Below are 56,177 nucleotides of genomic sequence, written 5' to 3' on the forward strand. Positions count from 1 at the left end.
TACGCTGCTGCCTCGACAACTCGGATCACGGCCACGAAGAAGACGGCCACACAGAACTACGTGCGGTACGCGACGACGCGTGTCAGGGGCGGGGCGATGGAGCAGACAACCACCAGCCAGGGCGGTGCGGCGCCGTACCCGTCGACCAGCGCCCAGCGAAGGGTCCTGGTCGTCGAGGACGACACCACGATCGTGGACGCCATCTCCGCACGGCTGCGGGCCGAGGGCTTCCTGGTCCAGACGGCCACCGACGGCCCGGCGGCCGTCGACGCCGCCGAGGCCTGGCAGCCCGACCTGATGGTCCTCGACGTGATGCTGCCCGGCTTCGACGGCCTGGAGGTCTGCCGCCGCGTCCAGGCGCAGCGCCCCGTCCCCGTGCTGATGCTCACGGCGCGTGACGACGAGACCGACATGCTGGTCGGGCTCGGGGTCGGCGCGGACGACTACATGACCAAGCCGTTCTCCATGCGGGAGCTGGCGGCCCGGGTGCACGTCCTGCTGCGCCGGGTGGAGCGGGCGGCCCTGGCCGCCGTGACGCCGCGCAGCGGCATCCTGCGCCTCGGCGAGCTGGAGATCGACCACGCCCAGCGCCGGGTCCGCGTCAAGGCCGAGGACGTCCATCTGACGCCCACCGAGTTCGACCTGCTGGTCTGCCTGGCCAACACCCCGCGCGCGGTCCTCTCCCGTGAGCAGCTGCTCGCCGAGGTGTGGGACTGGGCGGACGCCTCCGGCACCCGTACGGTCGACAGCCACATCAAGGCCCTGCGCCGCAAGATCGGCGCCGAGCGGATCCGTACCGTCCACGGTGTCGGGTACGCGCTGGAGACCCCGGCGCCGTGACCGCGCCGCGGCCGGCCCGCCCGCCCCGGCCCGCCCGGCCGGCCGGCCGGCGTATGACGGTCTCGATCAAGGCGAAGCTGGGCGCGCTGGTCGTCGGGGCGGTGCTGATCACCTCGGGTCTCGCGCTGGTGGCCATAAAGACCTCGACGGAGTTCCGCTACATCACGATCTTCGCGATGATCGCGACCCTGCTGATCACCCAGTTCGTGGCGCACGGCCTGACCGCGCCGCTGGACGAGATGAACACGGTCGCCCGGTCGATCTCGGACGGCGACTACACCCACCGGGTACGGGGCGCGGACCGGCGCGACGAGCTCGGGACGCTCGCCTCCACGATCAACCGGATGGCGGACGACCTGGAGGCCGTGGACCGGCACCGCAAGGAGCTGGTCGCCAATGTCTCCCATGAGCTGCGCACCCCCATCGCCGCACTGCGGGCCGTCCTGGAGAACGTGGTGGACGGGGTCTCCGAGGCCGATCCGGAGACGATGCGCACGGCCCTGAAGCAGACCGAGCGGCTCGGCCGGCTGGTGGAGACCCTGCTCGATCTGTCACGGCTTGACAACGGTGTCGTCACGCTCAAATCGCGCCGCTTCGAGGTATGGCCCTATCTGTCGGGTGTGCTGCGCGAGGCCAATCTCGCCGCCGCCCAGCGCGGTCTGTCCTCCACCTCCGGCCTGCACACCCGTACGGACGTCCATCTGCACCTGGACGTCTCGCCGCCGGAGCTGACCGCCCGCGCGGACGCCGAACGCCTCCACCAGGTGATGGCCAACCTGATCGACAACGCGGTCAAGCACTCCCCGCCGCACGGCCGGGTGACCGTACGAGCCCGGCGGGGCGCCTGGCCCGAGTCGCTGGAGCTGGAGGTCGAGGACGAGGGCCCCGGCATTCCGGAGTCGGAGCGGCGCACGGTCTTCGAGCGGTTCAACCGGGGCAGCGTCCCGGCCCAGCAGGGGCCGGGCAGCGACGGTGGTACGGGTCTGGGCCTGGCGATCGCCCGCTGGGCGGTGGATCTGCACGGTGGCCGTATCGGTGTGGCCGAATCCGCACGTGGCTGCCGCATCCAGGTCACTCTTCCGGGCAGCCCTTGAGCAACTGATTGACGTAGGGTTCGAACCGGAAGGCCGTGTTCTGCGTGTAAGGGGTCGAGGGCTGCGACCAACGGGGGGTCGCAGCCACGCTGGCGCGTACCCGAAACAATGCGGAACCACGCTTGTTTCCCGCCATTCCCTACCCCGAAACTCTCCGTCAAGTGTGACTTGCGCGACGTTGGCATGCCCGGCCTGCACCTCTCGGCCGGGGAGGCGTAGCCTTTATTTCCGCTGTCCATCACCTTGTGAAGCGGAAGAGGGCGGTTGCCGCCGTGTCGTCTCAGTCCCCCAGTAACTCGAGCTCCCAGACCGACCAAGACGCGCAGGGAAAGAACCCTGCCGCCGCCTTCGGTCCCAATGAGTGGCTCGTCGACGAGATCTACCAGCAGTACCTCCAGGACCCGAATTCGGTCGATCGTGCCTGGTGGGACTTCTTCGCCGACTACAAGCCCGGTACCCCCGGCACGGCCGAAGCCCCCACGACCGGTGCCGCAGCCACGGGGGCTGCGGTGACCTCCGCCCCGGCGGCCCCCGCCGCCCCGGCCCAGGCCCCCGCCGCCGCTCCGGCGCAGCCGGCCGCAGCAGCCGCCGCACAGCCGGCTGCCGCACAGCCCGCCGCCCCGGCCGCCCCGGCCAAGCCCGCCGCCGCTGCGGCGAAGCCCGCCGCACAGCCGGCTGCCGCCAAGCCCGCGGCCGAGGCCCCCGCCGGGCCCGAGCTGGTCACGCTGCGCGGCCCGGCCGCCGCCGTCGCGAAGAACATGAACCTCTCGCTGGAGATGCCGACGGCCACGTCCGTCCGCGCCGTCCCGGTGAAGCTGCTCTTCGACAACCGGATCGTGATCAACAACCACCTGAAGCGCGCCCGGGGCGGGAAGATCTCCTTCACGCACCTCATCGGGTACGCCATGGTGCAGGCGATCAAGGCCATGCCGTCGATGAACTACTCCTTCGCGGAGAAGGACGGCAAGCCGACCCTGGTCAAGCCGGACCACGTGAACTTCGGCCTCGCCATCGACCTGGTGAAGCCCAACGGCGACCGCCAGCTCGTCGTCGCGGGCATCAAGAAGGCCGAGACGCTGAACTTCTTCGAGTTCTGGCAGGCCTACGAGGACATCGTCAAGCGCGCCCGCGTCGGCAAGCTGACGATGGAGGACTTCACCGGCGTCACGGTCTCCCTGACCAACCCCGGCGGCCTCGGCACCGTGCACTCCGTGCCGCGTCTGATGCCCGGACAGTCGGTCATCATGGGCGTCGGCTCCATGGACTACCCCGCCGAGTTCCAGGGCACCTCCCAGGACACCCTGAACAAGCTGGGCATCTCCAAGGTCATGACCCTGACCTCGACCTACGACCACCGGGTCATCCAGGGCGCCGCCTCCGGCGAGTTCCTGCGGATCGTCGCGAACTACCTCCTCGGCGAGGAGGGCTTCTACGACGAGATCTTCAAGGCCCTGCGCATCCCCTACGAGCCGGTCCGCTGGCTCAAGGACATCGACGCCTCGCACGACGACGACGTCACCAAGGCCGCGCGGGTCTTCGAGCTGATCCACTCCTACCGGGTCCGCGGCCACGTCATGGCCGACACCGACCCGCTGGAGTACCGCCAGCGCAAGCACCCCGACCTGGACATCACCGAGCACGGCCTCACCCTGTGGGACCTGGAGCGCGAGTTCGCGGTCGGCGGCTTCGCCGGCAAGTCGATGATGAAGCTGCGCGACATCCTCGGCGTGCTGCGCGACTCGTACTGCCGCACCACCGGCGTCGAGTTCATGCACATCCAGGACCCCAAGCAGCGCAAGTGGATCCAGGACCGCGTCGAGCGCCCGCACTCCAAGCCGGAGCGTGAGGAGCAGCTGCGGATCCTGCGCCGCCTGAACGCCGCCGAGGCGTTCGAGACCTTCCTGCAGACCAAGTACGTCGGTCAGAAGCGGTTCTCGCTGGAGGGCGGCGAGTCCGTCATCCCGCTGCTCGACGCGGTCATCGACTCCGCCGCCGAGGCCCGCCTCGACGAGGTCGTCATCGGCATGGCCCACCGCGGCCGGCTCAACGTGCTTGCCAACATCGTCGGCAAGTCGTACGCCCAGATCTTCCGCGAGTTCGAGGGCAACCTCGACCCGAAGTCGATGCACGGCTCCGGCGACGTGAAGTACCACCTGGGCGCCGAGGGCACCTTCACCGGCCTGGACGGCGAGCAGATCAAGGTCTCGCTCACCGCCAACCCCTCGCACCTGGAGGCGGTCGACCCGGTCCTCGAGGGTGTCGTGCGCGCCAAGCAGGACGTCATCAACAAGGGCGGCACGGACTTCACGGTCCTGCCGGTCGCCCTGCACGGTGACGCGGCCTTCGCCGGCCAGGGTGTGGTCGCCGAGACGCTGAACATGTCGCAGCTGCGCGGCTACCGCACGGGCGGCACGGTCCACATCGTCATCAACAACCAGGTCGGCTTCACCGCCGCCCCGGAGTCGTCGCGTTCCTCGATGTACGCCACCGACGTGGCCCGCATGATCGAGGCGCCGATCTTCCATGTGAACGGCGACGACCCGGAGGCCGTGGTCCGTGTCGCGCGGCTCGCCTTCGAGTTCCGCCAGGCGTTCAACAAGGACGTCGTGATCGACCTCATCTGCTACCGCCGCCGCGGTCACAACGAGGGCGACAACCCGCAGTTCACCAACCCGCAGATGTACAACCTGATCGACAAGAAGCGTTCGGTGCGCAAGCTCTACACCGAGTCGCTGATCGGTCGCGGTGACATCACCCTCGAAGAGGCGGAGCAGGCGCTCCAGGACTTCCAGGGGCAGCTGGAGAAGGTGTTCGCGGAGGTCCGCGAGGCGACCAGCCACCCGGCCCCGATGCATGTCCCGGACGCCCAGCCGGAGTTCCCGGTCACCGTCACCACCGCGGTCTCCCAGGAGGTCGTGAAGCGGATCGCCGAGTCGCAGGTGACGATCCCCGAGCGGATCAAGGTCCACCCGCGTCTGATGCCGCAGCTGCAGCGGCGTGCCGCCTCCATCGACGACGGCACCATCGACTGGGGCATGGGCGAGACCCTCGCCATCGGTTCGCTGCTGATGGAGGGCACCACGGTCCGGCTCGCCGGCCAGGACTCCCGCCGCGGCACCTTCGGCCAGCGCCACGCGGTGCTCGTGGACCAGGAGACCGGCGAGGACTTCACCCCGCTGCTCTACCTCTCCGAGGACCAGGCCCGCTTCAACGTCTACGACTCGCTGCTGAGCGAGTACGCGGCGATGGGCTTCGAGTACGGCTACTCGCTGGCCCGCCCGGACGCGCTGGTGGTCTGGGAGGCCCAGTTCGGTGACTTCGTCAACGGCGCGCAGACCGTCGTCGACGAGTTCATCTCCTCGGCCGAGCAGAAGTGGGGCCAGACCTCGGGCGTCACGCTGCTGCTGCCGCACGGCTACGAGGGCCAGGGCCCGGACCACTCGTCCGCCCGCCCGGAGCGCTTCCTCCAGATGTGCGCGCAGGACAACATGACCGTCGCGATGCCGACGCTCCCGTCGAACTACTTCCACCTCCTGCGGTGGCAGGTGCACAACCCGCACCACAAGCCGCTGATCGTCTTCACCCCGAAGTCGATGCTGCGTCTGAAGGCGGCGGCGTCGAAGGCGGAGGAGTTCACCACCGGCGGCTTCCGTCCGGTGATCGGCGACGAGTCGGTCGACCCGGCCGCGGTCAAGAAGGTCGTCTTCTGCGCGGGCAAGGTCTTCTACGACCTGGACGCCGAGCGCAAGAAGCGCGGCACGACGGACACGGCGATCATCCGTCTGGAGCGTCTGTACCCGCTGCCGGGTGCCGAGCTCCAGGCCGAGATCGCCAAGTTCCCGAACGCCGAGAAGTACCTGTGGGCGCAGGAGGAGCCGGCGAACCAGGGTGCGTGGCCGTTCATCGCGCTGAACCTGATCGACCACCTCGACCTGGCCGTCGGCGCGGACATCCCGCACGGCGAGCGCCTGCGCCGCATCTCGCGTCCGCACAGCTCGTCCCCGGCGGTCGGCTCGAAGAAGCGTCATGAGATCGAGCAGGCCCAGCTGGTGGCCGAGGTCTTCGACGCCTGATCCGTACGTCAGCTCAAGGGCCCGGTCCGTATCAGCCGATACGGACCGGGCCCTTCGGCGTTCGGCCGGGCCGGGAGGGCGCCTAGACGGGCTGCGGTTCGAAGTCCCAGTACGGGCGCTCGCGCCGCCGCACGCTCAGGGTGTGCGGATGCTGGTCGCCGAGGGTCTGGGCCAGCGCCCGGATGACCTCCTGCTCCTTGTCCGCGGCCTCCTTGGCGCGCCGCAGCGCGCGCAGGTCGGCGGCGTGCGCGGCGCGGGCGGACAGGGTCAGCGGATGGCTCTCGCCCAGGACGTCCCCGGCCCGCTGCGCGGTGCCCGCGGAGAGTTCCGCCGCGCCTTCCTCGTCGCCGACGAGGGCGCGGGCGGCCGAGGTGTTGAGCGCGCAGCCGAGCGTCCAGGGGTGGTGTTCGCCGACGGTGGCGCGCATCCGGGACAGCGCCCGCTCCGACATGTGCAGGGACTCCTCCCGCTCGCCGAACTCGGACCGTACGAGCGCGAGGTTGCCGAGCACGCCGGCGGCGAAGGGGTGCCCGTCGCCGAGCAGGGAGCTGTACTCGTCGCAGGCGCGTTCGGCCAGTTCCCTGGCGCGTCCGGTGTCGCCGTGCTGGCGCAGCAGGTTGGCGTAGTCGGCGAGGACGGCGAGGGTGTCGGGGTGGCGCGGTCCGTGGACCTGCTCGGAGCGGCTGAGGACGGTCCGCATGAGCACCTCGGCGGACTGGTACTCGCCGGTGCGGCGCAGACAGAGCGCGAGGTTCTGCTCGGCGCGCAGGGTCTGCGGGTGGTGCCGGTCCATGATCTGGCGGTGGACGCGGACGTTCTGCTCCTGGCGTGAGGTGGCCTCCTCGTAGCGGCCGAGCCAGCGCATCAGGGTGGCGCAGGTGATGCCGCTGGAGAGGGTGGAGGGGTGGCGGAGCTTGAGCACCCGCTCCATGGCCTGCAGGACGTCCAGCTCGATGGTGAGCGCCTCCTCGTAGCGGCCGAGCTGGGCGAGGACGGAGGCGTAGTTGTGGCGGGCGCCGAGGGTGCGGGGGTGCTGGTCGCCGAGGAGGTTGTTGTAGGTCTGCCAGACCTCCTGGAAGAGGAGTTTCGCCTCGTCGTAGGAGGCGAGCGCCATCAGGCTGCCGCCGAGCCCGGTCTTGGCGCGGACCAGTTCGCCACTGTTCGGGGAGTGCTGCTCCAGCTGGGCGACGGAGTTACGGCCCATGGCCTCGGCCTCGCGGTAGCGGCCGACCCTGCGCAGCAGGATCGAGTGGAGGTATTCGAGCATGAGCAGATTGCGGTCGGCCGGGGCGAGCCGCTGCTGCCAACGGGGCCAGGACTTCTCGCACAGGTCGAGCCCGGCGGTGTACTCGCCGCGTACGCGCAGGTAGTTGATGCAGTCGAGGACGAGCTCCTGGACGCTGGGGTCGGTGCTGTCGAAGGCGCCAGCGTATTCGAGGTGCGGGATGAGCTGGGCGTAGCGGGCCCACAGGCGGGTGTCGTTGGGGTTGCGCGGGGATCCGCTGACGAGGACCCGGCAGGCGGCCGCGGAGGCGGCTTCGCGCTCGGCCTGCGGCATCCCGTCGCGGAGGTAGCCGTGGTAGAGGTGGTGCATCTGGACGGATTCGACGCCCGGGTCGAAGCCGGTGTCCGCGGGGTAGTCCATCCGCATCACCGCGGTCGCCTCGTGCAGCCGGCGCAGGTTGGTGTGCCAGCCGATGGGGTCGGCTGCGAGGGCGGCGAGATGGGGTGGCAGGTCGCCGGGGCGGGCGGTCTGGATGAGTCCGACCGGGATGGCGTCGGGCGAGAAGAACCCGAAGACCTTGAGGAGTTCGGCGGCGTCCGGGTGCTTCTCGCGGAGCATGTTCTGGGTCAGCGACCAGCTGGTCCAGACGCTCTTCTTGTAGTCGTCGTCGGCGATGGAGATGCCGAACTGGTTGGGCCGGCCGCTGCGGATGCGTTCGAGGTACGTCTCGACCGGCATGGTCTCGTTGATGTCGAGCCAGGCGGCGGTCTGGTTGAGCAGCAGCGGCAGGTCCTGCACGGCTTCGGCGAGCGCGTCGGCCTGTTCGGCGCTGAGCCGGGCGGCGCGGCGGCGGGCGAAGGCGACGGACTCGCGGCGGGTGAAGGGCTGGATCTCGATCTCCTGGGTGCGGCCGAGCGCGGCCCAGTCCCGGGTGAGGGTGGTGATCAGCACGTGCCCCGGCCCGTCGGGGAGCAGGCCCTCGATGCCTTCGGTGGAGTCGGCGCCGTCGAAGACGAGGAGCCAGTTGCGGTACGGGCGGCCGCTGCGCAGGGTGTCCTGGACGGCCCGGATCCGGTCGCCGGTCTCGCGTCCGGCGGGCAGCTGGAGGCGGGTGGCGAGCTCGGCGAGCTGCTCGCGGGCGGTGCCGGGGTAGCCGGAGTTGACCTGCCAGACGATGTCGTACTCGTTGCGGAAGCGGTAGGCGTACTCGCGGGCGATCTGGGTCTTGCCGACGCCGGAGATTCCGCGCAGCACACAGCGCTCGCCCTCGCCGGAGCCGCGGGTGAAGACGTCGTGGATCTCGTCGAGGACGGAGTCACGGCCGGTGAAGCGTTCGTTGCGGGGCGGGACGTTCCACTGGGCCTGGTCGTCGTTGGGGAAGCGGGGGCTGCTGCCCTCGGCGGTGTCGTCGGTGGGGCGGGCCTGCTCCACGGAGAGCCGGCGCAGCAGCCGGCGGCGGGCCTCGCGGGCGTCGAGGCCGAGCAGGTTCACCGGTCCGAGGGCGGCGGCCGTGGTGGGCAGGGCGCCGGTGGCGACGTTCACCGCGGCGAACCGCTCGGCGTGCGGGGGGACGACCTCGCGCAGCGCCTCGGCCCACTCGGCGGCGGGCCGGGGGCCGAGGCCGAAGTACCAGTCGTCGAGGACGAGCAGCACCCGCCCGGGCGCGTCGAGCAGACCGGTGAGGGCCTCGACGAGCGTGGTCTCCACGGCCGGGTCCCAGCGCAGCATGGACGTACTGAGGCCCTGCTGTTCCAGCTGGTGCGAGATCCAGGCCGCCCACGGGCGGCTGGAACCCGCGTGGCTGATGGTGATGTGCTCGGCCATACGACCGTCTCCCTGTCCTACGAGCAGTGTGGCGTGCGATGGGGAACGTGGGCTCTTTCGGCACCGTAATTCATCCACGACCTGCCGATCCGGCGAAGTCCCGGACGCGCGCGGGCAATCGGCCGAGAGGCTTACGGCGAGGCGCTGGCGATCTCGGCGCGCAGCCGGCCGGCTATGTGCCGTATGAGCCGGGTCATGTCCGCGCAGTACACCGTGGGGTGCTGGAACCCGCTGTGCGCCACATAGCGGTGGGCGTAGTTGCCGGCCCCGCAGACGGCGACGAGGGGGCAGTCGAGGCAGGCGGCGGGCAGTGCGCCGCGGCCGAGCTGGCGGGCGACGATGCCGGGGTGCTCCAGGGCCTCGTCGAAGGTGTGGCGGTGCACGTCGAGTCCGGTGGCCGGGGCGTAGGGGTAGGCCGTCTTCAGCGAGTCGACCTGTTCGATGGCACCGTCGGTGTCGACGACGACGGTGGCGGCCGGGGAGAGCCCGACGGACTCGGTGGCGCTGGGCAGGCCGAGGAGCAGGGCGATGATCTCGGCGAAGAGCCGGACCGGGACCGCGGGCCGCTCCTTGTCCCACCACAGGTCGAAGACCTCGGCGAGCCAGTCGCCGTAGGGCGCGGGGCGCCGGTGGGGCAGGGTGAGCGTGCGGGGGTCGGCGGGCGCGATGCCCGGCGGCGGGGAGGACCAGTTGGCGTGCGGCAGGAGCAGGTCGAGCGCGGGGGGCCGCAGCGCGGTGAGGCTGTCCAGCACCTCACCCGGGTCGCTGGTGAGGTCGATGGTGCACAGGATGCCGGCGTAGCTGCCGGGGTGGTCGCGCAGCAGGCGGGCGGCGCGGGCCGCGGCCGGCCAGCCGGGGCGGCCCGCGTGGTCGACGCGGCGGCGGTTGTGGGCGGCGGTGCCGCCGTCGAGGCTCAGCCCGACGCGGATGCCGGCGCCGGCGAGGGCGGCGAGGACGTCGGGGGTGAGGAGGGTGCCGTTGGTCTGCACGACGAAGGAGACGGCGCAGTGGTCGGGTAACGCCTCGCGGACGTAGGCGATGTAGCGCAGCAGGGGCGCGGCGCCGCCGAGGAGCGGCTCACCGCCGTGCAGATCGACCCGTACGGAACCGAGGCGGTGGGCGAGGACGTGTTCGGCGATCCGGGCCGCGGTGCGCCGCATGGTGGTGTCGGGGACCCGGACGGGCCGCTCGCGCCAACTGCGGTCGGGGCTCTCGTAGATGTAGCAGTACGTGCAGGCCAGGTTGCAGCGGCTGTGCGTCTTCAGGACGAACTGGCGGAACGGGAGGGGATGGGGCCCGGTGCGCCGGGCCTCGGCGAGATCGAGCTCGTACAGCGGCCAGGGCGCCGGGGAGCGGGCCGCTCCCGCGCCCGTGTGCTCGACCCTCACTCCGCACCCCCGTTGCGTCAGTTCATCGGCTCCAGTCGTTCCCCCGCCCGGCGGGGCGGGGTCTCACGGTGTGTCCTCGAACGCGGCGAACGTGTCGTGTTCCGTACGCGGCCGGGCCAGCAGGCCCTCCAGCACCACCGAGAGCGCCGGCCGTTCACTGCGGTCGTACAGAGCGGCCAGATCGACGCCGGAGAAGTCCGGCAGCGACTCGCCGGGCACGCTCACGGCCGGGGTCCGCACATCGTCTCCTCGTGTGGTCGCGTCCGCGCTGTGCAGGTCTCACCGCACATGCCCTCTGCTCCGCGCCCGGAAACACGTGCGAGTCACCGCGTGCCGCCCAGGTGCCGGATCCGGTCATCCGTGCGCCGCACTTCGGCCGGATCCGCGCCGGGGACGCCGTCCCACTGCTCGCGGGCCTGCCGGTACATCTCCAGCGCCCTGGCCGGTCCCGCGAGGTATTCGAGGACCTCGCCGCGGCCGTGCAGGGCCCGCGCGGCGGTCAGCGGGTCGCCCGCGCGGGCCGCCTCGGTGGCCGCGCGCCGGTAGGTGTCGTCGGAGATCCCCCACTCGCCGCGCTCCTGGGTGCGCTCGGCCAGCAGGCGGTGCAGGCCGCCCAGTTCGAGCAGGGCCTGGGCCCGTGGGGCGGGTATCTCGGTGCCTCTCAGTGCCTCTTCGGCCGTCCAGCACGCCTCGTACAGGTCGGCGATCATGGACTCGCGGTGGTAGCGCTCGCGCAGCGCGCGGGCGAGGAGCAGTCGGCGCTCGGCCGCGGAGGGGTGGCTGGGGGCCGTGTCGGCGACGGCCTCCCGGAGACTGTGCACGGCCTCGGAGACCGTGGACCTGGGCTCGGGCTCCTGGAGGATCTCCAGGAGCATCCGGCCGTATGCGACGAGGAGTTCTACGCGTTGTGGGTCACCCGGTCGTAACAGACTCAATGCCCGTTTCATCTCCGCCTCGGCCAGCTCGATGTCCTGTGTGGCGCTGTCAACGTCGTGTGCGTGGCCGGCCGCGCGGTGCCGGGCCCACCGGTACACGGCGAGCCGGCCGAGCGCGAGGGCCTCCAGCTCCGTCTCCCCCTCTCTACGGGCCGCCTGGGCGGCCCGGTTCAAGGTTTCCCCTTCCGCGGGGTGTGTGAACGGTTCACCACTGAGCGCATATGCCTCGGCAAGATCGAACAGCGCACGCGCCGGTGGTACAGCCCCGTCCTCCGCGCTCCCCGTGTCCTGTACCCCCGAATCGAGCGCGGAAGCGGCCCGTTCGGCCAGTTCCTTTATCCGGTCGCTGCCGGGCTCCTCCAGGGCGGCCCGCTGGAGGAGCACCCGCCCGAGGGCGAAGCGGAGTTCGGGCGGCGGCGGGCCGCCCGGCCAGGTCTGGGTGAGCCGGCCGAGCAGGCGGCTGGAGCGGCGCAGTGGTTCGCTGGCGGCGGTGGGCGAGAGCTGGGAGCGCCGTTCCACGATCCGGGTGTGGAGCAGCGCGCACTCACGCATGGTGTCCGGGTCCAGGTCCCGTTCCCCGAGGGCCCGTTCCAGCTGGGCGGCGGCCTCGTCGAGGTCCTGGGCTCCCTGGTCGCCGGAGGCCGCCTCGCCGCGGGCGCGCAGCACCCGGGCGAGGGTGAGCCGGTCCCCGGCCCGCACGCGCGCGGTGGCGCTGTCGGTACGGGCGCGGGCGACCTGCTCGGCGCGGCGCAGGGAGTCGGGGTCGCGCCACTCGGTCCAGGCGTGCAGCAGCGCTTCGGCGTAGAGCCGGCCGCGGTCGGGATGGTCCGCGGCGGCCGGGGTGCGCAGCAGCCGCAGCGCCTCCAGGAGGTCGTCGGTGGAGCGTTTCACGGCGTACGCCCGCAGATGGGCGGTGGCGGCGGCGACCGGACCCTCGGTGGCGGAGGGGGTGGTGGAGCGGTAGCCGACCTCGCGCTCGAAGCGCCGCATGACCTGTTCGGAGACGTACACGAAGGGTTCGGGCACGCTGCCGCTGCCGCTGGCGACGCGGCGCCCGGTGCCTTCCAGATGGGCGACGACGATGGCGGGGAAGTTGCGGGCGCCGCGGCCGAAGGTGCGCTCGATGTAGAAGGCGCAGTGCTTGAGGACGAGGGCGGCCTCGCCCGCGCTGAGCTGTTCCAGGAGCAGTTCCCGTACGTACGGCGTGAACTCGAACCACGGCCCGTGCCGCCGGCCGTCGTCCCGGTCGCCACCGCGGGGTTCGTCGAGCTCCCGGACCAGGCCGCCGAGGAGCACCTCGGCCAGTTCGCCGGGGCCGCTCTGGGGCAGCATCGCACGCTGGACGAGCTGCATCACCGGCACGGACAGGGGCGCGGCGGAGAGCTGGACGGCGAGCTGGCGGGCGGCGGGCGAGGCGGTCTCGCCGAATTCGGCGAGCCGTTGGGCGGCGGCCTCCCGGTCCTCTCCGGGCGCGGCCTGAACGGTCTCCCGTGGCGCCTCCAGCAGGGCGGCCGCGCAGCGCAGTTCGAGTCCGGCGTCGGAGGAGACCAGACGCGCCCAGGTGCGCAGCGCGGCGGGCGTCGGGGTGAGGACGGGCACGACGGGGTGGGGCACCGGGGAGCCGTACCGCGCGCGGGTGCCCGGCTCCAGGCCCCGGAACCCCAGCGCCCGGTACGGTCCCGGCCTGCGGGTGAGCAGACCGACGGCGGCGGGCAGCGCGGTGCGCTGCCACATCCGGTGGGGCAGCGGCTGGAGCACGGCGAGCGGCGCGCTGCCCGCCCAGCGGCGCAGCAGCCGCTGGAAGGTGCCGTCGCGCCAGAGCGGTCCTGTGCAGTCGCTGAGGACGAGGTGGACGCGCTGTCCGGAGGCGTCGGACAGCTCGTGGGCGGGGCGCAGGACCTGCCCGGGGCCGGGGTGGGCGGTGACGCCGATGCCGTCGCGCAGCGGGTGGACGTACTGGACGCCGACGTCCCGGAAGGCGCCGAGCTGCTCGCAGGCCCGGCGCAGTTCCTGGAGCAGGCCCTCCCACACGGCCATGGAGGGCGCGCCGTCCATGAGGATCTGCAGATCGGCGGTGCGCCTGCGGACGCGGCGGACCACGGGGATAACGAGGTCGGTGCTGGCGGCGAGTTCGACGGTGGCGTCCACGTCGAGGGCGACGTCCGTGGTCGGCCCCAAGGGGCGGTAGGAGCGCAGGGACCGCAGGGCGCGCTGGAGCGGGGGCAGGGACGGCAGGGCGGGGGCGGCGGGCGCCCTGGTCCGGCGCCCGGGTCCGGGGGCAGGGGCCGGGGCTGGGGCTGGGGCGGGCGCCGTCGCCTCGCGGGTCTCGGTGTCGGGCGGGGTGTCGCGGTCCGTCGCGCGGGTGGGCGGGGCCTGGTCCGCTTCGGTCGCGGGGGGCTCGGCGGGGACTTTGGCCGGATCCTTGCGGCGTGCGTGGGGCGCGTCGCCGGGTGGTGCGGGCTCGTCGTCGGGCGCCGTCCACCGGGACAGCCAGAGCGCGTCCGCGATCTCCCTGCTGTCCAGCCGTACTCCGGCGGCCGAGAGGGCCTCTACGAGGTGGAGGAAGGGGTCCGGGCGGGGGCCGGGCACCCGCGTCACCCCGTCCGGTCGAGCGGTGTCATCAGGACGTCGGCGAGCCGTTCCCGGGCGGCCGCGCCCTCCTCCGCCCCCATGAGCCGGACCAGCTGGATGGCGTTGAGCAGCTGGTCGACCGCGAGGACGTCACCGGCGTCCCGGTGGAGGAAGCGCCGGATGAGGTCGGCGTGCTCCACCTCGGCCTGGTCGCCGAAGTGGGCCCGCACCATGCCGGCGAGCCGGGCCTCGTCGGGGGCCGGCATCTGCAGCTGGATGCAGCGGCGGCGCAGCGGCGCGGGGAAGTCGCGTTCGCCGTTGCTGGTCATCACGATGAAGGGGAACTGCCGGCAGCGGACCCGGCCGCCGTGGATCGGGACCTTCACGCCGTCGTCGGTCATGACCTCGACCACGGGCGCGATGTCGGCGATCCGCTCCAGCTCCGGGATGACGAACTCGCCCTCCTCCAGGACGTTGAGCAGGTCGTTGGGGAGGTCGATGTCGCTCTTGTCGAGCTCGTCGACGAGGAGGACCCGGGGCCGGTCGTAGGGCAGCAGCGCGGTGCCGAGGGGGCCGAGCCGGATGTAGCGCCCGATGTCGGCGATGGCGGAGCCCTCGTGCCGGTCGCCCTCGCCGAGGGTGCGGCGGATCTGGAGGTCCTGGAGCCGGCCGATGGCGTCGTACTGGTAGAGACCGTCGCGCAGGGTGCTGCGGCTGACGATGGGCCAGCCGAGGACCCGGCCGAGGCGCAGTTCGTACGCGACGGAGTGGGCGATGGTCGACTTGCCGCTGCCCGGCTGGCCGGTGACCAGGAGGGGTCTGCGCAGATAGAGGGCGGCGTTGACGAGCTCGCGCTCCTCGGTGCCGGGCCGGTGCAGCTGGGCCTGGAAGTCGCGGACGCCGAGCCGGCGGCGGGAGGCGCTGTCGAGCGCGCTCGCCGTCTGGACCGGGCCGTCACCGTCGAAATCGCGCCACGGCGGCGGTGGGGGCAGCAGGTCGATTCCGTCGTGCGGGGCTCCGGCGCCCCGGTAGATCAGCCATTCGCTCATGTCGACCCCCTTCTCGACAGGCTGCCACGACAGTACCGGGGACCGCCGCGGATCACGATGCATTCCGGTCTCGTCGCCCCGGTTGCTGGAGGGGTTTTTCGGCCGCGCGGGGCAAAGGGTGCCGGGGATCGTCGTAGAAGAGCACAAGACCGCGCGTCCAGGTGGCCCTCGGCTCCCCGGCCCGCAGCCGCCACACCCGGCGGGGCAGGGACAGGACGGCCGGATCGGGGCCGGCGGCGGAGAGGAGCCCGGCCACCCCGGCGTGGAACTCCTCGCAGTGGCCGGCGCACGGGTCCTGGTGCGGCTCGCCGTGGCCGTCGGCGCGCCAGAGCGCTACCGGGAAGCCGAGGCCGGCCGCGCGCTGGACGGCGTCGCCGCCGGTCCCACCCGACACGTCCCTGCACAGCACCGGCACGGTGTCGTCCGGCAGGGCGCTCAGCTGCTGCCGGCCGAGCGAGGTCTGCGGTTCGGCGAGCCGTACGGGCGTGAGCCGGGGGGCGCTCAGCAGTCCCCGCCAGCGGCGCGCCCACGGGTCGCCGGCCCCCTCGTCGCCCACCGGGGCGAGCCGGCGTTCGATGTCCCGCAGGACGACGGGCCGGTCGGCGCCGACGACGGACCGCGGCGAGCTGGGGCGGTGGTCCTCGCGCATCTCCCATTCGGCGACGGCGGCGCCGAACAGCGAGCCGGGTAGGGCGACTTCGAGGGGCACGGGGTCACCGGCCGGGCGGGCCGCGTCGGCGCCGGCCAGCACCCCGGCCAGGGCGAGCAGAGCCTGCTCGCGGGCGCGGGCGAAGGGCACGCCGTCCTGCTGGGGCGCGACGGCGAGCTCCCAGCGCCCGTCCCCGTAGCCGCGCAGCACGGACCAGGTGAACAGCGGCTGTTCGGGGCCGGCGCCCGCGTACCCGTCGTCCTCGGTGTCGTCGTAGAAGGCGGGCGCCTCCTCGAACTCCAGCAGGACGGCGCGCGGGGCGGGGCGCAGTCCGCTCAGCCGCTTGCGCATCTGGGGGCGCAGGGCCTGGCCGCGTTCCATCACCCAGCGGTGCAGCGCCCGCGCCTCGGCGACCGCCTGCGGGTCGGCGCCGGGGGCCGCGGCGCCGCGGTACACCTCGACGGCGACCCGGGCCAGGTACTGGAGATGGACGGCGAGGTCGTCGTCGCCTCCGAAGCCGCGGAGCATGCCATGGCCGTCGCGCCAGGTGACGGCGCGGGTGTGGCGGTTGGCGTGCTGGCCGGTGGCGTCGTGGACAAGCTGCTGGACCACGTCGGGGCTGCGGGGGCCGGGGATCCGGCCGAGGCGGTGCAGGGCGGTGAGCCGGTCGGTGAGCTCCCAGGAGCTGAGCCGCCCGGGCAGGTCGCGCTGCCCGTCGATCCAGGTGTCCTGGCCGTCGCTCTGCTCGGGGTCCTGGCGGCGCCAGTGCCAGGCGTCGTGCAGCCGCATCAGCTCCCGGTAGGGCTCCTCGCCGAGGTCGGGGGCGCCGGGCTGGTGGGCGTCGGGGCCGAGGGCGCGCAGGGCGCTGACGGCGACGGCGAGCCCGGAGCGGCCGTCCTTGGCACGGGCCTTGACGACGCCGATCACCTCGCCGCGCTCCAGGTCGATGAGGGGTCCGCCGGAGACGCCGTGGCGCATGTCGACCCGGAGGGTGACCTTGATCCGGCTGCCCTTGTTGCCGCCGTGGCCGCAGACGAGCTGTTCGGTGACGAAGGGGCCCTCCTCGCCCGTGGCGTCGTAGAACCGGCCGACGATCCCGCCGCCGTCGTCCTCGGCCTGCCCGAACTCGCCCGGCGGCCGGTCGGTGAGCCAGACGCACCGCTCGCGCTTGAGCGGGGCGAGCAGGGCGATCAGCGCGAGGTCGGGGGTGATGCCGTCGACGGCGTCGGCGTACGGCTCGCGGCCCGGCTGGTCGCCGCCGCGCTCGGGCACGGCCTGGTGCGGCCTGGGCATGCAGTAGGCGAGCCGGCCGGGCAGGACCTCGCCGTCGACGACCACGCCCACGTCGGCCTCGTCGGCGGCCGGGTCCTGCCGCCGCCGCAGCCCGAGCCCGTCGACCAGGACGTGCGCGCAGGTCAGCACCCATCCGGGCGCGACGAGGAAGCCGCTGCCCCACAAGGTGGGGCGGCGGCGTGGGCCCGGCAGTGCCGGGCCGGTGCTCTCGCGCGTGCGGGGCGGGGGGCAGATGCCGACGGTGGCGTCCTGGGCCAGCCGCCACAGTGTCTCGCGCCCGGACATCAGCTCCCGTCCCGGCCCGCGCCTCCTTCGGGCGTCTGTCCGGGGGCCGCCGCGTTCGCCCGGCGCTCGGCGTTGTGCCAGGTCAGCGTGATGGAGAGGTTCGCCTTCGCCTCGCCGTCGGCGAGCACGGCGACGGCCTTACCCGGTTTGGCGGAGACCTCGATGCCGAAGGTCACCGCCGTCTCGTCCGGGGCCACGGCGGCGGTGGCGTCCCGGACGGAGCGGGCGACACCCTCCACGGTCTCCTTGAGCCCGGCGACCCGGGTGGTCACCCGGTCCCAGACGCCGACGTCCTCGTACAGGTCGTCGTACGTGTCCCCGTCGACGCCGTCGAGGCGCGAGGCCCGGACCCAGATCTCGGTGCCGTCGGGCAGCTGTACCGGCCGTATCCCGTCCCCCATGGCGCACCCCCGGTCCCTGCGGCGCACCTGTTCCCGTACACCACAGTCACTTTGATGGAGGATCAGGCTAACCCTCCGGGGGCGCGGGGGCGAGGGCCTCCCGGGCTCTCCTATCCTGGCTGGGAGAACGCGTTTCCGAGTGCACCGGAGCACCCCTTGTACTTCACCGACCGTGGCATCGAGGAGCTGGAGAACCGGCGCGGCGAGGAGGAGGTCACCCTCGGGTGGATCGCCGAGCAGCTGCGTACGTTCGTCGACCTCAACCCGGACTTCGAGGTCCCCGTCGAGCGGCTCGCGACCTGGCTGGCCCGGCTGGACGACGAGGACGACGAATAGGGGCGTAGGGGCGTAGCGGCCACGACGGCTCAGGCCGGCTCTCGCCGCAGCCGGTCGTAGAGCAGGCCGAGCGCCCCGTCCGCGAGCAGCAGCGCGCCGGCCGCCGCCCAGCCGCCGCTGCGTCTGCGCAGGCCCAGGGCCAGCAGCGGGACGCCCGCGGCGAGCTGGGCCATGGCGAGCAGCCGGGCCTTGGGACCCCGGACGTACGGACCGAGCGGGCCGCCCTCCATGACGTCCAGCTCGGCGCGGACGGCGTCGCGCCAGCCGGACCATTCGAGCGCTTCGGCGCCGTGTCCGAGGGCGGTGGAGCGCAGCCGGTCGGCGGGCTCGCCGGGGGTGAGCCCGTCGGGGAGCGTGAGGCCGGTGCGGGTGAGGACCGCGATCAGGCCGAGCAGCCGGGCCCGGGCGTCGGCGTCCGGGTCGGGGGCGGTGAGGAGATCCAGGGCCTCGGTGTCGAGGACGGGGTCGAGCCCGAGCCGGGCGGCGAACGTACGCATCGCCTCGTCCTCGCCGAGGGGGGTGCCGTCGGCGAGCCAGACGTAGCCGACCGTGCGGCGGAAGCCGGAGGCGAGGGTGAACCCCGCCCGGTCCGCGTCCCACCACAGCGCGACGACCGGCCAGCTCACGCCGACGGCGAGCGCGGCGGCCCAGCCCGCCACCACCTGGTCGATCTCCGCGGCACCCTCCCGCCAGGGCTTGCCCTCCGGGATGAGGACGCTCCACTCCTGTCCGGCGGGGGCGAGGAGCAGATGTTCGCGCAGCAGCGGAGCCGGCGGCCGGACGGCCGTGGGGTCGGCCCGGCAGAGCAGCAGCGCGCCCGCGGGGCCGGCGGATCCGGCGGATCCGGGACCGGATGTCGCGTTCATTCCCCATACGCTAGGGCACTTTGCCCGGTTACGGACCCCTGGGCGCCGCCTCTGCGGCGGCTTCCGGCACCGACTTTCCCTTGACTTCCCACTACCGCGATATATCGTGTTCACCGGAAGACGCGATATGTTGCGTCCCGTCGCGTCCGGTCGGTGTCGTCGTAGGAGGTCTGCGCCATGAACGAATGGTCCGTCGCCGAGCCGAAGAAGCTCACCTTCGACGACCCCGTGACGGCCCTCAAGGTGCGGGTCGTCAACGGAACGGTCAACGTCGTCGGCACCGACGAGGGTTCCACCCGCCTTGAGGTCTCCGAGATCGAAGGGCCGCCGCTGACCGTCACCCTGGACGGATCGACGCTCACGGTCACCTACGAGGACCTGTCCTGGGGCGGCTTCCTCGACTGGATCAAGAACAGGCTCCCCCTGCGCGACTGGCGCCGCCGCGCGGTCGTCACGCTCGCCGTCCCGGCCGGGACGGACGTCGAGGTGGGCGCCATCGAGGCCGCCACGATGGTCTCCGGCATCCGGGGGCGTACGGACGTACGCGGCATCAACGGCGACACCACGCTCGTCGGCCTGGCCGGCGCGGTCCGCACGGAGAGCATCGGCGGCAGCGTCGAGACCCAGTCCGTCACCGGCGACCTGCGCTTCACGTCCGTCTCCGGCAGCCTGACCGTCGTCGACGGCGGCGGGCCCTCCGTGCGCGCCGAGTCGGTCAGCGGTGACATGGCCGTCGACCTCGGCACCGGCGGACCGGCCGACATCCGGCTCGCCAGCGTCTCCGGCGAGGTCGCCATCCGGCTGCCGCACCCCGCGGACGCCCAGGTCGAGGCGAACACCACCAGCGGCTCGGTCGCCAACGCCTTCGACGACCTGCGGATCAGCGGGCAGTGGGGCGCCAAGAAGATCACCGGCACGCTGGGGGCGGGCACGGGCACGCTGAAGGCGACGACCGTGACCGGCTCGATCGCCCTGCTGCGCCGCCCGGCCCCGGCCGCCGAGAGCGGCACCGACTCCGGAAAGGTCCTCTGAGATGCCCCCCGTCTTCGCCCACGGCCGGCTGCGGCTGTATCTGCTCAAGCTCCTGGACGAGGCACCGCGCCACGGCTATGAAGTGATCCGCCTGCTGGAGGAGCGCTTCCAGGGCCTGTACGCGCCCTCGGCGGGCACGGTCTATCCGCGCCTGGCCAAGCTGGAGGCCGAGGGCCTGGTCACCCACGCCACCGAGGGCGGGCGCAAGGTGTACTCCCTCACCGACGCCGGCCGCGAGGAACTCGCCGGGCGGGGCGGTGAGCTGGCCGACCTCGAACAGGAGATCCGCGAGTCCGTCTCCGAGCTCGCCGCCGAGATCCGCGACGACGTGCGCGGCGCGGCGGGGAAGCTGCGCCACGAGATGCGCGCGGCCGCGAGCGAGACGCGCACCGCCGGCGGACCGGCCGGAGCCTCGGTCTTCGACGACGCCAAGGAGGAGCTGCGCCGGGCCAAGCAGGAGTGGAAGGAGCAGACCCGCCGGGCCAAGGACGAGTCGCGCCGCGCCCGCGAGGATGCCAAGGCGGCCCGGCTCCAGGCGAAGGAGGCCCAGGAGAAGGCGCGCCAGGAGGTCCAGCGCATCGCCCGCCAGGTCCAGGACCACTTCGCCCGCGGCGACTGGCCGGCCGGTCTCGGCAGCCTGCTCGGCACCCTCCCCGCGAAGCCCCAGGCGGCCCCGCCCACGGACTGGCCGGCCCCCTCCGGCGACCCGGCCCGCGACCTGGACCGCCTCCTCGACCGCTTCCGCGACACGATCCGCGACGCGGCCCGGGACCACGGCGTGACCGAGTCCCAACTGACGGAGGCCCGCTCCCGCCTGGCAGCCACGGCGGACGACCTGACCCGCCTGCTGGGCGACGGCTAGCCGGCGGGGGCGGGCGAGCCGAGCGGACGCGCGGGCGGCCAGGGCCGGGCAGCCGAGCCCGGACGGGCGCCGGTCGTCGAGCGGACGCGCCGCGGCAGGGGCCGACGCGCCGGAGGCCGGACGTACCAGCCATGCCAGGGCCGGGCAGCCGAGCCCGGACGGGCGCCGGTCGTCGAGCGGACGCGCCGCGGCAAGAGCCGACGCGCCGGAGGCCGGACGTACCAGCCATGCCAGGGCCGGGCAGCCGAGCCCGGACGGGCGCGGGGCGCCGTCACACCGAGGTCAGCCCCGACCGGCCGTGACCGTCACCGTCAGCCCCGGTCGGCCGTGACCGTGACCCGCGTCCCCGGCGTCGCGTACACCCGCACCACCCCGTCCCGGCCGCGCACCGCCACCGCCCGGCCCTCCGTGGCGACCCGCCAGCCCGGGCCCGGCAGTCGCAGTTCGGTGGGGCCGCCGCGCCGGGCCGCGTCGTAGACCAGGCGGTACGTTCCCGACGCGTACGCCGAGGAGCGCACCGTGCCCGCCACCGCCGCCGCGTACGGCTGGGCGGTCTGCTCCTTGTTCGTACGGAAGGCGCCCGTCGCGTCCACCGCGCAGTAGCCGCCGCCGTAGCACCACACGTAGCCCGCCCAGCCGGAGGTGTAGCGGCCCAGCGACGCCAGCGCGTCGCGGTAGAAACGGCCCATGTTCGGCAGGGAGTTGTTCAGCGGGCCCCACTCCCCCACCACGACCGGGACCTTGTACTCCTTCGGGTAGGCGGTGACCGCCGCCTCGTACGACTCGATCCAGCCGGCCGCCGGGTCGTAGTCCGCGCCCGCCTCCATCACGGTGTTGTAGAAGTGCGGGGCGTAGACCACCTTCGGGTCGTCGATCCTGCCGAGGCCCGTCGGGACGCCCTCGCCCACGATCGGGGTCGGCTCGACGAAGATCCAGTTGTCCTGGTCGACGGAACGGACGGCGTCCGCCAGGCGGTTGTACATCGCCGTGAGGTGGTCCCGCTCGATCCGGCGCGCGGCCGTCGGCAGGTCCTCGCCCTCCTTGAGCTCACCCATGGGCTCGTTGACGAGGTCGTAGCCGAGGACGGCCGGATGGTCCTCGAAGCGGTCGGCGAGCACCCGCCACATCCGGGCCTGCGCCAGCCTCAGGTCCGGGTCCTCGTAGAGGTGGGTGAAGGCGCGCTGCACGGCCGGTTCGAAGTACTCGGCGAACCAGTCGTCCGGGTGCGGGGTGAACGGCAGGCCGTCCGTCCGGGTCGCCCACCCAGGGATCCCCCGATGCCCGAAGGCGGGGCCGAAGACGTCCTGGTGGGCGTCGATCAGGACCTGGACGTCGTACTTCTCCGCCCAGTCCAGGATCCGCTCGATCTTGCGGAGATACGCCTGGCTGTACTGGCCCCTGCGCGGCTCCAGGTCGTCCCAGAAGACCAGCAGCCGGGCGAAGTTGAAGCCGTTCGCGCGCAGGTCGCGGAAGTGCTTCTCGGTGATGGCGGACAGGGCCTGCTCGCCGCGGTGAGTCTTGTCCTCGACGTTCCAGCCGCGCAGGGTGAGCGTCCGGCCGCGGTCGTCGGTCAGCGGCGGTATGGCACCCCGCTCCGCCGGCTCTTCGGCACGGGCGGCCGTGGGTGTGAGCAGGGCGGCCACGACGGCCGCGGCGAGCAGGGACGTTCGGGCACGACGCATGGGGACCTCCGGCACGACGGTACGACGGTGGGTCGCGGTGGGTACGCGGTGCCGGAGATCCCATCAGCTCATCTGACGGGCCATCAAGACGTCGTCAGGACGATCTTTCCGAAGAGCTCGCCGCTCGCCATCTTCTCGAAGCCCTCGCGCGCCCGGTCCAGCGGCAGCACCTCGTCGATCACCGGCCGCACCCCGGTCGCCGCGCAGAACGCCAGCAGGTCCTCCAGCTCGTCCTTGGTGCCCATGGTCGAGCCGACGACCTTCAGCTCCAGGAAGAAGATCCGGGTCAGCTCGGCGTGCGCGGGCCGGTCGCCGCTGGTCGCGCCGGAGATCACCAGAGTGCCGCCGGGGCGCAGCGACTTGACCGAGTGGGACCAGGTGGCCGCGCCGACGGTCTCGATCACCGCGTCCACCCGCTGCGGCAGCCGGGCACCGGGCTCGTACGCCTCGACGGCGCCGAGCTCCACCGCGCGCTTGCGCTTGGCCTCGTCCCGGCTGGTGGCGTAGACCCGCAGGCCCGCCGCCTTGCCGAGGACGATCGCGGCGGTGGCGACGCCGCCGCCCGCGCCCTGCACGAGCACGGAATCGCCGGGCCTGACCCCGGCGTTGGTGAACAGCATGCGGTACGCCGTGAGCCAGGCGGTCGGCAGACAGGCCGCCTCCTCGAAGGAGAGCTCCTTCGGCTTGGGCAGGACGTTCCAGGTCGGGACGGTGACCTGCTCGGCGAAGGTGCCCTGGTAGCGCTCGGTCAGGATGGAGCGCGGCTCGTGCGGGCCCACGCCGTGGCCGGACTGGCCGATCACGGAGTGCAGGACGACCTCGTTGCCGTCCTCGTCGAGGCCGGCGGCGTCACAGCCGAGGATCATCGGCAGCTTGTCCTCGGCCAGACCGACGCCGCGCAGCGACCACAGGTCGTGGTGGTTGAGCGAGGCGGCCTTGACGGTGATCGTGCTCCACCCGGGCCGCGCCTCGGGCGCCGGGCGTTCGCCCAGTACGAGGCCGTTCAGGGGCTGGTCACGGTCGATTCGGGCGGCGTAGGCAGCGAACATGGCCCGAGCGTAGGACCCCACCGATGCGCGGCGGAACCGCGCACCGGTGTGACACGCCTCCCGTTTTCCGTGTTCAGTCGCGGCGGTACTGCGCTCAGTCTCGGCGGTACTGCGCCGGGGAGTTCTTCGTCGCCGGGTCCTCGTACGAGCCCGCCTTCCCCCGGTCCACGTGGAACGTGGTCAGGGTGGTCACCGGCGACGCCGGGTCGCGGCGGTCGGCGATGACGCGCATGTGGGCGCTGAAGCGTTCCGGGGTGACCTCGTAGACGTCGTAGCCGTAGCGGTTGCCCTCGAAGTACTTCAGATGCGGGTTGGCCGCGCCCATCAGCGGCCCGTTGGTGGCGTTCCAGCTGGCGGAGTACGCCCCCGAGGTCACCGAGTGCGCCGTGAACTCCGTGCCGACGACCGGCGAGGAGGTGTCGTCGAAGTCGGGGCGGAGGTCGTCCACGAAGGCGGAGTGCCAGTCGCCGGTGACCACGACCAGGTCCTCCAGGCCGCTGCTGTGGACATGGCCGAGGACCTCGCGGCGCTCGGCGAGGAAGCCGTCCCACTGGTCGGTGAACATGTACGAGCCGCCGGGGCGCCCCCGCAGCTGGCTGAGCATGATCGAGTTGGCCCAGACGTGCCAGGCGTCCGGGGCCTGGCTGATGCCCTGCTTGAGCCAGGCCTTCTGCTCGGCGCCGAGGATCGTGCCGTCCTTGAGGTTCTGCGCCGAGCGGTACGACCGCAGGTCGAGGACGGTGAGTTCGAGCAGGCCGCCCCAGCCGCGCCGGCGGTGGATGACCGGATCGGGCAGCGCGCCGTCGCCGCTCACCCCGTCGCGGTGCGGCATGTTCTCGTACCAGGCCTGGTACGCGGCGGCCCGGCGCTGGAGGAACGGCGCCCCGCCGCCGGTGCCGCTGTAGTCGTTGACGACCTCGTGGTCGTCCCAGGTGAGGAACCACGGGTGGGCGGCGTGCGCCTCGCGCAGCGAGGCGTCGCCCTTGTAGAGGGCGTGCCGGCGGCGGTAGTCGGCGACCGTGAAGATCGCGCCGCCCTCGTGGTCGCGTACGTGGTCGGCCGGGACGCCGCCTACCTGGCCGTGCTCGTAGATGTAGTCGCCGAGGTGGACGACGAAGTCGACGTCCTCGCGGGCTATGCCGCGGTGGGCCGCGTAGAAGCCGTCGTGGAAGGCCTGGCAGTTGGCGGCCGCGAAGCGGACCTTCGAGACCGGCCCCGAGGGCGCGGTCCGGGTCCGGCCGACGCGGCTGGTACGGCCGAGGGCCTTGAAGGCGTACCAGTAGGTGCGGCCCGGGGTGAGGCCGTGCACCGGTACGTGCACGCTGTGGCCGAGCGTCGCGGAGGCGGCGACCGTGCCGCGGGCGACGACGCGGCGCAGCGCGGAGTCGGTGGCGACGGTCCAGCCGACCTCGACGATCTCGGGGAGGTCCTGCTCGGCGGCGAGCGGCTCGGGGGCGAGCCGGGTCCACAGCAGGACGCTGCTGGGCTGCGGGTCGCCGGAGGCGACACCGAGGGTGAACGGCGCCGGGTCGTAGTCGGCGCCGAGGGCCTCGGCGGCCTCGCGGGCCTGGGCGGGCGAGAGGCCGGCGCTGAGCGGCCAGACGGCGCCCAGGGCGCCCGCGGCGCCGGCGGCCCGGAGCAGGTCGCGTCGGTTCAGGGTCATCGGGTGCTCCCGGTCGTGGTCAGCGTGAGCGTGATGCCGTCCGCGTAGCCGTCGTTGGAGGTGCCGCCGCCGCTGCGGGTGAGCACCAGCTGGACGCGGGCCGTGCGGGCGCCGGGCGGCACGGTGGCGGTGGCGTGTCGCTCGACGAGGCCGGTGCGTCCGCCGCGCTCGGCGGAGGTGACGGGCCCGAGGACGCTGAGGGCGAGCGGCGTGCCCCGGGTGTCGCGGAACTCGACGGAGAGCTGGGCGCCGTCCTCCTGGGTGGCGTATCCGCCGAGCCAGGCGGTGAGCTCGTACCGCGTGTATCCGGCGTCGATACCGGCGGTCGGCAGGGTGATGTCCTGGACGAGGACGGTCCTGGGGCTGTTACCGCCGGAGAAGAAGCGGCTGCCCCGGGGGGCGGGGCCGGGGTCGGCGGTGCCCGGGTAGCCGCCGCCGAGGGTGTAGGCGATGAGCGCGGGCGCGCCCTGGACGACCTTCCACCCGGTCACGGACCCGACGGGTTCGGCGGTGCCGCCGGGACCGCTCTCGGCGTCGCCGTTGACGACCAGATTCACTCGCGCCTCCTGTGATGGGGTTCGGCGCGGTGCATCACAGCAGCCCCGGGTGAACCCTGGAAGGCGCGCGGAGGAACATGACCGGTTCATGCCCGGTACGGGTTCGTGCGCGGTCTCGCGTCGTGCCGGCTTCGCGTCCGGTCCGGCCTCACGCTGCCCGTACGGGGACGGCGAAGGGCCCCGCCCGGCCGGCGGGGCCCTTCACGCGCGCGTACGGAACGTCAGCGGCGCGCCACACCCTCCGCACGGGCCGCGGCGGCGACCGCGGCGGTGACGGCGGGGGCGACCCGCTCGTCGAACGGGGACGGGATGACGTAGTCGGCGGCGAGGTCGTCACCGACCACGTCGGCGAGCGCGTCGGCCGCGGCGATCTTCATACCCTCAGTGATCTTCGACGCCCGCACCTGCAGGGCCCCGGCGAAGATGCCGGGGAAGGCGAGGACGTTGTTGATCTGGTTGGGGTAGTCCGAGCGGCCGGTGGCCACGACGGCGGCGTACTTGTGCGCGACGTCGGGGTGGACCTCGGGGTTCGGGTTGGCCATGGCGAACACGAACGCGTTCGGGGCCATGGAGGCGACCGCCTCCTCCGGAACCGTACCGCCCGAGACGCCGATGAAGACGTCCGCGCCGGCCAGGGCGCTCTCCAGGGAGCCGGTGAGGCCGGCCTTGTTGGTGAGCTCGGCCAGCTCGCGCTTGACCGGGGTCAGGTCCTCGCGGTCCAGGCTGACGATGCCCTTGCGGTCCGCGACCGCCACGTCACCGAGGCCGGCCTGCAGGAGGAACTTGGCGATGGCCACACCGGCGGCGCCCGCGCCGGAGATGACACCGCGCAGGTCGCCCAGGGTCCGGCCGGTCAGCTTGGCGGCGTTACGGAGCGCCGCCAGCGTGACCACGGCCGTGCCGTGCTGGTCGTCGTGGAAGACGGGGATGTCCAGGCGCTCCTGGAGCTTGCGCTCGATCTCGAAGCACCGGGGGGCCGAGATGTCCTCCAGGTTCACCCCACCGAAGGACGGGGCGAGCCGGACGACGGTGTCGACGATCTCGTCGGTGTCGGTGGTGGCGAGGGCGATGGGCACCGCGTCCACGCCACCGAACTGCTTGAAGAGGATCGCTTTCCCCTCCATGACCGGAAGGGACGCCTCCGGTCCGATGTCGCCGAGTCCGAGCACGGCCGTACCGTCCGTGACCACGGCGACGACCTGAGACTTCCAGGTGTAGTCGTGGACCAGGTCCGGCTGCTCGGCGATCGCGGTGCACACCTTGGCGACGCCGGGCGTGTACGCGAGGGACAGGTCGTCCTTGTCACGGACGGGCACCGTGGCCTGAATGGCCATCTTGCCGCCGCGGTGAAGCGCGAAAGCCGGATCGAAGGGCTCCTCCTGAGCCCCTTCCGTACCGCTGTCGCTGCGAGGATTGACGATCTCCGCTGCCATTGGGTTGACCCCTTAAGTCTTCATCATTTGAGGGTGGCCACTCCTGGTTGAGGAGGGGTGGGTGGGTCCCGCAGCCGCCGTGTCTGGCAGCCGCGCGGGCGCGCCGCACAACGCGCCCTGAGCCCCGGATGAGGGGTGTAAGGATCCTTCTTACCGGACGGACGGTACCGGCGACGAGTCCATTTCCGGGTATCCGTCACTCCAGACCGCCTCGGCGGTGACACGACTCGTCCGCTCATGTCAGGACACGTCCGGCAGGGAGGCGGTTTGCCGCCTTCACCTCGTCCGCATCACGAGATGAACCGAAGATTTTCCGGTAGGAAGGTGGTGTCCCCGCAGAAGGTCCGGCCTTGATCCACTGGCCTCGCGGGGTTCGGGGGTCACCCGTTATCCGATTTTGACATGCGTGCCCCCCTGATTCGTGGGGTCCGAATGGCAAGATGCGCGTAATCACACGAGGTCGCGACACCCGAAGGTGCGTGCCCGACCCGACTGGCAACTCCCTCACCCGCCGGAGGAACCCGACCATGACCGCAAGCACCACCCGCTGTACGGCCGTCGCGAAGTCCCGGAAGTCCCGGATTGCCGCGGTCGCCGCGATCGCGGTGGCGGGCTCCATGCTGCTGACCGCCTGTGGAGACCAGACCGAGAGCGGCACCACGAAGGACGGCGGCGCCACCGCCGGCAGCGCCGCCCCGCTCTTCTCGAAGCTGCCCGCCAAGATCCAGAAGGCCGGCGTCATCAAGGTCGGTACGGACGCCACCTACGCGCCGATGGAGTTCAAGGAGGGCGCGAACATCGTCGGTGTCGACCCCGACGTCGCCGCCGCCATGGGCAAGCAGCTCGGTGTGAAGTTCGAGTTCACCAGCGGCACCTTCGACACCCTGCTGGGCGCCCTGCCGACCGGCCGTACGGACATCGTCATGTCGTCGATGACGGACACCAAGGCCCGCCAGGAGGGTCTGGACGACAAGGGCAAGAAGACCGGCACCGGTGTCGACTTCGTCGACTACTTCTCCGCGTCGACCGGCATCCTGGTCAAGAAGGGCAACCCCGAGGGCATCAAGTCCCTGGACGACCTGTGCGGCAAGAAGCTCGCCGTGCAGCGGGGCACCACCTACGAGCAGGCCGCCAAGGACCAGTCCGCCAAGTGTGAGAAGGACGGCAAGGCGAAGATCGCCATCGAGGCCTTCCCGACCGACGCCGAGGCGCAGACCCGCGTCAAGGCCGGCGGCGCCGTCGCCGACCTGAACGACTCCCCGGTCGCCGCGTACATCGCCAAGACCGCGGGTGGCGGCAACGACTTCGAGGCCATCGCCAACAAGTCGGACGCCGGTCTCTTCGGCATCGCCGTGGACAAGAAGAACACCGAGCTGCGCGACGCGCTCAAGGCCGCGCTCGACGCGATCATCAAGGACGGCACGTACAAGGCCGCCCTCGACAAGTGGGGCGCCGCCGACGGCGCCGTGACCGAGGCCAAGATCAACGGCGGCTCCTGACCCGCGCAGTACTGAAGGGCAGTCGCTGTGACTGACAAGCTCGACAAGGTTCCCGGCCCGGCGGACACCCCGCCGGCCGGCTCCGTCCCCCCCGAAATGATCCGCGCGATCCCCGTCCGTCACTGGGGACGCTGGGTCAGCGGCGTGATCGCCGTCATCCTGCTCGCCGCGCTCGCCTACGCCTTCTCGCAGGGCAACGTGCGCTGGGCCACCGTGCCGGAGAAGCTCTTCGACGGCACGATCATCAGCGGCATGTGGAACACGATCAAGATCAGCGTGGCGTCCATGGCGCTGGGTCTGATCCTGGGCGTGGTCTTCGCGGTCATGAGGCTCTCCAAGAACCCCGTGACCAGCAGCATCGCCTGGCTCTACATCTGGCTCTTCCGGGGCACCCCGGTCTACGTCCAGCTGCTCATCTGGTTCAACCTCGCCCTGATCTTCCCGATTCTCAACATCGGGTTCTACAAGGACGAGATGACCGATGTCATGACCCCCTTCCTGGCCGCCCTGCTGGGCCTCGGCCTCAACGAAGGCGCGTACATGGCGGAGATCGTCCGTGCGGGCATCCAGTCCGTCGACGAGGGCCAGACCGAGGCCTCGCACGCGCTGGGCATGTCCCAGACGAAGACCATGCGCCGCGTGGTGCTGCCGCAGGCGATGCGCGTGATCGTGCCGCCGACCGGCAACGAGTTCATCAACATGCTCAAGACCTCGTCGCTGGTGGTCGCGGTCCAGTACCCGGACCTGCTGCGGGCCTCCCAGGACATCGCCTCCACCTCGTTCGCGGTGATGGAGATGTTCTTCGTCGCCTCGATCTGGTACCTGATCCTGACCACGGTCTTCAGCATCGGGCAGTACTACCTTGAGAGGTACTACGCGAGGGGCGCCCTGCGCTCGCTGCCGCCCACCCCGTGGCAGAAGATCAAGCAAAACCTCTCGTCGTTCTCGAACCGCAAGGCGGTGGCCAAGTGACTGCCATGGTGAAGGCCGAGGGCGTCCACAAGTCCTACGGCCCGGCGCACATCCTCAGGGGCATCGACCTGGAGGTCGCCCCGCGTGAGGTGTTCTGCCTGGTCGGCCCGTCCGGCTCCGGCAAGTCGACCTTCCTGAGGTGCATCAACCACCTGGAGAAGATCAACGCCGGCCGGCTGTACGTCGACGGCCAGCTGGTGGGCTACCGCCAGAAGGGCGACAAGCTCTACGAGCTCAAGGACAGCGAGGTCGCGGCGCAGCGCAAGGACATCGGCATGGTGTTCCAGCGCTTCAACCTCTTCCCGCACATGACGGCCATCGAGAACGTCATGGAGGCCCCGGTCCAGGTCAAGGGAGAGTCGAAGGCGGTGGCGCGGGAGCGCGCCGTCAAGCTGCTCGACCGGGTCGGCCTCGGGGACAAGGCCGGGAACTACCCCTCGCAGCTCTCCGGCGGACAGCAGCAGCGCGTCGCCATCGCCCGGGCGCTGGCGATGGAGCCGAAGCTGATGCTCTTCGACGAGCCGACGTCGGCGCTCGACCCGGAGCTGGTCGGTGACGTCCTCGACGTCATGCGGGACCTGGCCGAGTCGGGCATGACCATGATCGTGGTCACCCATGAGATGGGCTTCGCCCGCGAGGTGGGCGACTCGCTGGTCTTCATGGACGGCGGCGTGGTCGTGGAGTCGGGCCACCCGCGCGACGTCCTGACCAACCCGCAGCACGACCGGACGAAGGCGTTCCTGTCGAAGGTGCTGTAGAGACACGGACAGGCCGGAAGGGGCGGTACGGATCCATGGTCCGTACCGCCCCTTCGGCGTGGGCGGCCCTACTTCAGGGCCAGCACGAGGCAGTCCGAGGGCGACGCCCAGACGGGCCTGGCCTCGGCGAATCCGGCGGCGCGCAGGGTCTCGGCGTGCCACTGTGCGGAGGGGGCGTCGCCCTCGGCGTGCTCGCCGTAGATCGCGAACCGCTCGGCCGTGGGCGCGGCAAGGACCGGGTCGGCGGCGGCGAGCTGCCACCACTCGGCCCAGTCGAGCGCCCCGGAGGCCCGGGCGCGGTCCATGGCGGCGTGACGGTGGGCGCGCTCGGCGGCGTTGATGCGCGGGGTGGTCTCGTCGATCATGTGGTCGGCGTTCATGAAGACGCCGCCCTCGCGGACGAGCCCGGCCAGCTGCCCGTACAGCGCGGTGAGCGGTCCCTCGTGGAGCCAGTGCAGGGCGGTGGCGGTGAGGACGGCGTCGTACGCGTCATGGGGCAGCGCGGACGTCCAGTCGGGGTCCTTGAGGTCGGCGCGGACGAAGGTGACCCGCTCGTCGCCGGCGAAGTGGCCCTCGGCGATGGCGAGCAGCGCGGGGTCGAGGTCGACGCCGGTGCTGGTGGCCTTCGGGAACCGCCGCAGCAGCCGGTCCGTGATACTTCCCGTACCGCACGCCAGGTCCAGGACGCGGGGCTCGGTGCCCACCAGGGCCTCGACCATGTCGAGCATGACCCGCAGCCGCTCCTCGCGATCGGGCATGTACCACTCCTGCTGGCGGTCCCAGCTGTCCTGCCAGGCCTGCCAGTCCGTGGTGTCCGCCGTTGTTTCCGCCATCGTGACCTCCCGCTCCGTAATACCCTCGAAGTGCACGCGTCCGTTACCCCCCCGTGGGCACCGACCCCAGACCGCCTCCGTAAGGACTACAAGTGGAACTGGCCTATTACTCGGACTATGCCGTGCGGCTGGTCAACACCGAGGAGCCGGCACGCAACAAGGACACGCTCACGTCCGTGGAGGCGGTGCGCGAGCTCTTCGGTGAGGCGTCCCAGATGGCGCGGCGCGTCACGGACGCCGACGTGACCCGCTTCCGTTCGGTACGGGCCCGGCTGCGGGCGGTCTTCACCGCCGCCGACGCCGGGGACCACACCGGCGCCGTGGACCTGCTCAACTCGCTGCTGCTCGAGTTCCCGGTCAGCCCGCAGATCTCGGGCCACGACTACCTCGACGACGAAGGCCACCCGCGCTGGCACATGCACCTGGCGGACCATCCGTCCAACGCGACCGCCGGCTACGCCGCGATCGCCGCGATGGGGCTCGCCTTCCACCTCACCGAGTTCGGCGCGGACCGCTTCGGCCTGTGCCAGGCAGCGCCCTGCCGCAACGCCTACCTGGACACCTCGACCAACCGCTCCCGCCGCTACTGCTCGGACCGCTGCGCGACCCGCGCCAACGTGGCCGCCTACCGGGCCCGCAAACGGCTGGAGAGCGAGCGGTCGGAGAGCACCGGCCGCACCGAGGAGAGCAGCCAGGACAGCACGGCCCCCACCGAGCGCTGACCGCCGGGCGCGAGGGGCCGGTACCTGGCCCGCACGCGCCCGAGCAGGAGATCGGGCGGCACACTGCCGAAGACCCGGCTGTCACCGCCCTCGGCATGCGGATTGTCGCTCTCCACCCACCAGCCGCCGCCCCGCCGCCCGGTCAGCCGCTTGACGATCCGCAGATCCTGCTGGAGCGGATGGCGCAGCACGACCACGTCACCCGGCCGGGGGGCCGCGCCGTAGTGGACGAGCAGCAGATCCCCATGGAGCAGCGTGGGCACCATCGAGGGTCCGGTCACCTCGGCGATCCCGAACGGCGCTCCCGATTCCCGCCCCTGATCCGTCATCCGGCACCTCCCGGTCCGATCCTCCACGAGTCCTATGGTGACCCTGGACTTTTGTCCTAAGCCCAAGGGGGCCCTCGCGAAAACGCGCTTCTCACGGAGTAATGTCCCACCTGAGAAGACGATCACGAGGAAGGACAGCTCAATGCTCTCCCGCCTGTTTGCCCCCAAGGTGAAGGTCAGCGCCCACTGCGACCTCCCCTGCGGTGTCTACGACCCGGCCCAGGCCCGCATCGAGGCCGAGTCGGTCAAGGCCGTCCAGGAGAAGTACCAGGCCAACGAGGACCCGCACTTCCGGGCCCGCGCCACGGTCATCAAGGAGCAGCGCGCGGAGCTCGCCAAGCACCACGTCTCGGTGCTGTGGAGCGACTACTTCAAGCCGCCGCACTTCGAGAAGTACCCGGAGCTGCACACGCTGATCAACGACACGCTCAAGGCGCTGTCGACGGCGAAGGCTTCGACGGACCCGAAGACGGGCGAGAAGGCGCTGGAGCTCATCGCCGAGATCGACCGCATCTTCTGGGAGACCAAGAAGGCCTGACCTTCGGCGAAAGGGCGGCACGGCCCGGCATTCACGCCGGTCGCGCCGCCCTTTGTCGTACCCCCGCGCCGTTCACCCCACCCGCAGCGTGTAGCGGAGCTTCTCCTTCGGTTCGGCGCCCAGGCGGGCGTAGAAGCGGATCGCGCGCTCGTTCCAGGACGGGGTCTGCCACTGGATCTCGGTGAGACCCAGGGAGCGGGCCTCCGACTCGACCGCGGTCATCAGGAGTGGGCCGAGGCCGAGGCCGCGGTGGGCGGCGGAGAGGTAGAGGCAGTCCATGTGGAGGTATTCGCCCTCCCAGGTGGAGATCTCCGGGGCGCAGGTGGCGTAGCCGGCCAGGGTGTTGTCGGGGAGTTCGGCGACCAGGCAGCGCAGGCGGGGGGTCGGGGTGGTGAACAGGAGGGCGTCGAGGCGGTCGGTGAGGCCGGGTCTCGGGGGTGCGGCCTTTTCGTAGGCGGCGTGTTCGGCGGCCAGTTCGGCGATGCGGGGCAGGTCCTCCGGGCGGGCGTGGCGGACCCTCGGCGCCGTCAGGGGTGCCTCGTGGGACCAGGTGGCCAGGGAGTACACGCGGCCCTTGTTCTCGACCGGCACCGGCGCCGTGTCGGTGCGGCGGAATCCGGCGGCGGTCGCCACGGCCACGCTCGCCGTGTTGTCCGGGTCTATCTCCAGGACCACGCTCGGCAGTCCGAGGGTGGTGTGCGCGTACGCGGTGAGCAGCCGGGTCGCCCGGGCGGCCAGGCCCTGGCCGCGGTGGGCGGCGCCGACGCCGTAGCCGATGGCGCGGTTGGGGACGCTGATGAGGACCTCGCCGAGCGGCTCCCCGCCGTCCTCGGTGATCGCGAGATGCAGCCGGGTGTTCTCTTCCCTGGCCCGCTGGACAGCGTCGAGGTACGCCTCCGCAGCGGCCCGGTCGAACGGCGAGGCGAGCGGGGTGCGGTAGGCGATCTCCGGGTCGTCGAAGAGCCGGACCATGGCCGGGAGATCCGCCTCGGTCCACTCCCGCAGGACGATTCCCTCCCCCGCGATGCGCGTCGTCACTGTGCGCCCCTCCCTTTCGCTGTCGGCAGCAGGGCGGACCGGTCACGCCGCCCTGAGCAGCGGACTCCCGTTCCGCAGCAGCCACTGACGGTACGCGGCCGCGCGCAGCGCCGCCTCCCGGTATGCCGAGGCCAGTTCGGTGTAGAGCTCGTCGATGGGGGTCCCGGGGCGGGCGTGCAGCAGCAGCCGTACGGCCAGGGGGTCGTCGCGCAGGGGCCGGATCGCCATGTCGTCACGCGGCCCCGAGGTCGGCTGGCAGGGCGCGACGGCCTCGCCGAGGACGATCAGGGAGGCCGCGGTGTGGTAGTCGGCGTGCAGGACGGGCGGGTCGATGCCTGCCTCGGCGAGGACGCGCCGTAACCCGTCCCATTCGCCGTCGACGGTCGGATCGACCATCCAGCGGTCGGTGGCCAGGTCGGCGAGGTCCACCACCGGTTCCGCGGCGGCCGGATGGTCCCGGGCCATGGAGATGAACTGCGGTTCGCGGTCGACGAGGACGCGGCGTACGAGCCCGTCCGGGACGCGCAGCGGACAGCCCTCGACCTCGTGGACGAAGGCGACGTCGAGCTGGCCGGCGGCGACCATCCGCAGCAGCGCGTTGGCGGAGACGTCCATGTGGAGGGCGAGGTCGGTGCCAGGCAGCCGGTGGCGCAGCCGGCGCAACCAGCCCGGCAGGGCCCGGCTGGCGGTGGAGCCGACCCGCAGCCGGGGGCCGTCGGCGCGGGCGGCGGCGGCCCGGGTCTCGGTGACGAGGGTGGCCATCTGGGAGACGAGGGGCCGGGCCCGGCTCAGTACGGAACGGCCCAGCGGCGTCGGGCGGCAGCCGGTGCGTTCGCGGGCGAAGAGTTCCGCGCCGAGCGCGTTCTCGATCCGCCGCAGCTGGGTCGTCAGCGAGGGCTGGCTCATGCCCAGCTGGCGTGCCGCCTTGTGCAGACTGCCCGTGTCCGCGATGGCGCAGAGCACGCGCAGATGTCTCACCTCCAGCTCCATGTCCTGAGCGTAGGCCGGGCCCCCAGCTCGCACCAGATGTTCAATCCGGTCCAATTAGCTGCGAATCCATGGGCAGTTGGGGCGGGTGATGCCGTGGTGCTATCGCCGTTTGACATCATCCGCGCGGCCCGGGCGCTCCCCGACACTCTGACCGACCGATTCAACCGGACGCGCCCACCCAGCGCGTGACGGACGAGCAGGAGCCCCCCATGAGACACCGTATGTCCGCCGTGGCCACCGCACTCGGGCTGGCCATGGCCGCCCTCGGAGCCGTACCCGCCACCGCCGCCCCCGCGCCGGCCCCGGCCGCCAGCACCGTGGCCGCGTACGCCGGTTCGGCCGAGAACGCCCAGGCGAACAAGGCCTTCTTCGAGGCCGTCATGAAGTCCGTCGCCGAGAAGCGCGCCGCGAACCCGCGTGCCCTCGCGGTGACCGTCGTCTACTCCGCCGCGAACGCGCCCAGCTTCCGTACGCAGATAGCCCGGAGCACCCAGATATGGAACAGCTCCGTGTCCAACGTGAAGCTCCAGGAAGGCAGCAACCCCGACTTCCGGTACTACGAGGGCAACGACTCCCGCGGCTCGTACGCCAGCACCGACGGGCACGGCCGGGGCTACATCTTCCTCGACTACCGGCAGAACCAGCAGTACAACTCGACCCGCGTGACGGCCCACGAGACGGGCCATGTGCTCGGCCTGCCGGACCACTACAGCGGTCCGTGCAGTGAGCTGATGTCGGGCGGCGGTCCCGGCACGTCCTGCCAGAACGCGCAGCCCAACGCAGCCGAGCGGTCCCGCGTCGACTACCTGTGGCGCAACGGTCTTGCGGCAGCGGCGGCGAAGGTTTCCTGAACCCGCTGACACGGGGGCGCCCCGCCCGGGCCGGCGGGGCGCCCCTCCCGTATGTTGCGCCGACAGCGGAACCCCTTGGGGCCTACGGTCTTCGCGGCGACAGTGGGGCGCGAAAACGGCGGACGACCGGCTGCGAGGGAGACTCCCGTGACGAGCGAACGACCCGAACGACCCGAGACGCTGTACGAGGCCGTGGGCGGAGCCGACGCACTGCGCCGGCTGTCCACCACCTTCTACGAGGGCGTGCTCGCCGATCCCCTGCTGGCCCCGGTCTTCAAGGACTTCACCGAGGCCCATGTCGAGCACGTCGCGGTCTGGCTGGCCGAGGTCTTCTCGGGACCGGCCGGTTTCACCGCCGAACTGGGCGGCCACCAGGCCCTGCTCCGTGCCCATCTGGGGCTCTCCGTCACGGAGGAGCAGCGGCTGCGCTGGATGGAGCTGATGGCCGCGGCGGTCGACAAGGAGCTGCCCGACGACGAACTGCTGCGCCGCCGGGTGGTGGAGTACTTCGACTGGGGAACGAAGATCGCCCGCGAGGTCTCCGCCTCCCCGCCCGGTACGGACCTGGGCGAGCCGGGCCCGACGCCCCGCTGGGGGTGGCAGGGGTTGGCCTGAGCGAGGGCCCGGTCCGTGTCGTCAGGCGTTCTCCAGGAGGCGGCGGCCGAACTCCGCTCCCGGGGGCAGCTGGCGGGCGATCCTGGCGAGGGCCTCCTCGAAGCCGCCCCCGGCGATGCCCGATTCGTATGCCGTGCCACCGTGGTGCAGGGTCAGGCTCAGGTCCACCCGGTCACTGATCGTCAGCAGGCAGCTGAGAGTGGCTGGTTGGGCCGTCCCACCCGTCACGACGGGCAGCGGAAGGTCCCATTCGAGGACACACCCGGTCAGGGCCGTGCCGTCGGCGGCCCTCAGTGCGGCGAAATCCGCGCCCTCATACTCGATCCCCCTGATGCGGGTGGCCACCCGCCGTCCGCCCGCCGTGATGACGATCGCTTCCGCACCCCGGCGGTCCCGGTACCAGCCGGTCCACACTTCCGTCGACTCCGATGACATGCGCGGACTGTAGCGGTATGACTGGTCGGGCCGCGCGGCCGGTCACCCCGGAGCCTGACTTCTGCCGGTCTCGACGTCCTTGCCGGTCTCGTCCGGGACCTCGGCCCCCTCCTGACGGGCCTCGGTCCCCTCCGGACGGTCCTCGCCGGGCTGCTCCGTGGCACCGTCGGGCGCGCGTCCGAACAGCTTGCAGTCGGGGTTGTGGCAAGGCTGGGGCTCCCAGACGGGAACCCATGCCCCCAGACTCTTGTGTCGCTTGATGACCGTTCCGACAGGCTGCCCACAGGCCGGGCACACCGGCTCGCCCTGCGGCCCTCGGACGGTTCGTCGTCCTTCGCTGCCCATACCCCCCAGGGTAGACAGTCGTACGAGTCACCGCTTCCTGGTGTACGACCGTACGAGGACGCCGTTGTCGAAGGCACGCACGGAGCCCAGCTCGAAGTCCCGGGCGGCGAAGTCGGCGCCGAACATCGGCATTCCCGCGCCGAAGACCTGCGGATAGGTCTTGATGACCAGCTCGTCGATCTCGTCGATGAGCTCACCGGCGATGGTGGAACCGCCGCAGAGCCAGATGTCCTGGGCGCTGTCCTCGGCCTTGAGCGCGCGGACCCGGCCGACCAGGTCGTCGGCGATGAGCTCGACGTTCGGGTCCGGGGACTCGGTGAGCGAGCGGGTGGCGACGTACTCCCGCATCTGGGCGTACGGGCTGGTCACGCCGATGTCCAGGCCCAGCTGGTACGAGCGCATGCCCTGGATCACGGTGTCGAAGTGACGGTTCTTCGTACCGGGCTCGATGCCCAGCACCGGCCAGGCGTGGGCCGCGACCGTCTCGGGGTACTCGGCCTTCAGATACTCCAGGAACTCGCCGGCCACATAGCCGTACGTGGAGGTGCCATCGCCCTTGGGGTCCCCGATGAAGCCGTCGATGGAGCAGGCGATGAAGTAGGTGAGCTTGCGCAAACCGATCCTTTGGTCAGGTGGAGCGGCCGCCGTTGCGACCACGACGGATATAGTGCTTCACCTGTAGTGGTTACGCAAGACTCTTTTCGAGAGAAGAAACGGAAATGGAGCCTCCGCATGGCGAGGAACCCTGAACGCAGGACGGCCCTGCTCAACGCCGCCATCGAAGTGCTGGCGGTGGAAGGGGCCCGCGGGCTCACCTTCCGGGCCGTGGACTCCCGGGCGGGTGTGCCGACGGGCACCTCGTCCAACTACTTCACCGACCGTGACCAGCTGCTCTCCCAGGTCGGCGAGCAGGTGTTCGTACGCTTCGTCCCGGACCAGGACACGTTCGACGCGGCGCTGCGGCCCACGCCCGACCGGAAGCTCGTCGTCCAGCTGATGCACGAGCTGGTGCGGCGCATGACCGAGGAGCGCACTACCTATCTGGCGCTCCTCGAACTCCGCCTCGAAGCCACCCGTCGCCCCGAGCTGCGCGACCGCCTCACCCAGGTGCTCCGCACCGACCTCGCCCGGAACATCGACTTCCATCTGGCCGCGGGCCTGCCCGGCGACGCCGACACCGTACGGCTGCTGTACTTCGCGCTCACCGGTCTGCTGATGGACCACTTCACCGTGCCGGGCCTCCTCGCCGACCTGGACCTGGACGCGCTGGTGGAGACGGTCGTGACCCGGATTGTGCCGGAGTCCTGACCTCGGTCAGCGGCTGCGGCGGGTGACGAACTCCGCCAGGGCGAGCAGGTCCCCGGCCGCCGACAGATCGGGCACCGCCCGCGACAGCTGCTGCACCGCCCGGGCCATCCGGTCCGCCGCCTGGGTCTGCGCCCAGTCCCGGCCGCCCGCGCGCTCGACGGCGTCCGCGGCCCGCAGTACGGCCTCCTCGTCCAGGACGGGCCGCCGGTACAGCTCGGCCAGCTCGGCGCCGGCCGCCGTGTCCGAGCCCAGCGCGGCGACCACCGGCAGCGACTTCTTGTGCGCGGAGAGATCGGCGCCGGCGGGCTTGCCCGTACGACCCGGGTCGCCCCAGATCCCGATCAGGTCGTCGATCAGCTGGAAGGCGAGCCCCGCCTCCCGGCCGAACGCGTCCATCGCCGCGACCTCCTCCTCGCCCGCGCCCGCGTACAGCGCGCCGAGCGCGCAGGCGCAGCCGAGCAGGGCCCCGGTCTTCGCCGTCGCCATGGCCACGCACTCGTCCAGCGAGACCTCGTACGGATCACGCCGCTCGAAGGCGCAGTCCGCCTGCTGGCCCGCGCACAGCTCGATCACACAGGCGGCCAGGCGCGCGGAGGCGGCCGATGCGGCCCGGTGGTCGTCCTCGGCGAGCAGCCGCAGCGCGAGCGCCAGCATGGCGTCGCCCGCGACCAGCGCGTCCGGGATGCCGAAGACGGTCCAGGCGGTGGGGCGGTGCCGCCGGGTGGGGTCCTCGTCGACGATGTCGTCGTGGAGCAGGGTGAAGTTGTGCGCCAGCTCCACGGCCGCCGCGGCCCGGACGGCGTGCGCCGGGTCTCCGTCCAGGGCCTCGGCCGCCGCGAGCACCAGCGCCGGCCGGATGGCCTTGCCGGCCTGGCCGGTGTCGGGGGTGCCGTCGGCCCGCTCCCAGCCGAAGTGGTACATCGCCACCCGCCGTATGGAGCCGGGCAGCGACTCGACGGTGGAGCGCAAGTGGGGGTTGACGACGGTACGGGTGTGGTCGAGGAGCGCCACGGCGCCCCGTCCGTCGGTCCCGGTCATGGTCACGGTCACGTCCTTCGCGCGCGGGGAGTGGGAACGGGCGGGGTGCCGGACCGCGGCACCCCGCCGTCACCGGGGCGGTCAGCGCCAGCGGCTGACTTCCACGTTCTCCAGCACGCCCAACGCGTCCGGGACCAGGACCGCGGCCGAGTAGTAGGCCGTGACCAGGTAGGAGATGATCGCCTGCTCGTCGATGCCCATGAAACGGACCGAGAGGCTGGGCTCGATCTCGTCCGGGATGCCGGTCTGGTGCAGACCGATCACGCCCTGGTCGGCCTCGCCGGTACGCATGCAGATGATCGATGTGGTCCGGTCGCCGGCGACCGGGATCTTGTTGCAGGGGAAGATCGGCACGCCGCGCCAGGTCGGGATGCGGTTGCCGTTGATCTCGACGGACTCCGGGACCAGTCCGCGCTTGTTGCACTCACGGCCGAAGGCGGCGATGGCGCGCGGGTGCGCGAGGAAGAGCTTGGAGCCCCGGCGGCGGGAGAGCAGCTCGTCCATGTCGTCCGGGCCGGGCACACCGTCGTGCGGCTGGAGCCGCTGCCCGTAGTCGCAGTTGGAGAGCAGCCCGAACTCCTTGTTGTTGATGAGCTCATGCTCCTGGCGCTCGCGCAGCGCCTCGACCGTGAGCCGCAACTGCTGCTCGGTCTGGTTCATGGGCTGGTTGTAGAGGTCGGCGACCCGGCTGTGGACCTTCAGCACCGTCTGGGCGACGCTCAGTTCGTACTCGCGCGGCGAGGCGTCGTAGTCGACGTAGGTGTGCGGGACGACGGCCTCGCCGACATGGCCGGCGGAGAGGTCGATGGCCGCCTCGCCGTACTTGTTGGTGCGCTGGTGGGGCAGGGAGGCCAGGCCCGCCAGATGCGTGGCGAGGGACGTGGCCCGCTCCGCGAGGTTGCGTACGTCGGTGCGGGTGAGCTCCAGGACGGTGCACGCGGTCGCGGCGCGGGACGTGTGGTCCCAGGTGGCCTCACCGTCGGTGAGCGCGCCGTCGCCGAAGTAGGCGCCGTCGGCGAGCACGTCGAGGACCGCCTCGTCGCCGTACGGCCCCTCGCCGATCTGCTCGACGCGGCCGTGCGCCAGCAGGAAGACCCGGTCCTTGGCCTCGCCGCGGGTGGCGATGACGTCGCCGGGCGCGAACTCCCGCTGGATGCAGCGCTGCGCCAGCTCGGTGAGCGCGCCGTCGTCCGCGTAGCCGCGCAGGGCGGGCAGCTCGCCGAGCTCGGCGGGGATGACCGCCACCCGGTCCCCGGTCTGTACGAAGGACACCCTTCCGTCGCCGACGGCGTAGCTGAGCCGACGGTTCACCCGGTACGTACCGCCCTGCACCTGCACCCACGGCAGCATCCGCAGCAGCCACCGCGAGGTGATCTCCTGCATCTGCGGGGCCGACTTGGTGGTGGTCGCCAGGTTACGCGCGGCGGCCGTACCGAGACTCTGCTGCGGGACCGCCTGCTCCGCGCTCGTCTCGTCGCCGACCGTGCCAACCGAACCAACCGACATGGATCTCCCTCTCGATGGTGGCTTTGCTCCGCCATCGAGCCTTCCAGCACGGAGAGTTGGTTCGCCATTACACAAATGAGTGGGACTGAATGTTCGTCAGCCGGGCAGGAAACACGTTTTTTCTGCCACCGGCATGGCTTTCCGGCCCTGGTGGCCGATGTCCTGATCGGCTCGCACACCGTCCGAACGGGATGGCCGCCCCCTCCCGGCTCCGGTACAAGCGGTACGAGCGAAAGGAGGCGGTCATGGCCCCACCCATGTCCGCGAGCAGGTTCATCGGCGTACTGCGCGACGAAGGCCTCAGAGTCGTCGAGGTCGGAGACTGGCAGCACCACAACCGCAACCACAAGGGCCCCTGGGGCCCTGTCCACGGCGTGATGATCCACCACACGGTCACCCGGGGCACCGCGAAGACCGTCCGTATCTGCCGTGACGGCTACGAGGACCTGCCCGGTCCGCTCTGCCACGGTGTCATCGCCAAGAACGGCACCGTCCATCTGGTCGGCTACGGGCGCGCCAACCACGCCGGGGCCGGCGACGACGACGTCCTGAGGGCGGTCATCCAGGAGAAGGGCCTGCCCCCGGACAACGAGACCAACACGGACGGCAACCGCCACTTCTACGGCTTCGAGTGCGAGAACCTCGGCGACGGCGAGGATCCGTGGCCGCCGGCCCAGCTGGAGGCGATCGAGAAGGCCGCGGCGGCCGTGTGCCGCGCGCACGGCTGGTCCGCCCGGTCGGTCATCGGGCACCTGGAGTGGCAGCCGGGCAAGGTCGACCCGCGGGGCTTCACGATGGCGTCGATGCGGGAGCGGATCGCGGCCCGCCTGAAGGGCGCCGACGCCGCGGGCTCCTGCTTCGACGTGCCCTGAGAAACCTGACCGCAGAGCCCTGACGACGACCTGACCCTCAAGCCTGACCAAGGGGACCCCGACAATGGAGGGGTGAACGCGCTCGACCTCTCCCGCCTGCGGCCCCGGCTCCCGTCCCCTCTGGAGCCGCTGGAGGACGAGCGCTTCACCCGTCACGGGGTGCGTCTGCTGCTCAAGCGCGACGATCTGATCCACCCCGATCTGCCCGGCAACAAGTGGCGCAAGCTCGCGCCGAACCTGCGCGCCGCCGCCGGCCGCCCGGTCCTCACCTTCGGCGGCGCCTACTCCAACCATCTGCGCGCCACGGCCGCCGCCGGGCGCCTCCTCGGCTTCCGTACGGTCGGGATCGTCCGCGGCGACGAGCTGGCCGGCCGCCCCCTCAACCCCTCACTCACCCGGTGCGCGGCGGACGGGATGCGGCTGGTGTTCGTGGACCGTGCCACCTACCGCGCCAAGCGGGACCCGCAGGTGCTGGCCCGGATCCTGCGGGAGGCCGGGGCGGAGGACTTCCATGTCGTGCCCGAGGGCGGCAGCAACGCCCTGGCCGCCCAGGGGTGCGCCGAGCTCGGCCGGGAGCTGGCCGGGGCCGCCGACGTCGTCGCCGTGCCCGTGGGGACCGGCGGCACCCTCGCCGGGCTCGCTGCCGGGCTCGCCGGGACCGGGGCGCGGGCGCTCGGCATACCGGTCCTCAAGGGCGGTTTCCTCGGCGAGGAGATACGGGCCCTCCAGGAGCTGGCCTTCGGCGGCCCGGCCGGTGACTGGAGCCTGGACGAGCGCTTCCACGCCGGCGGCTACGCCCGTACGACCCCTGAGCTCGACGCGTTCGCTCAGGATTTCGAGGACCGTCATGGACTGGCCGTGGAGCGTCACTATGTCGCCAAGTTGCTCCATGGACTCGTCCGTCTGACCGCCGAGGGCGCGTTCGAGCCCGGGTCGACGGTCGCCGCCGTGATCACCGGTCAGCCGGCGTCCTCCTCGCGGTAGGCCGCCGCCTCCTCCAGGTCCAGCCGCCGCAGCAGCGTCCGCATCATCTCGTCGTCGATGCGCCGCTCGTCCCGCAGCTGGACGAAGACCTGCCGCTCGACCGCGATGGCCTCCCGGGACAGCCGCCGGTAGGTGTCGTCCGCCGTCTCGCCGGTGATCTCGTTCACCGCGCCGAGCCGCTCCCACACCGCGTTGCGCCGCCGCTCCAGGACGGTGCGCAGCCGGTCCGCGAGCGGCTGCGGCAGGGCGTTGCGCTCGTCGGCGAGCAGCTCGTCGAGGCGTTGTTCGGCCGCCCGGGAGGCCTCGCTCTGGGCCTGCGCCTCGGCGAGGGTCTCGGCCTGGGCGTCCCGTCCTGGCAGTTTCAGGACGCGGATCAGCGGCGGCAGCGTGAGCCCCTGGACGACGAGGGTGCCGATCACGGTGGTGAAGGTGAGGAAGAGGACGAGATTGCGGGCCGGGAACGGCTCGCCGTCGGTCACCTCCGGGATGGAGAAGGCGATGGCGAGCGAAACCACACCGCGCATCCCGGCCCAACCGACGATCAGCGGCGCGGTCCAGTTCACCCCCGGCTCGCGCTCCCGGATCCGCGCGGACAGGGCCCGGGGCAGGAAGGTCGCCGGGTAGACCCAGACGAACCGGACCACGACGACGGCGACGAAGACCCCGACCGCGTACCAAACCGCCTCCGCGATGCCGTACCGGCCGAGGCCCTGCACCACGTACGGCAGCTGGAGCCCGATCAGGGCGAAGACGGCCGATTCCAGGACGAAGGCGACCATCTTCCACACGGCCGCCTCCTGGAGACGGGTGGCGAAGTCCACCTGCCAGTTGCGGTGGCCGAGGTAGAGGGCGACCACGACGACCGCGAGCACACCCGACGCCCCGACCTCCTCGGCCGCCGCGTAGGCGACGAACGGGATGAGGAGGGAGAGGGTGTTCTGCAACAGCGCCTCGCGCAGGCGGGTACGCAGCCAGTGGAGGGGGGCCATCAGGACGAGGCCCACGCCGATGCCGCCGAGCGCCGCCAGGGCGAACTCCCCGATGCCGCCGGCCCAGCTCACGCCCTCGCCGACGGCCGCGGCGAGGGCGACCTTGTAGGCGGTGATCGCGGTGGCGTCGTTCACCAGGGACTCGCCCTGCAGGATCGTGGTAATCCGGTTCGGCAGCCCCAGCTTGCGGGCGATGGCCGTCGCCGCGACCGCGTCCGGCGGGGCCACCACCGCGCCGAGCACCAGCGCGGCGGTCAGCGGCAGGTCGGGCACGAGGACGTAGGCGAGCCAGCCGACGGCGAGGGTCGCGAAGAGGACGTAGCCGACCGAGAGCAGGGCGACGGGCCGGATGTTGGCCCGCAGGTCGAGATAGGAGGAGTCGACCGCGGCGGTGTAGAGGAGCGGCGGCAGGATCAGCGGGAGCACGATGTGCGGGTCGAGGGTGTAGTCGGGGATCCCCGGGAGGTACGAGGCGGCAAGCCCGGCCGCCACCAGCAACAGCGGCGCCGGCACGGGCGTCCTGCGGGCCGCCCCGGCGATCGCGGCACTCGCCGCGACCAGCGCCACCAACGGCAAAGCTTCCATCTCGTTCCCCGTCCCGCGTGCAACGTAACCTGGCAATCATGAGCGAGTGTGTCCACGTTGCCGAACTGCCGCGCCCCGAGCCCGATCCGCTGAGCGAGACCTGCCGGGAGTGCGCCGCGGACGGGACGCACCCCGTGCAGCTGCGGCTCTGCCTGGTCTGTGGGCACGTCGGCTGCTGCGACTCCTCGGTGGGCCGGCACGCCACGGGGCATTTCCACACCACCGGGCACCCGGTGATGCGGAGTTTCGAGCGGGGGGAGAGCTGGCGCTGGTGCTTCGCGGACGGTTCGATCGTGTAAGGGGTGGGTACCGTCTGACGGCTGGGTACGGCGGCCCGGTCAAATGACAGCCGGTTCCTCTCAATTGGGCGGCGCAGACCCCTAGCCACTGTCCGTACTCATGGCCTTACCATGAGTGACAGTCGCTGTTCCGCTCACCGCGGACCCCCGGCGACACGGCACCATGGATCGCGATAGCGTCACGGCGGACTACGCGCCACTGCGTACCCGCCCGGCTCGGGGAGACCATCTCTCCCCCGGGCCCCAATGAGAGCTTGTGCAAAGAGCTTGTGCCACCTTGGAGGTGAGGGTGTCCCAGATCGCAGGCGAGCCCGGGACCCAGGACTTCGTGGAAGTCCGGCTGCCCGCTGCGGGTGCCTACCTGTCCGTGCTGCGTACGGCCACGGCCGGCCTGGCAGCACGATTGGACTTCACCCTCGACGAGATCGAGGACCTGCGCATCGCCGTCGACGAGGCCTGCGCGATCCTGCTCCAGCAGGCCGTGCCGGGCTCCGTCCTCAGCTGCGTCTTCCGGCTGGTCGACGACTCGCTCGACGTGACCGTGTCGGCCCCCACGACCGACGGCCGGGCGCCGGAGCGTGACACCTTCGCCTGGACGGTGCTCTCCGCACTGGCCGGCAAGGTCGAGTCGTCCGTCGCCGAGGACCGTACGGTCTCGATCAGCCTGTACAAACAGCGCGGCGCGGGACCAGGTCCGGCGTGAGGGACGGGGACGGTCCGGTGCGTGACGAGGTGCAGAACGCGGCGGCTGACATCCCGGAGCAGCAGGCGCGACCGCATCCGGCGGACGTGTTCGAGGGACCCAACGGGCTTGACGGCCTTTCGGCCGCGACGGAGCAGGCGCAGGCAGAGCGGGCGGCCCATATGAGCGAGCAGCAGCACGAGCGGGAACACGACCACGATCACCACGATCCACACGACCGCAGCGGGGCGCGGGCGATGTTCATCGAGCTGCGCAAGCTGCCCGACGGCTCGCCGGAGAAGGCCGAGCTGCGCAACCAGCTGGTACGGATGCATCTGCCGCTCGTCGAGCATCTGGCGCGGCGGTTCCGCAACCGCGGCGAACCGCTGGACGATCTGACCCAGGTGGCGACGATCGGCCTGATCAAGTCGGTCGACCGGTTCGACCCGGAGCGCGGGGTCGAGTTCTCCACGTACGCGACCCCGACGGTGGTCGGCGAGATCAAGCGCCACTTCCGCGACAAGGGCTGGGCGGTGCGGGTGCCGCGGCGTCTGCAGGAGCTGCGGCTGTCGCTGACCACGGCGACGGCGGAGCTGTCCCAGCAGCACGGCCGCTCCCCCACGGTCCACGAGCTGGCCGAGCGGCTGGGCATCTCGGAGGAGGAGGTCCTGGAGGGGCTCGAGTCGGCCAACGCCTATTCGACGCTGTCCCTGGACGTCCCCGACACCGACGACGAGTCGCCTGCGGTCGCCGACACCCTGGGCGCGGAGGACGAGGCGCTGGAGGGGGTCGAGTACCGGGAGTCGCTCAAGCCACTGCTCGAAGACCTGCCGCCACGGGAGAAGCGGATCCTGCTGCTGCGCTTCTTCGGCAACATGACCCAGTCGCAGATCGCGCAGGAGGTCGGCATCTCCCAGATGCACGTCTCGCGTCTGCTGGCCAGGACACTGGCGCAGCTACGGGAGAAGCTGCTGGTCGAGGAGTAGGAAGCGAGGAGAGGGGGTCTAGGCGTCCGCGCCCGGGCCCTTGATCCCCAGCGCCTGGGTGGTGGCCGGGTTCACCAGCAGCACCAGTCCGGTCACCGCGATCACGGCGAGGGCGATGCCCGCCGGGATCATGACGCTGGTGGCCTGGAGGAGCTGCCAGGCCACCGGCAGCGCCAGGATCTGGGTGATGATCGCCGGTCCGCGCGCCCAGCTGCGGGCCTTCAGCAGCCCGCCCGCGGCCGCGAGCGGGATCAGGCCGAGCGCGATCAGGGTCGCGCCGCCGGTCACCGCCTGCGTCAGGCCGTCGGGAGTGCCCGTGAGCGCGGTCACCAGGATGTAGACGCCACCGGCGAACAGGGCCAGCGCCTCCAGGCCCGTCACGGCCGCCGCGGCGGTCAGCCGGGCGGGGCGGGGGGCGGTTTCGGGGGTGTTCTGCTGCGTGCTGCTCACCCCAGCAGGGTAGCCGTCGCGGGGCGCCCACGTTCCGGACCGGGCTGGGCTCGGGTACCGCTCGGTAGGTACCCTGGCGGCCATGCGCGCACTTCTTGTGGTCAATCCGGCAGCAACCACCACCAGTGCCCGCACCCGTGACGTACTGATCCACGCGCTCGCCAGTGAGATGAAGCTGGAGGCCGTGACGACGGAGTACCGCGGCCATGCCCGGGACCTCGCCCGGCGGGCCGTCGAGGCCAAGGACGTGGAGATGGTCGTCGCCCTCGGCGGCGACGGCACGGTCAACGAGGTCGTCAACGGTCTGTTGCACCACGGGCCGGATCCCGAGCGGCTGCCGCTGCTCGCGGTGGTCCCCGGTGGTTCGACGAACGTGTTCGCCCGGGCGCTGGGACTGCCCAACGACGCGGTGGAGGCGACCGGCGCGATCCTGGACGCGCTGCGTGAGCGGCGCGAACGGACCGTGGGCCTCGGGCTCGCGGCCGGCACGCCGGGCACCGAGGACGAGGGCGTCCCCTCCCGGTGGTTCACCTTCTGCGCCGGGCTCGGTTTCGACGCGGGCGTCATCGGCCGGGTCGAACAGCAGCGGGAGCGCGGCAAGAGATCGACGCACGCGCTCTACGTCCGGCAGATGCTCCGCCACTTCCTGGAGGAGCCGCACCGCCGGCACGGCACAATCACGCTGAAGCGCCCGGACCAGGACCCGGTCGAGGACCTTGTGGTGTCCATAGTCTGCAACACCGCCCCCTGGACCTACCTGGGCAATCGTCCGGTGTACGCGTCACCGGAGGCGTCCTTCGACACGGCCCTGGACGTGCTCGGACTGAAGCGGCTTTCGACCCCCGCGGTGGCCCGTTACGCCACCCAGCTGCTCACCTCGACGCCGGAGCGCGGACCGCACGGCAAGCATGCAGTCACTCTGCACGATCTGACGGACTTCACCTTGCATTCGAAGGTGCCCCTCCCGTTCCAGATGGACGGAGACCACCTCGGGCTGCGTACGAGCGTGACGTTCACAGGCGTTCGCCGTGCACTGCGTGTGATTGTGTGAGTGGAAGGGCCGAAAGTCCTTCTACTCGAACGTTTAGGCTGCCATCCACCCTATGGAAGTACGGCTGTGACCTAGCCGACACCGAGGAATCAAAAAAAACTTCGCGGAAGGGGTTGTATCCGCAGCCGAGGTTTGCGAATCTCTACATGGCGATCGGGACGGCCCGCAAGACCGGCCTCCACTGAGAGCCAGAACCCCTCCTCATTCAAGGACCACACCAGTCCAACTGGCAGTCGGCCCTTCCCTTGCGGAGGGATTCGTGAAAGCGTTCACATTCACAAGCAACCTGCATGTAATACCAAGGAGAGGTAGCAGCCATGGACTGGCGTCACAACGCCGTTTGTCGTGAGGAAGACCCCGAGCTGTTCTTCCCCATCGGCAACACCGGTCCTGCGCTGCTGCAGATCGAGGAAGCCAAGGCCGTCTGCCGCCGCTGCCCCGTCATGGAGCAGTGCCTGCAGTGGGCGCTCGAGTCCGGCCAGGACTCCGGCGTCTGGGGTGGCCTCAGCGAGGACGAGCGCCGTGCCATGAAGCGCCGCGCCGCTCGCAACCGGGCGCGCAACGCCAGCGCCTGACGCCCCCCGTTACGAGCCTGAGCCCGCGGCGCGTACACAGCGTACGCATTCACCGCCCCCCGAGCCGCAGCGCGCAGCAGTAACCCACAGCGTTCGAGCCCCGGATCGTGATCTCACGGTCCGGGGCTCGCTGCTGTTCACCACGTGCTACTTCACGCCGCGTGCTACTTCTGCGGCAGGACGGGGATGTCGAGGACGACCCGGGTGCCCCGCTCCTGGCCGGGCTGCATGTCGAACGTGCCGCCCAACTCCCCTTCCACCAGGGTCCGTACGATCTGCAGACCGAGGTTCCCGGCGCGCTGCGGGTCGAAGCCCTCGGGCAGTCCGCGGCCGTCGTCCTGGACGGTGATCAGCAGCCGGGCGTCGGTGCGGAGCTCGCCGCGGACGGCCGTGACCTCGACCGTGCCCTCGTCACCGGGGGCGAAGGCGTGCTCCAGGGCGTTCTGCAGGATCTCGGTGAGGACCATCGAGAGCGGGGTGGCGACCTCGGCGTCGAGGATGCCGAAGCGGCCGTTGCGCCGGCAGGCCACCTTCCCCGGCGAGATCTCGGCGACCATCGAGATGACGCGGTCCGCGATCTCGTCGAACTCGACCCGCTCGTCCAGGTTCTGGGAGAGCGTCTCGTGCACGATCGCGATCGAACCGACGCGCCTGACCGCCTCGTTGAGTGCCTCGCGGCCGCGGACGGAGTCCATCCGGCGGGCCTGCAGGCGCAGCAGCGCGGCGACCGTCTGGAGGTTGTTCTTGACCCGGTGGTGGATCTCCCGGATGGTGGCGTCCTTGGTGATCAACTCGCGCTCGCGCCGCCGGAGTTCGGTGACGTCACGGAGCAGGACGAGCGAGCCGATGCGGGTGCCCTTGGGCTTGAGCGGGATGGCGCGCAGCTGGATGACCCCGCCGTTTCCCTCGACTTCGGTCTCCCGGGGGGCGTAACCGCTGGCCAGCTTGACCAGGGCTTCGTCGACCGGGCCGCGGGAGGGGGCGAGTTCGGCCGTGATCTGGCCGAGGTGCTGGCCGACGAGATCGGCGGCGAGGCCGAGGCGGTGGTAGGCGGAGAGCGCGTTGGGCGAGGCGTACTGCACGACCCCGTCGGCGTCCAGCCGGATCAGGCCGTCGCCGGCGCGCGGGGAGGCGTCCATGTCGACCTGCTGGCCGGGGAAGGGGAAGGCACCGGCCGCGATCATCTGGGCGAGGTCGGACGCGGACTGGAGATAGGTGAGCTCCAGCCGCGAAGGTGTACGGACAGTGAGCAGATTGGTGTTGCGTGCGATCACGCCGAGGACCCGGCCCTCGCGGCGTACGGGGATGGACTCGACCCGTACGGGCACCTCCTCGCGCCACTCCGGGTCGCCCTCGCGCACGATCCGGCCCTCGTCGAGCGCGGCGTCGAGCAACGGACGGCGGCCACGTGGAACGAGATGGCCCACCATGTCGTCCTGATAGGAGGTGGGGCCGGTGTTGGGCCGCATCTGGGCGACCGAGACGTAGCGGGTGCCGTCGAGGGTGGGCACCCACAGGACCAGGTCGGCGAAGGAGAGGTCGGAGAGCAGCTGCCACTCCGAGACCAGCAGATGAAGCCACTCGAGGTCGGACTCACTCAGGGCGGTGTGCTGGCGTACGAGGTCGTTCATGGAGGGCACGTGTGCGAGCGTACCTCCAGGAATTCAGGGGCGGTGAACCTGGATCTCAGGCCCTTCGTGTTGGAGGATGGGCCGGGAACCACCGTGTTCCGATGGATGGACAGACAAGAATGGTCTAGTCCACAATGAAATAGTCAAGCTTCCGCCCTCCCCGCACAGGAGGGTGGAACGAGGTACCCGACGCTCTCTGCCCTGACTGCGTCGAGACCTCCCACACGGCCGAGGGACCGCACACCCCCGGCCTGCTGCTCCGGGCTGCGGTGCCGGACGGGTTGAGGGTCCCGTCCTGGCGCCGCGGCCCGCGGGTGTTTTCAGGGGGTCGGGGCGCCCTGGGGCCAGGCCCGCATCGCGATCTCCGCCATGGCCTCCAGCTCCTCCCTGGTGGCGCCGTCCCGCGCCTGCTGGGACATGCCCTGCATCACACCGCCGCTGAAGCGGGCGAGGGCGCGGGCGTCCGTGGACGGTGGCAGGACGCCCGCCGCGATGTCCGCGCGGATCCGGGCCTCGAAGGCGTCGAGCGTGGCCTGCCGCCGCTCGCGCAGCGCGTGCTCGACCTCGGGGGTGCCGCAGTTGACCGCCGCGGCGATCATGAGGCAGCCGAAGGGGTGCGCCGGGTCGGTGTACTCGGCGGCGGACTCGCGCAGCAGCCGGGCCATGCCGGCGCGGGCGGTCGGCTCCTCGGCCAGGGCGCGGCCGCCGAAGGAGCCGTACCGCGTGGCGTAGGCCTCGACGACCTCGGCGAACAGCGCCTTCTTGTCGCCGAAGGCGGCGTAGAGGCTGGGTGCGCCGATGCCGATCGCGCGGGTGAGGTCGGCGACCGAAGTCGTCTCGTAGCCGTGTTCCCAGAAGACCATCGTCGCCTTGTCGAGGGCCGCGTCGCGGTCGAAGGAGCGGGGCCGGCCGCGCTGTTTGGTCGCCATGCCCGCCATTTTATAAGGACCACTAGAGAAAAGGGGCCGCGCTGGAGCGGTCTCCCGGTGGCTGGCCCCGTCCGCCCGGCCGACCATGGAGGTGCGCGCACCCGTCGGCGGGGCCCCGTGATGCCGGGCCCGGGGCTCGAACAAGCACCCGCCCCGGCGGGCTCCCTTCTGCTAGATTGGTCTATACCACACGAGACTCTTTTCAGATCGGCAGGCCCAGCGTGGAAGTTGTCATCGTTCCGGACGCCAAGGCAGGCGGCGAGCTCATCGCCGAGGGCATCGCCGGCCTTCTGCGCCGCAAGCCCGACGCCCTGCTCGGCGTGGCCACCGGCTCGACTCCGCTGCCCATCTACGACGCTCTGATCTCCCAGGTCCGCTCCGGCGCGGTGGACGCCTCCCGCGCCCGCATCGCCCAGCTCGACGAGTACGTGGGGCTGCCGGCCGGCCACCCCGAGTCCTACCGCTCGACCGTGCTGCGCCAGGTCGTCCAGCCCCTCGGGCTGCCCGAGTCCTCCTTCATGGGTCCCGACGGCTCCGCCGAGGACGTCCAGGCCGCCTGCGAGGCGTACGACCGTCAGCTGGCCGAGGCCGGCGGCGTGGACCTGCAGATCCTGGGCATCGGCACCGACGGGCACATCGGTTTCAACGAGCCGTACTCCTCGCTCGCCTCGCGCACCCGGATCAAGACGCTGACCGAGCAGACCCGGATCGACAACGCGCGCTTCTTCGACAACGACATCGAGCAGGTGCCGCACCACGTCATCACCCAGGGCATCGGCACCATCCTGGAGGCGCGCCACCTGGTGCTGCTCGCCACCGGCGAGGGCAAGGCGGAGGCCGTGGCGCAGACCATAGAGGGCCCGGTCGCCGCGATCGTGCCGGCCTCCGCGCTCCAGCTGCACCCGCACGCCACGGTGGTGGTGGACGAGGCCGCCGCCTCGAAGCTCAAGCACGCCGACTACTTCCGGCACACCTACGCGAACAAGCCCGCCTGGCAGGGCATCTAGGACCGTCCAGGACGACGTACGGCCAAGGGCCGGCGCCCCGTGCGGGGTGCCGGCCCTTGGCGGTGGCGGACGGGCACCGTCAGGCGCCGGTGACGATCTCGGCGGCGGCGATCCCGCAGACCCGGGCCGCGCCTCGGGTGGCGATGTGCAGGGCGCCGCGGGGCTCGGCCCGGTCGATGCCCATCTCGACGACGACGGTCCCGGGGCGGGCGGCGACCAGGGCGTCCAGGGCGCGCTCCATCCAGGGGTGGCGGTGGACGTCCCGGACGACGGCCACGATCCGGCGGTCCCCCGCCGCCGCGAGCACGACCTCGGCGGTGGCGCCCTCGCCGTACGTGCCGGTGAGCGTGCCCGGCAGCAGCCTCGCCAGCTCGGCCGCGACGCCCCAGGGCGTCTCGTCGCCGACCGCGATGTTGGCGACGGGCGTGAGGGAGGCCACGTAGGGGGCGGTGGTGAGCGGCTCGTACGGCAGCTTCGCGGCCGTCACCTTCACCGCGCGGCGGGCGGCCACCAGACCGATGTCGGTGCCGGGCGCGGTCCCCTCCTGCGTTGCCGCGCCCGGCTCCGGAACAGCCCCCCTGGCCCGGTGCGCCTGGGTCCAGGACGCGAGGGCGCGCACCCGCGCCGCCGCGTCGGCCAGCCGCTCCTCGGACAGTTCGCCGGTCCTCACCGCCTTGACCAGCGCGTCGCGCAGGCGCAGAACGGTGTCCTCGTCGGCCAGGCCGCCGCCGACGCAGATGGCGTCGGCACCCGCGGCGATCGCGAGGACGGAGCCGCGCTCGATGCCGTACACCGCCGAGATGGCCTGCATCTCCATGCCGTCGGTGACGATGAGCCCGTTGAAGCCCAGTTCCTGGCGGAGCAGACCGGTGAGGATCTGCGGGCTCAGGGTGGCCGGGCGGTGCGGGTCGAGCGCGGGCAGCAGGATATGCGCGCTCATCACCGCTTTGGAACCCGCCGCGACAGCCGCGCGGAAAGGCACCAGCTCACGGGCGTGCAGTGTGTCGAGGTCCACATCGATCCGGGGCATCGCGTGGTGCGAGTCGACATTGGTGTCGCCGTGCCCGGGGAAGTGCTTGGTGCAGGCGGCGACACCGGCGGCCTGGAGGCCTTCGACGTACGCGACGGTGTGACGGGCCACCAGATCGGTGCCCGGGCCGAAGGATCGCACCCCGATGACCGGATTGTCAGGGTTCGAGTTGACATCGGCGGAAGGTGCCCAGTTCAGGTCGACCCCGCAGGCGGCGAGCCGGCGGCCCAGCTCATGGGCGACGGCCCGGGTCAGCTCCACGTCGTCGACCGAGCCGAGGGCGTAGTTGCCGGGGAAGGAGGAGCCGTCGCGCACCTCCAGGCGGGTGACGTCACCGCCCTCCTCGTCGATGGCGACCAGGACGTCGTCCCGCTCCGCCCGCAGCCGGGCGGTGAGCGCGGCGAGCTGCTCGGGCGTGGCGATGTTGCGGCCGAACAGTCCGACCGAGGAGAGGCCTTCACCAATGCGGCGCAGCAGCCAGTCCGGTGCGGTGGTGCCGACGAAGCCGGGCTGCAGGACGGTCAGGGCGTCCCGGGTGAGGGTGCTGGTGCCGGATACGAGCGTCGTCATGGGGCGCGTTATCCCTTCACGGCGCCGGCGGTCATACCGCCGACGGCCCGGCGCTGGAGGAAGACGAAGACGATGAGCACGGGGAGGGCGAAGAGCGTGGAGGCGGCCATGGTGGCGCCCCAGTCGCTGCCGAAGGCGGTCTGGAACTGGGTGAGCCAGAGCGTCAGGGTCTGCGCCTCCTTGTCCTTGTTCAGGACCAGGACCATCGCGAACTCGTTCCAGGCGGTGATGAAGCCGAAGAGCGAGGTGGACATCAGACCGGGCGCGAGCAGCGGGAAGATCACCTTGCGGAAGGCCTGGCCGCGGGTGCATCCGTCGATCTGCGCGGCCTCCTCCAGCTCGACCGGTACGGCGGCGATGAAGCCGCGCAGGGTCCAGATGGTGAAGGGCAGCACCATCACGAAGTAGATGAGGGTGAGCAGCGGGATGCTGTTCAGCATGTCACCGTCGCGGGCGATCATGTACATCGCGATGACCATGACCTCCCAGGGGGCCATCTGCGCCATCATCACGGTCAGTACGAGGCCCTTGCGGCCCTTGAACCTCATCCGGGCGATGGCGAAGCTGGCGGCCAGGGCGACGACCAGCGCGAGGAGCACCGCGCCGACGGTGACCAGCAGGCTGTTGGTCACATAGGTCCAGAAGAGGTCGACGCCGGTGGCCGTGGTGTAGTTCTCCGTCGTCGGGGTGAAGAGGAAGACCGGGTCCTTGGTCAGGATCTCGCTCTGCGGCTTCAGCGAGGACGAGAACATCCAGTAGACCGGGAAGACGAAGAGCACGGCGAGGACGAGGGCCGTGACGTTCTTGGCGACGGCCCCGATGCGCAGGGGCTTCCTCGTACGCAGGGTCTGTGCGGGCCGCGGCGTGCGGGTGAGGGTGCTCAACTCTCCTCCTCCTGCTTCAGGATCAGACGGAAGTAGAAGGACATGGCCGCGATCAGCATCAGGATGGTGAGGATGGAGATCGCCGCGGCGAGGCCGTAGTGCTGCTGGCCGAGGCCCTCGATGTAGGCGTAGACGGGGAGCGTCTCGGAGCCGCGGTCGGGGCCGCCCAGGTTCATGGCGTACACCTGCGCGAACGCCTTGAAGATCCAGATGACTTCGAGGAACGTGGTGATCAGGAAGAACGGCTTGAGGTTGGGGAAGACCACGGACCAGAAGGTCCGCCAGCCGCTCGCGCCGTCCATCCGGGCGGCCTCGTAGAGCTCGGTGCCGACGGTGGTCAGACCGGCGTACATGTTCAGGGCGACGAACGGGATCGAGCCCCAGACGAGCAGGATCATCACGATGACGAGGGTGGAGAAGCCGGTCTCGAACCAGTTGTGCTGCTCGTAGCCGGCGAAGCCGAGCGTACGCATCAGCCAGTTGACGACGCCGAACTGCTCGTCGAAGAGCCACTTGAAGACGGTGACGGAGGCGACGATCGGCATGGCCCAGGCGAACATCAGCGCCAGGGACAGGACCAGCCGCATCTTCTTGCCGAGCCGGTTGAGGAGCAGACCGATCAGGGTGCCGAGGCTCATGATGAGGACGACGTTCGCGGCCGTGAAGCCGACGCTGCGGACGACCACGCCCCAGAAGTCGGCGTCACCCAGCAGCTTGGTGTAGTTCTCGAAGCCGATCCAGACGGTCTCGCGCGTGATCATCTCGCGCTTGTTGACCTGCTGGAAGGAGAGGATCACATTGCGGATCAGCGGGTAGAGCAGCAGCACCGCCATGGACAGCAGGGCGGGCGCGACAAGCAGGTACGGCAGCAGCCCGCCGGGCAGGGAGCGTCTGCCGCGCGGGGGCTGAAGGACTTCCTTCGGGCCGGAAGGGGGTGGCGGAGTCTTCGACTTCCCTGCCGCCCTCCCGGGCGCGTCCACAGGAGCGGCCGTCGCCGTTCCCTGGGAGTCCACGGTCATGGTCTTATTCCTCGCGGTTCTGGGGCTCCCGCGCCCACCGGGGCGCGGCCCGCGGAGAGCGGGCCGCTGTTCACTGCGGTGGCCCGGGGGCGCGGCCGGAACTCCCGCCGCGCCCCCGGGCGTCTCCTGCTACTGCTGGTTGACGCGCTCGGTGATGACCTTGTCGGCGGCCTCGCCGGCCTTCTTCGGGTCCTCGCCCTTCAGGACCTTGGTCATGTAGTCCTTGATCGGGTTCGGGGCGGTCTCGACGTTCGCCCAGCCCGGGGTGACCGGGGTGATCTTGCCGACGGAGGAGGCCTTGGCCATCGCCTCGGCGAAGGAGCCCGCGGCGGGCTTGAACTGCGCGGCGTCGGTGTTCGGGAGCAGACCGCCCTCGGTGGCCTTGGCGTACGCCGTCATCTGCTGCTTGCCGGCCGCCAGGGCCAGCCACTCCTTGGCGAGGTCCTTGTTCTTGGACCGCTCGGCGACGGCGAGGTTCGAGCCGCCGAAGAAGACGGAGCCGGGCTTGTCGGCGGTCTTGCCCGGGATCGGGAAGTAGCCGAAGTCCGCGGTCTTGCCGGCCTTCTTCATGGCGTCGATCGCGCCGCCGGCCTCCCAGCCGAGACCGATCCAGGACGCCACGCCGCCCTTGGGGACGATGTCGGTGGACTGCTGCGGGGTGGCCTCGTCCTTGTCCTTCGGAGCGGTCGAGTACGACTGCAGCTCCTTGTAGAAGTTCATCGCGGCGGCGGCCTCGGAGGAGGACAGGTT

Annotated in this window: 51 protein-coding genes (1 of these 51 running past the window's edge); 22 read left to right on the forward strand and 29 right to left on the reverse strand. The window is 71.5% G+C overall.

The features are described from left to right. Positions 1-96: 96 nt before the first annotated feature. The 3 genes from ACZ7LT_RS21695 to ACZ7LT_RS21705 all read left to right on the forward strand — a co-directional run bounded on the left by ACZ7LT_RS21695 (position 97) and on the right by ACZ7LT_RS21705 (position 6,007). Complete coding sequence (locus tag ACZ7LT_RS21695) at positions 97-840, forward strand: response regulator transcription factor (protein WP_471237703.1); 744 nt, start codon at positions 97-99, stop codon at positions 838-840. Between the two features lie 53 nt (positions 841-893). Next, positions 894-1,934, forward strand: a complete 1,041-nt coding sequence (locus ACZ7LT_RS21700; protein ID WP_471237901.1) for a HAMP domain-containing sensor histidine kinase — start codon at positions 894-896, stop codon at positions 1,932-1,934. Between the two features lie 272 nt (positions 1,935-2,206). Then, entirely contained in the window at positions 2,207-6,007 is a 3,801-nt protein-coding gene (locus ACZ7LT_RS21705; RefSeq protein ID WP_471237704.1) for a multifunctional oxoglutarate decarboxylase/oxoglutarate dehydrogenase thiamine pyrophosphate-binding subunit/dihydrolipoyllysine-residue succinyltransferase subunit, read from the forward strand. An 82-nt stretch (positions 6,008-6,089) separates the two neighbouring features. Here ACZ7LT_RS21705 and fxsT read toward each other — a convergent pair whose 3' ends face one another. The 7 genes from fxsT to ACZ7LT_RS21740 form a co-directional block, all read right to left on the reverse strand. Continuing rightward, positions 6,090-9,056, reverse strand: coding sequence for an FxSxx-COOH system tetratricopeptide repeat protein (fxsT, locus tag ACZ7LT_RS21710; RefSeq protein ID WP_471237705.1), 2,967 nt, complete (start codon positions 9,054-9,056; stop codon positions 6,090-6,092). Between the two features lie 131 nt (positions 9,057-9,187). Then, the gene (locus ACZ7LT_RS21715; protein WP_471237706.1) at positions 9,188-10,444 is read right to left on the reverse strand and encodes an FxsB family cyclophane-forming radical SAM/SPASM peptide maturase; all 1,257 of its coding nucleotides are present in this window, start codon (positions 10,442-10,444) and stop codon (positions 9,188-9,190) included. Between the two features lie 63 nt (positions 10,445-10,507). Beyond that, positions 10,508-10,684: a hypothetical protein gene (locus ACZ7LT_RS21720; protein WP_019889389.1), complete on the reverse strand. Its 177-nt coding sequence runs from the start codon at positions 10,682-10,684 to the stop codon at positions 10,508-10,510. An 83-nt stretch (positions 10,685-10,767) separates the two neighbouring features. After that, a complete protein-coding gene (locus ACZ7LT_RS21725) occupies positions 10,768-13,968 on the reverse strand; it encodes an SAV_2336 N-terminal domain-related protein (protein WP_471237707.1) in 3,201 nt (1,066 codons plus the stop codon). 5 nt (positions 13,969-13,973) lie between these two features. Then, entirely contained in the window at positions 13,974-14,999 is a 1,026-nt protein-coding gene (locus tag ACZ7LT_RS21730) for an AAA family ATPase (RefSeq protein ID WP_471237708.1), read from the reverse strand. 52 nt (positions 15,000-15,051) lie between these two features. Beyond that, positions 15,052-17,226, reverse strand: a complete 2,175-nt coding sequence (locus ACZ7LT_RS21735; RefSeq protein ID WP_471237709.1) for a VMAP-C domain-containing protein — start codon at positions 17,224-17,226, stop codon at positions 15,052-15,054. After that, a complete protein-coding gene (locus ACZ7LT_RS21740; RefSeq protein ID WP_471237710.1) occupies positions 17,226-17,627 on the reverse strand; it encodes a CU044_2847 family protein in 402 nt (133 codons plus the stop codon). Before ACZ7LT_RS21740 ends, ACZ7LT_RS21735 begins: the two co-directional genes overlap by 1 nt. A 156-nt stretch (positions 17,628-17,783) precedes the next feature. Between ACZ7LT_RS21740 and ACZ7LT_RS21745 the strand changes: the two genes are divergently transcribed. Continuing rightward, on the forward strand, positions 17,784-17,963 hold the full coding sequence (locus tag ACZ7LT_RS21745; RefSeq protein ID WP_019889383.1) for a DUF6104 family protein: 180 nt from the start codon (positions 17,784-17,786) through the stop codon (positions 17,961-17,963). A gap of 29 nt (positions 17,964-17,992) precedes the next feature. Here ACZ7LT_RS21745 and ACZ7LT_RS21750 read toward each other — a convergent pair whose 3' ends face one another. Then, complete coding sequence (locus tag ACZ7LT_RS21750; protein WP_471237711.1) at positions 17,993-18,829, reverse strand: hypothetical protein; 837 nt, start codon at positions 18,827-18,829, stop codon at positions 17,993-17,995. A 177-nt stretch (positions 18,830-19,006) separates the two neighbouring features. Here ACZ7LT_RS21750 and ACZ7LT_RS21755 point away from each other — a divergent pair, with 177 nt between their 5' ends. Together ACZ7LT_RS21755 and ACZ7LT_RS21760 are read left to right on the forward strand one after the other, a co-directional pair. Then, positions 19,007-19,861: a DUF4097 family beta strand repeat-containing protein gene (locus tag ACZ7LT_RS21755; RefSeq protein ID WP_471237712.1), complete on the forward strand. Its 855-nt coding sequence runs from the start codon at positions 19,007-19,009 to the stop codon at positions 19,859-19,861. A gap of 1 nt (position 19,862) precedes the next feature. Then, positions 19,863-20,723, forward strand: coding sequence for a PadR family transcriptional regulator (locus tag ACZ7LT_RS21760; RefSeq protein WP_471237713.1), 861 nt, complete (start codon positions 19,863-19,865; stop codon positions 20,721-20,723). A 311-nt stretch (positions 20,724-21,034) separates the two neighbouring features. On the opposite strand, the gene ACZ7LT_RS21765 is transcribed toward ACZ7LT_RS21760, so the two are convergent. The 5 genes from ACZ7LT_RS21765 to ACZ7LT_RS21785 all read right to left on the reverse strand — a co-directional run bounded on the left by ACZ7LT_RS21765 (position 21,035) and on the right by ACZ7LT_RS21785 (position 27,107). Continuing rightward, complete coding sequence (locus ACZ7LT_RS21765) at positions 21,035-22,405, reverse strand: cellulase family glycosylhydrolase (RefSeq protein ID WP_471237714.1); 1,371 nt, start codon at positions 22,403-22,405, stop codon at positions 21,035-21,037. Between the two features lie 83 nt (positions 22,406-22,488). After that, positions 22,489-23,454, reverse strand: a complete 966-nt coding sequence (locus tag ACZ7LT_RS21770; protein ID WP_471237715.1) for a zinc-binding dehydrogenase — start codon at positions 23,452-23,454, stop codon at positions 22,489-22,491. A 94-nt stretch (positions 23,455-23,548) separates the two neighbouring features. Beyond that, positions 23,549-25,117, reverse strand: coding sequence for an alkaline phosphatase D family protein (locus ACZ7LT_RS21775; protein ID WP_471237716.1), 1,569 nt, complete (start codon positions 25,115-25,117; stop codon positions 23,549-23,551). Further along, the gene (locus tag ACZ7LT_RS21780; protein ID WP_471237717.1) at positions 25,114-25,674 is read right to left on the reverse strand and encodes a phosphoesterase; all 561 of its coding nucleotides are present in this window, start codon (positions 25,672-25,674) and stop codon (positions 25,114-25,116) included. Before ACZ7LT_RS21780 ends, ACZ7LT_RS21775 begins: the two co-directional genes overlap by 4 nt. Before the next feature lie 221 nt (positions 25,675-25,895). Continuing rightward, positions 25,896-27,107 carry an NAD(P)-dependent malic enzyme gene (locus ACZ7LT_RS21785; protein WP_471237718.1) on the reverse strand — a complete coding sequence of 404 codons (1,212 nt, stop codon included), beginning with the start codon at positions 27,105-27,107 and terminating at the stop codon, positions 25,896-25,898. Positions 27,108-27,634: 527 nt separating this feature from the next. On the opposite strand from ACZ7LT_RS21785, the gene ACZ7LT_RS21790 reads away from it, so the two are divergent. From ACZ7LT_RS21790 to ACZ7LT_RS21800, 3 genes are read left to right on the forward strand one after another with little or no spacing between them, the layout of a single operon-like run. After that, positions 27,635-28,606 (forward strand): ABC transporter substrate-binding protein, encoded by a 972-nt coding sequence (locus ACZ7LT_RS21790; RefSeq protein WP_471237719.1) that lies wholly within the window; start codon positions 27,635-27,637, stop codon positions 28,604-28,606. A 27-nt stretch (positions 28,607-28,633) separates the two neighbouring features. Continuing rightward, positions 28,634-29,578 (forward strand): amino acid ABC transporter permease, encoded by a 945-nt coding sequence (locus ACZ7LT_RS21795; RefSeq protein WP_471237720.1) that lies wholly within the window; start codon positions 28,634-28,636, stop codon positions 29,576-29,578. A gap of 5 nt (positions 29,579-29,583) precedes the next feature. Next, positions 29,584-30,336, forward strand: a complete 753-nt coding sequence (locus ACZ7LT_RS21800) for an amino acid ABC transporter ATP-binding protein (protein ID WP_471237902.1) — start codon at positions 29,584-29,586, stop codon at positions 30,334-30,336. A gap of 68 nt (positions 30,337-30,404) precedes the next feature. On the opposite strand, the gene ACZ7LT_RS21805 is transcribed toward ACZ7LT_RS21800, so the two are convergent. Beyond that, the gene (locus ACZ7LT_RS21805; protein ID WP_471237721.1) at positions 30,405-31,169 is read right to left on the reverse strand and encodes a class I SAM-dependent methyltransferase; all 765 of its coding nucleotides are present in this window, start codon (positions 31,167-31,169) and stop codon (positions 30,405-30,407) included. Positions 31,170-31,261: 92 nt separating this feature from the next. On the opposite strand from ACZ7LT_RS21805, the gene ACZ7LT_RS21810 reads away from it, so the two are divergent. After that, complete coding sequence (locus ACZ7LT_RS21810; RefSeq protein ID WP_471237722.1) at positions 31,262-31,891, forward strand: CGNR zinc finger domain-containing protein; 630 nt, start codon at positions 31,262-31,264, stop codon at positions 31,889-31,891. On the opposite strand, the gene sodX is transcribed toward ACZ7LT_RS21810, so the two are convergent. Beyond that, positions 31,795-32,220 carry a nickel-type superoxide dismutase maturation protease gene (gene sodX, locus ACZ7LT_RS21815; RefSeq protein WP_471237723.1) on the reverse strand — a complete coding sequence of 142 codons (426 nt, stop codon included), beginning with the start codon at positions 32,218-32,220 and terminating at the stop codon, positions 31,795-31,797. The two genes, ACZ7LT_RS21810 and sodX, sit on opposite strands and share 97 nt — an antisense overlap. 142 nt (positions 32,221-32,362) lie before the next feature. Here sodX and sodN point away from each other — a divergent pair, with 142 nt between their 5' ends. After that, the gene (gene sodN, locus ACZ7LT_RS21820) at positions 32,363-32,758 is read left to right on the forward strand and encodes a superoxide dismutase, Ni (RefSeq protein ID WP_019889364.1); all 396 of its coding nucleotides are present in this window, start codon (positions 32,363-32,365) and stop codon (positions 32,756-32,758) included. Positions 32,759-32,830: 72 nt separating this feature from the next. Here sodN and ACZ7LT_RS21825 read toward each other — a convergent pair whose 3' ends face one another. Continuing rightward, on the reverse strand, positions 32,831-33,796 hold the full coding sequence (locus ACZ7LT_RS21825; RefSeq protein ID WP_471237724.1) for a GNAT family N-acetyltransferase: 966 nt from the start codon (positions 33,794-33,796) through the stop codon (positions 32,831-32,833). 42 nt (positions 33,797-33,838) lie between these two features. After that, entirely contained in the window at positions 33,839-34,786 is a 948-nt protein-coding gene (locus ACZ7LT_RS21830; RefSeq protein WP_471237725.1) for a LysR family transcriptional regulator, read from the reverse strand. 209 nt (positions 34,787-34,995) lie between these two features. Here ACZ7LT_RS21830 and snpA point away from each other — a divergent pair, with 209 nt between their 5' ends. Together snpA and ACZ7LT_RS21840 are read left to right on the forward strand one after the other, a co-directional pair. Continuing rightward, positions 34,996-35,637, forward strand: a complete 642-nt coding sequence (gene snpA, locus ACZ7LT_RS21835; RefSeq protein ID WP_471237726.1) for a snapalysin — start codon at positions 34,996-34,998, stop codon at positions 35,635-35,637. Positions 35,638-35,784: 147 nt separating this feature from the next. After that, positions 35,785-36,252, forward strand: a complete 468-nt coding sequence (locus ACZ7LT_RS21840) for a group II truncated hemoglobin (protein WP_471237727.1) — start codon at positions 35,785-35,787, stop codon at positions 36,250-36,252. Between the two features lie 21 nt (positions 36,253-36,273). Here the strand turns inward: ACZ7LT_RS21840 and ACZ7LT_RS21845 are convergent, their stop codons facing one another. Together ACZ7LT_RS21845 and ACZ7LT_RS21850 are read right to left on the reverse strand one after the other, a co-directional pair. Then, the gene (locus tag ACZ7LT_RS21845) at positions 36,274-36,687 is read right to left on the reverse strand and encodes a DUF6304 family protein (protein WP_471237728.1); all 414 of its coding nucleotides are present in this window, start codon (positions 36,685-36,687) and stop codon (positions 36,274-36,276) included. A 372-nt stretch (positions 36,688-37,059) separates the two neighbouring features. Beyond that, on the reverse strand, positions 37,060-37,647 hold the full coding sequence (locus ACZ7LT_RS21850; RefSeq protein WP_471237729.1) for a dihydrofolate reductase family protein: 588 nt from the start codon (positions 37,645-37,647) through the stop codon (positions 37,060-37,062). A 117-nt stretch (positions 37,648-37,764) separates the two neighbouring features. On the opposite strand from ACZ7LT_RS21850, the gene ACZ7LT_RS21855 reads away from it, so the two are divergent. After that, the gene (locus tag ACZ7LT_RS21855) at positions 37,765-38,340 is read left to right on the forward strand and encodes a TetR/AcrR family transcriptional regulator (RefSeq protein WP_471237730.1); all 576 of its coding nucleotides are present in this window, start codon (positions 37,765-37,767) and stop codon (positions 38,338-38,340) included. Between the two features lie 6 nt (positions 38,341-38,346). On the opposite strand, the gene ACZ7LT_RS21860 is transcribed toward ACZ7LT_RS21855, so the two are convergent. Further along, on the reverse strand, positions 38,347-39,378 hold the full coding sequence (locus ACZ7LT_RS21860; RefSeq protein WP_471237903.1) for a family 2 encapsulin nanocompartment cargo protein polyprenyl transferase: 1,032 nt from the start codon (positions 39,376-39,378) through the stop codon (positions 38,347-38,349). A gap of 81 nt (positions 39,379-39,459) precedes the next feature. Continuing rightward, a complete protein-coding gene (locus ACZ7LT_RS21865) occupies positions 39,460-40,884 on the reverse strand; it encodes a family 2B encapsulin nanocompartment shell protein (RefSeq protein WP_471237731.1) in 1,425 nt (474 codons plus the stop codon). 245 nt (positions 40,885-41,129) lie between these two features. On the opposite strand from ACZ7LT_RS21865, the gene ACZ7LT_RS21870 reads away from it, so the two are divergent. Beyond that, positions 41,130-41,756: an N-acetylmuramoyl-L-alanine amidase gene (locus ACZ7LT_RS21870; protein ID WP_471237732.1), complete on the forward strand. Its 627-nt coding sequence runs from the start codon at positions 41,130-41,132 to the stop codon at positions 41,754-41,756. A 72-nt stretch (positions 41,757-41,828) separates the two neighbouring features. Next, on the forward strand, positions 41,829-42,740 hold the full coding sequence (locus ACZ7LT_RS21875) for a 1-aminocyclopropane-1-carboxylate deaminase/D-cysteine desulfhydrase (RefSeq protein ID WP_471237733.1): 912 nt from the start codon (positions 41,829-41,831) through the stop codon (positions 42,738-42,740). Here ACZ7LT_RS21875 and ACZ7LT_RS21880 read toward each other — a convergent pair. Next, the gene (locus ACZ7LT_RS21880) at positions 42,716-44,314 is read right to left on the reverse strand and encodes a Na+/H+ antiporter (RefSeq protein ID WP_471237734.1); all 1,599 of its coding nucleotides are present in this window, start codon (positions 44,312-44,314) and stop codon (positions 42,716-42,718) included. The genes ACZ7LT_RS21875 and ACZ7LT_RS21880 overlap by 25 nt on opposite strands. 38 nt (positions 44,315-44,352) lie before the next feature. Here ACZ7LT_RS21880 and ACZ7LT_RS21885 point away from each other — a divergent pair, with 38 nt between their 5' ends. The 3 genes from ACZ7LT_RS21885 to ACZ7LT_RS21895 all read left to right on the forward strand — a co-directional run bounded on the left by ACZ7LT_RS21885 (position 44,353) and on the right by ACZ7LT_RS21895 (position 46,281). Beyond that, entirely contained in the window at positions 44,353-44,613 is a 261-nt protein-coding gene (locus ACZ7LT_RS21885; RefSeq protein WP_471237735.1) for a UBP-type zinc finger domain-containing protein, read from the forward strand. 289 nt (positions 44,614-44,902) lie between these two features. Continuing rightward, complete coding sequence (locus tag ACZ7LT_RS21890) at positions 44,903-45,316, forward strand: ATP-binding protein (protein ID WP_015036094.1); 414 nt, start codon at positions 44,903-44,905, stop codon at positions 45,314-45,316. Then, positions 45,313-46,281, forward strand: a complete 969-nt coding sequence (locus tag ACZ7LT_RS21895) for an RNA polymerase sigma factor SigF (RefSeq protein ID WP_471237736.1) — start codon at positions 45,313-45,315, stop codon at positions 46,279-46,281. The genes ACZ7LT_RS21890 and ACZ7LT_RS21895 overlap by 4 nt, the downstream gene beginning before the upstream one ends. An 18-nt stretch (positions 46,282-46,299) precedes the next feature. Here ACZ7LT_RS21895 and ACZ7LT_RS21900 read toward each other — a convergent pair whose 3' ends face one another. Next, a complete protein-coding gene (locus tag ACZ7LT_RS21900) occupies positions 46,300-46,731 on the reverse strand; it encodes a hypothetical protein (RefSeq protein ID WP_471237737.1) in 432 nt (143 codons plus the stop codon). Positions 46,732-46,813: 82 nt separating this feature from the next. Between ACZ7LT_RS21900 and ACZ7LT_RS21905 the strand changes: the two genes are divergently transcribed. After that, the gene (locus ACZ7LT_RS21905) at positions 46,814-47,782 is read left to right on the forward strand and encodes a diacylglycerol/lipid kinase family protein (protein WP_471237738.1); all 969 of its coding nucleotides are present in this window, start codon (positions 46,814-46,816) and stop codon (positions 47,780-47,782) included. A gap of 317 nt (positions 47,783-48,099) precedes the next feature. After that, positions 48,100-48,357 carry a WhiB family transcriptional regulator gene (locus ACZ7LT_RS21910; protein ID WP_003953983.1) on the forward strand — a complete coding sequence of 86 codons (258 nt, stop codon included), beginning with the start codon at positions 48,100-48,102 and terminating at the stop codon, positions 48,355-48,357. A gap of 164 nt (positions 48,358-48,521) precedes the next feature. On the opposite strand, the gene ACZ7LT_RS21915 is transcribed toward ACZ7LT_RS21910, so the two are convergent. Both ACZ7LT_RS21915 and ACZ7LT_RS21920 read right to left on the reverse strand, forming a co-directional pair. Then, positions 48,522-49,988 carry a sensor histidine kinase gene (locus ACZ7LT_RS21915; RefSeq protein ID WP_471237904.1) on the reverse strand — a complete coding sequence of 489 codons (1,467 nt, stop codon included), beginning with the start codon at positions 49,986-49,988 and terminating at the stop codon, positions 48,522-48,524. Between the two features lie 320 nt (positions 49,989-50,308). Beyond that, a complete protein-coding gene (locus ACZ7LT_RS21920) occupies positions 50,309-50,917 on the reverse strand; it encodes a TetR/AcrR family transcriptional regulator (RefSeq protein ID WP_471237739.1) in 609 nt (202 codons plus the stop codon). A 221-nt stretch (positions 50,918-51,138) separates the two neighbouring features. Here ACZ7LT_RS21920 and nagB point away from each other — a divergent pair, with 221 nt between their 5' ends. After that, a complete protein-coding gene (gene nagB / locus ACZ7LT_RS21925) occupies positions 51,139-51,924 on the forward strand; it encodes a glucosamine-6-phosphate deaminase (protein ID WP_471237740.1) in 786 nt (261 codons plus the stop codon). 79 nt (positions 51,925-52,003) lie between these two features. Here the strand turns inward: nagB and ACZ7LT_RS21930 are convergent, their stop codons facing one another. The 4 genes from ACZ7LT_RS21930 to ACZ7LT_RS21945 all read right to left on the reverse strand — a co-directional run. After that, positions 52,004-53,524, reverse strand: coding sequence for a glycoside hydrolase family 3 protein (locus tag ACZ7LT_RS21930; protein ID WP_471237741.1), 1,521 nt, complete (start codon positions 53,522-53,524; stop codon positions 52,004-52,006). Positions 53,525-53,532: 8 nt separating this feature from the next. After that, on the reverse strand, positions 53,533-54,369 hold the full coding sequence (locus ACZ7LT_RS21935; RefSeq protein ID WP_471237905.1) for a carbohydrate ABC transporter permease: 837 nt from the start codon (positions 54,367-54,369) through the stop codon (positions 53,533-53,535). A gap of 35 nt (positions 54,370-54,404) precedes the next feature. Then, positions 54,405-55,427: a carbohydrate ABC transporter permease gene (locus ACZ7LT_RS21940; protein WP_471237742.1), complete on the reverse strand. Its 1,023-nt coding sequence runs from the start codon at positions 55,425-55,427 to the stop codon at positions 54,405-54,407. 129 nt (positions 55,428-55,556) lie between these two features. Next, positions 55,557-56,177: the 3' portion of an extracellular solute-binding protein gene (locus ACZ7LT_RS21945; protein ID WP_471237743.1), read on the reverse strand. It continues 663 nt past the right edge of the window; 621 of the gene's 1,284 nt are visible here — the last part of the coding sequence; its start codon lies off the right edge, out of view — the gene reads right to left on this strand; its stop codon occupies positions 55,557-55,559.

The organism is Streptomyces sp. NPDC039465, from assembly GCF_055639315.1.

Coding starts and splice junctions, on each gene's coding strand:
- ACZ7LT_RS21755 (WP_471237712.1), top strand. CDS start 19,007: ATGAACGAATGGTCCGTCGCCGAGCCGAAGAAGCTCACCTTCGACGAC.
- ACZ7LT_RS21830 (WP_471237725.1), bottom strand. CDS start 34,786: ATGGAGCTGGAGGTGAGACATCTGCGCGTGCTCTGCGCCATCGCGGAC.
- snpA (WP_471237726.1), top strand. CDS start 34,996: ATGAGACACCGTATGTCCGCCGTGGCCACCGCACTCGGGCTGGCCATG.
- ACZ7LT_RS21865 (WP_471237731.1), bottom strand. CDS start 40,884: ATGTCGGTTGGTTCGGTTGGCACGGTCGGCGACGAGACGAGCGCGGAG.
- ACZ7LT_RS21730 (WP_471237708.1), bottom strand. CDS start 14,999: ATGAGCGAATGGCTGATCTACCGGGGCGCCGGAGCCCCGCACGACGGA.
- ACZ7LT_RS21870 (WP_471237732.1), top strand. CDS start 41,130: ATGGCCCCACCCATGTCCGCGAGCAGGTTCATCGGCGTACTGCGCGAC.
- ACZ7LT_RS21920 (WP_471237739.1), bottom strand. CDS start 50,917: ATGGCGACCAAACAGCGCGGCCGGCCCCGCTCCTTCGACCGCGACGCG.
- ACZ7LT_RS21800 (WP_471237902.1), top strand. CDS start 29,584: ATGGTGAAGGCCGAGGGCGTCCACAAGTCCTACGGCCCGGCGCACATC.
- ACZ7LT_RS21930 (WP_471237741.1), bottom strand. CDS start 53,524: ATGACGACGCTCGTATCCGGCACCAGCACCCTCACCCGGGACGCCCTG.
- ACZ7LT_RS21775 (WP_471237716.1), bottom strand. CDS start 25,117: ATGACCCTGAACCGACGCGACCTGCTCCGGGCCGCCGGCGCCGCGGGC.
- sodX (WP_471237723.1), bottom strand. CDS start 32,220: ATGACGGATCAGGGGCGGGAATCGGGAGCGCCGTTCGGGATCGCCGAG.
- ACZ7LT_RS21750 (WP_471237711.1), bottom strand. CDS start 18,829: ATGAACGCGACATCCGGTCCCGGATCCGCCGGATCCGCCGGCCCCGCG.
- ACZ7LT_RS21940 (WP_471237742.1), bottom strand. CDS start 55,427: ATGACCGTGGACTCCCAGGGAACGGCGACGGCCGCTCCTGTGGACGCG.
- ACZ7LT_RS21785 (WP_471237718.1), bottom strand. CDS start 27,107: ATGGCAGCGGAGATCGTCAATCCTCGCAGCGACAGCGGTACGGAAGGG.
- ACZ7LT_RS21845 (WP_471237728.1), bottom strand. CDS start 36,687: ATGTCATCGGAGTCGACGGAAGTGTGGACCGGCTGGTACCGGGACCGC.
- ACZ7LT_RS21915 (WP_471237904.1), bottom strand. CDS start 49,988: ATGAACGACCTCGTACGCCAGCACACCGCCCTGAGTGAGTCCGACCTC.
- ACZ7LT_RS21695 (WP_471237703.1), top strand. CDS start 97: ATGGAGCAGACAACCACCAGCCAGGGCGGTGCGGCGCCGTACCCGTCG.
- ACZ7LT_RS21700 (WP_471237901.1), top strand. CDS start 894: ATGACGGTCTCGATCAAGGCGAAGCTGGGCGCGCTGGTCGTCGGGGCG.
- sodN (WP_019889364.1), top strand. CDS start 32,363: ATGCTCTCCCGCCTGTTTGCCCCCAAGGTGAAGGTCAGCGCCCACTGC.
- ACZ7LT_RS21760 (WP_471237713.1), top strand. CDS start 19,863: ATGCCCCCCGTCTTCGCCCACGGCCGGCTGCGGCTGTATCTGCTCAAG.
- ACZ7LT_RS21735 (WP_471237709.1), bottom strand. CDS start 17,226: ATGTCCGGGCGCGAGACACTGTGGCGGCTGGCCCAGGACGCCACCGTC.
- ACZ7LT_RS21765 (WP_471237714.1), bottom strand. CDS start 22,405: ATGCGTCGTGCCCGAACGTCCCTGCTCGCCGCGGCCGTCGTGGCCGCC.
- ACZ7LT_RS21885 (WP_471237735.1), top strand. CDS start 44,353: ATGAGCGAGTGTGTCCACGTTGCCGAACTGCCGCGCCCCGAGCCCGAT.
- ACZ7LT_RS21910 (WP_003953983.1), top strand. CDS start 48,100: ATGGACTGGCGTCACAACGCCGTTTGTCGTGAGGAAGACCCCGAGCTG.
- ACZ7LT_RS21905 (WP_471237738.1), top strand. CDS start 46,814: ATGCGCGCACTTCTTGTGGTCAATCCGGCAGCAACCACCACCAGTGCC.
- ACZ7LT_RS21770 (WP_471237715.1), bottom strand. CDS start 23,454: ATGTTCGCTGCCTACGCCGCCCGAATCGACCGTGACCAGCCCCTGAAC.
- fxsT (WP_471237705.1), bottom strand. CDS start 9,056: ATGGCCGAGCACATCACCATCAGCCACGCGGGTTCCAGCCGCCCGTGG.
- ACZ7LT_RS21880 (WP_471237734.1), bottom strand. CDS start 44,314: ATGGAAGCTTTGCCGTTGGTGGCGCTGGTCGCGGCGAGTGCCGCGATC.
- ACZ7LT_RS21860 (WP_471237903.1), bottom strand. CDS start 39,378: ATGACCGGGACCGACGGACGGGGCGCCGTGGCGCTCCTCGACCACACC.
- ACZ7LT_RS21740 (WP_471237710.1), bottom strand. CDS start 17,627: ATGGGGGACGGGATACGGCCGGTACAGCTGCCCGACGGCACCGAGATC.
- ACZ7LT_RS21805 (WP_471237721.1), bottom strand. CDS start 31,169: ATGGCGGAAACAACGGCGGACACCACGGACTGGCAGGCCTGGCAGGAC.
- ACZ7LT_RS21790 (WP_471237719.1), top strand. CDS start 27,635: ATGACCGCAAGCACCACCCGCTGTACGGCCGTCGCGAAGTCCCGGAAG.
- ACZ7LT_RS21855 (WP_471237730.1), top strand. CDS start 37,765: ATGGCGAGGAACCCTGAACGCAGGACGGCCCTGCTCAACGCCGCCATC.